This is a genomic window from Roseovarius pacificus, from assembly GCF_900142665.1.
Taxonomy (GTDB): domain Bacteria; phylum Pseudomonadota; class Alphaproteobacteria; order Rhodobacterales; family Rhodobacteraceae; genus Roseovarius; species Roseovarius pacificus.
The window spans coordinates 110,078-161,394 of the sequence record NZ_FRBR01000009.1; the positions used below are offsets into that span (position 1 = coordinate 110,078).

General features: G+C 59.4%; 43 protein-coding genes, 1 tRNA gene and 1 pseudogene (1 of these 45 cut by a window edge). 23 read left to right on the forward strand and 22 right to left on the reverse strand.

The genetic code is table 11. The features are described 5' to 3' along the window. The 9 genes from BUB53_RS14950 to BUB53_RS14990 all read left to right on the forward strand — a co-directional run. A protein-coding gene (locus BUB53_RS14950; protein ID WP_073035578.1) for a site-specific integrase crosses the window boundary here: on the forward strand, positions 1-526 show its end. Its footprint begins 1,160 nt before the window's first position; the window shows 526 of its 1,686 coding nt (coding positions 1,161-1,686); the start codon falls outside the window, past its left edge; its stop codon occupies positions 524-526. A 122-nt stretch (positions 527-648) separates the two neighbouring features. After that, positions 649-3,108: an EcoAI/FtnUII family type I restriction enzme subunit R gene (gene hsdR, locus BUB53_RS14955; protein ID WP_073035579.1), complete on the forward strand. Its 2,460-nt coding sequence runs from the start codon at positions 649-651 to the stop codon at positions 3,106-3,108. 6 nt (positions 3,109-3,114) lie between these two features. Then, on the forward strand, positions 3,115-3,990 hold the full coding sequence (locus BUB53_RS14960; RefSeq protein WP_073035580.1) for a DUF5677 domain-containing protein: 876 nt from the start codon (positions 3,115-3,117) through the stop codon (positions 3,988-3,990). Further along, complete coding sequence (locus BUB53_RS14965; protein ID WP_073035581.1) at positions 3,987-5,432, forward strand: type I restriction-modification system subunit M; 1,446 nt, start codon at positions 3,987-3,989, stop codon at positions 5,430-5,432. Before BUB53_RS14960 ends, BUB53_RS14965 begins: the two co-directional genes overlap by 4 nt. Next, a complete protein-coding gene (locus BUB53_RS14970; protein WP_084729178.1) occupies positions 5,429-6,508 on the forward strand; it encodes an endonuclease NucS domain-containing protein in 1,080 nt (359 codons plus the stop codon). Before BUB53_RS14965 ends, BUB53_RS14970 begins: the two co-directional genes overlap by 4 nt. After that, entirely contained in the window at positions 6,505-8,229 is a 1,725-nt protein-coding gene (locus tag BUB53_RS14975; RefSeq protein ID WP_073035582.1) for a restriction endonuclease subunit S, read from the forward strand. Before BUB53_RS14970 ends, BUB53_RS14975 begins: the two co-directional genes overlap by 4 nt. Continuing rightward, the gene (locus tag BUB53_RS14980; RefSeq protein WP_073035583.1) at positions 8,226-9,497 is read left to right on the forward strand and encodes an MBL fold metallo-hydrolase; all 1,272 of its coding nucleotides are present in this window, start codon (positions 8,226-8,228) and stop codon (positions 9,495-9,497) included. The genes BUB53_RS14975 and BUB53_RS14980 overlap by 4 nt, the downstream gene beginning before the upstream one ends. After that, positions 9,497-10,558, forward strand: a complete 1,062-nt coding sequence (locus tag BUB53_RS14985; protein ID WP_073035584.1) for a PDDEXK family nuclease — start codon at positions 9,497-9,499, stop codon at positions 10,556-10,558. The genes BUB53_RS14980 and BUB53_RS14985 overlap by 1 nt, the downstream gene beginning before the upstream one ends. A gap of 271 nt (positions 10,559-10,829) precedes the next feature. Further along, a complete protein-coding gene (locus BUB53_RS14990; RefSeq protein WP_073035585.1) occupies positions 10,830-12,722 on the forward strand; it encodes an ATP-dependent nuclease in 1,893 nt (630 codons plus the stop codon). A gap of 486 nt (positions 12,723-13,208) precedes the next feature. On the opposite strand, the pseudogene tnpC reads toward BUB53_RS14990, so the two are convergent. From tnpC to tnpA, 3 genes and pseudogenes are all read right to left on the reverse strand, one after another. Further along, a pseudogene (tnpC, locus tag BUB53_RS14995) lies at positions 13,209-14,701 on the reverse strand (IS66 family transposase). 54 nt (positions 14,702-14,755) lie between these two features. Beyond that, the gene (tnpB, locus tag BUB53_RS15000) at positions 14,756-15,109 is read right to left on the reverse strand and encodes an IS66 family insertion sequence element accessory protein TnpB (RefSeq protein WP_073035586.1); all 354 of its coding nucleotides are present in this window, start codon (positions 15,107-15,109) and stop codon (positions 14,756-14,758) included. Beyond that, positions 15,106-15,501: an IS66-like element accessory protein TnpA gene (tnpA, locus tag BUB53_RS23510; RefSeq protein ID WP_073035587.1), complete on the reverse strand. Its 396-nt coding sequence runs from the start codon at positions 15,499-15,501 to the stop codon at positions 15,106-15,108. The genes tnpB and tnpA overlap by 4 nt, the downstream gene beginning before the upstream one ends. 295 nt (positions 15,502-15,796) lie before the next feature. Between tnpA and BUB53_RS15010 the strand changes: the two genes are divergently transcribed. From BUB53_RS15010 to BUB53_RS15025, 4 genes are all read left to right on the forward strand, one after another. Next, positions 15,797-16,189 carry a hypothetical protein gene (locus BUB53_RS15010; protein WP_073035588.1) on the forward strand — a complete coding sequence of 131 codons (393 nt, stop codon included), beginning with the start codon at positions 15,797-15,799 and terminating at the stop codon, positions 16,187-16,189. A 99-nt stretch (positions 16,190-16,288) separates the two neighbouring features. Beyond that, positions 16,289-16,648 carry a hypothetical protein gene (locus BUB53_RS15015; RefSeq protein ID WP_159437841.1) on the forward strand — a complete coding sequence of 120 codons (360 nt, stop codon included), beginning with the start codon at positions 16,289-16,291 and terminating at the stop codon, positions 16,646-16,648. A gap of 307 nt (positions 16,649-16,955) precedes the next feature. After that, a complete protein-coding gene (locus BUB53_RS15020; RefSeq protein WP_073035590.1) occupies positions 16,956-18,077 on the forward strand; it encodes a metallophosphoesterase family protein in 1,122 nt (373 codons plus the stop codon). Continuing rightward, positions 18,074-20,692 carry an AAA family ATPase gene (locus tag BUB53_RS15025; RefSeq protein ID WP_073035591.1) on the forward strand — a complete coding sequence of 873 codons (2,619 nt, stop codon included), beginning with the start codon at positions 18,074-18,076 and terminating at the stop codon, positions 20,690-20,692. The genes BUB53_RS15020 and BUB53_RS15025 overlap by 4 nt, the downstream gene beginning before the upstream one ends. 528 nt (positions 20,693-21,220) lie before the next feature. Here BUB53_RS15025 and BUB53_RS15030 read toward each other — a convergent pair. The 5 genes from BUB53_RS15030 to BUB53_RS15050 all read right to left on the reverse strand — a co-directional run bounded on the left by BUB53_RS15030 (position 21,221) and on the right by BUB53_RS15050 (position 27,875). Then, positions 21,221-21,682 (reverse strand): hypothetical protein, encoded by a 462-nt coding sequence (locus BUB53_RS15030; protein ID WP_073035592.1) that lies wholly within the window; start codon positions 21,680-21,682, stop codon positions 21,221-21,223. Beyond that, complete coding sequence (locus tag BUB53_RS15035; protein ID WP_200797804.1) at positions 21,682-23,142, reverse strand: argonaute/piwi family protein; 1,461 nt, start codon at positions 23,140-23,142, stop codon at positions 21,682-21,684. The genes BUB53_RS15030 and BUB53_RS15035 overlap by 1 nt, the downstream gene beginning before the upstream one ends. Next, positions 23,139-24,461, reverse strand: a complete 1,323-nt coding sequence (locus BUB53_RS15040) for a DUF4365 domain-containing protein (protein ID WP_073035593.1) — start codon at positions 24,459-24,461, stop codon at positions 23,139-23,141. Before BUB53_RS15040 ends, BUB53_RS15035 begins: the two co-directional genes overlap by 4 nt. A 577-nt stretch (positions 24,462-25,038) precedes the next feature. Then, positions 25,039-26,157 carry a DUF3800 domain-containing protein gene (locus BUB53_RS15045; RefSeq protein ID WP_234983216.1) on the reverse strand — a complete coding sequence of 373 codons (1,119 nt, stop codon included), beginning with the start codon at positions 26,155-26,157 and terminating at the stop codon, positions 25,039-25,041. Positions 26,158-26,789: 632 nt separating this feature from the next. Then, positions 26,790-27,875, reverse strand: a complete 1,086-nt coding sequence (locus BUB53_RS15050) for a tyrosine-type recombinase/integrase (RefSeq protein WP_143163240.1) — start codon at positions 27,873-27,875, stop codon at positions 26,790-26,792. 726 nt (positions 27,876-28,601) lie between these two features. Between BUB53_RS15050 and BUB53_RS15055 the strand changes: the two genes are divergently transcribed. After that, entirely contained in the window at positions 28,602-29,654 is a 1,053-nt protein-coding gene (locus tag BUB53_RS15055; RefSeq protein ID WP_073035595.1) for a tyrosine-type recombinase/integrase, read from the forward strand. 533 nt (positions 29,655-30,187) lie between these two features. Here the strand turns inward: BUB53_RS15055 and ychF are convergent. Then, positions 30,188-31,285, reverse strand: a complete 1,098-nt coding sequence (gene ychF / locus BUB53_RS15060; protein ID WP_073035596.1) for a redox-regulated ATPase YchF — start codon at positions 31,283-31,285, stop codon at positions 30,188-30,190. A 123-nt stretch (positions 31,286-31,408) separates the two neighbouring features. Here ychF and trpA point away from each other — a divergent pair, with 123 nt between their 5' ends. From trpA to BUB53_RS15075, 3 genes are all read left to right on the forward strand, one after another. Beyond that, positions 31,409-32,200 carry a tryptophan synthase subunit alpha gene (trpA, locus tag BUB53_RS15065; protein WP_073035597.1) on the forward strand — a complete coding sequence of 264 codons (792 nt, stop codon included), beginning with the start codon at positions 31,409-31,411 and terminating at the stop codon, positions 32,198-32,200. A 113-nt stretch (positions 32,201-32,313) separates the two neighbouring features. Beyond that, complete coding sequence (locus BUB53_RS15070; RefSeq protein WP_073035598.1) at positions 32,314-33,480, forward strand: alpha-hydroxy acid oxidase; 1,167 nt, start codon at positions 32,314-32,316, stop codon at positions 33,478-33,480. Positions 33,481-33,683: 203 nt separating this feature from the next. Beyond that, positions 33,684-34,349, forward strand: coding sequence for a 50S ribosomal protein L25/general stress protein Ctc (locus BUB53_RS15075; protein ID WP_073035637.1), 666 nt, complete (start codon positions 33,684-33,686; stop codon positions 34,347-34,349). A 57-nt stretch (positions 34,350-34,406) separates the two neighbouring features. Here the strand turns inward: BUB53_RS15075 and BUB53_RS15080 are convergent, their stop codons facing one another. Continuing rightward, positions 34,407-35,039 carry an FkbM family methyltransferase gene (locus tag BUB53_RS15080; RefSeq protein ID WP_234983217.1) on the reverse strand — a complete coding sequence of 211 codons (633 nt, stop codon included), beginning with the start codon at positions 35,037-35,039 and terminating at the stop codon, positions 34,407-34,409. A 121-nt stretch (positions 35,040-35,160) separates the two neighbouring features. Here BUB53_RS15080 and pth point away from each other — a divergent pair, with 121 nt between their 5' ends. From pth to BUB53_RS15100, 4 genes are all read left to right on the forward strand, one after another. Beyond that, on the forward strand, positions 35,161-35,844 hold the full coding sequence (pth, locus tag BUB53_RS15085; RefSeq protein ID WP_073035600.1) for an aminoacyl-tRNA hydrolase: 684 nt from the start codon (positions 35,161-35,163) through the stop codon (positions 35,842-35,844). Positions 35,845-36,016: 172 nt separating this feature from the next. Beyond that, on the forward strand, positions 36,017-37,180 hold the full coding sequence (locus BUB53_RS15090) for a serine hydrolase domain-containing protein (RefSeq protein ID WP_073035601.1): 1,164 nt from the start codon (positions 36,017-36,019) through the stop codon (positions 37,178-37,180). Between the two features lie 61 nt (positions 37,181-37,241). Continuing rightward, the gene (locus BUB53_RS15095) at positions 37,242-37,562 is read left to right on the forward strand and encodes an antibiotic biosynthesis monooxygenase family protein (RefSeq protein WP_073035602.1); all 321 of its coding nucleotides are present in this window, start codon (positions 37,242-37,244) and stop codon (positions 37,560-37,562) included. Between the two features lie 46 nt (positions 37,563-37,608). Next, positions 37,609-37,986 (forward strand): DUF2237 family protein, encoded by a 378-nt coding sequence (locus tag BUB53_RS15100; RefSeq protein WP_073035603.1) that lies wholly within the window; start codon positions 37,609-37,611, stop codon positions 37,984-37,986. On the opposite strand, the gene BUB53_RS15105 is transcribed toward BUB53_RS15100, so the two are convergent. From BUB53_RS15105 to BUB53_RS15120, 4 genes are all read right to left on the reverse strand, one after another. Then, positions 37,977-38,522, reverse strand: a complete 546-nt coding sequence (locus BUB53_RS15105) for a helix-turn-helix transcriptional regulator (RefSeq protein WP_073035604.1) — start codon at positions 38,520-38,522, stop codon at positions 37,977-37,979. The two genes, BUB53_RS15100 and BUB53_RS15105, sit on opposite strands and share 10 nt — an antisense overlap. A 33-nt stretch (positions 38,523-38,555) precedes the next feature. Continuing rightward, positions 38,556-38,933 carry a hypothetical protein gene (locus tag BUB53_RS23010; protein WP_188745014.1) on the reverse strand — a complete coding sequence of 126 codons (378 nt, stop codon included), beginning with the start codon at positions 38,931-38,933 and terminating at the stop codon, positions 38,556-38,558. A 112-nt stretch (positions 38,934-39,045) separates the two neighbouring features. After that, entirely contained in the window at positions 39,046-40,275 is a 1,230-nt protein-coding gene (gene trpB / locus BUB53_RS15115) for a tryptophan synthase subunit beta (RefSeq protein ID WP_073035605.1), read from the reverse strand. A 207-nt stretch (positions 40,276-40,482) separates the two neighbouring features. After that, positions 40,483-41,889 carry a cytochrome P450 gene (locus BUB53_RS15120; RefSeq protein WP_159437842.1) on the reverse strand — a complete coding sequence of 469 codons (1,407 nt, stop codon included), beginning with the start codon at positions 41,887-41,889 and terminating at the stop codon, positions 40,483-40,485. A gap of 227 nt (positions 41,890-42,116) precedes the next feature. Here BUB53_RS15120 and BUB53_RS15125 point away from each other — a divergent pair, with 227 nt between their 5' ends. Both BUB53_RS15125 and BUB53_RS22790 read left to right on the forward strand, forming a co-directional pair. Beyond that, positions 42,117-43,406: an ATP-binding protein gene (locus BUB53_RS15125; RefSeq protein ID WP_073035607.1), complete on the forward strand. Its 1,290-nt coding sequence runs from the start codon at positions 42,117-42,119 to the stop codon at positions 43,404-43,406. Then, positions 43,318-43,605 carry a hypothetical protein gene (locus tag BUB53_RS22790; protein ID WP_159437843.1) on the forward strand — a complete coding sequence of 96 codons (288 nt, stop codon included), beginning with the start codon at positions 43,318-43,320 and terminating at the stop codon, positions 43,603-43,605. The genes BUB53_RS15125 and BUB53_RS22790 overlap by 89 nt, the downstream gene beginning before the upstream one ends. A gap of 42 nt (positions 43,606-43,647) precedes the next feature. Here the strand turns inward: BUB53_RS22790 and BUB53_RS15135 are convergent, their stop codons facing one another. The 8 genes from BUB53_RS15135 to BUB53_RS15170 all read right to left on the reverse strand — a co-directional run bounded on the left by BUB53_RS15135 (position 43,648) and on the right by BUB53_RS15170 (position 50,929). Beyond that, a complete protein-coding gene (locus BUB53_RS15135) occupies positions 43,648-44,301 on the reverse strand; it encodes a phosphoribosylanthranilate isomerase (RefSeq protein WP_073035609.1) in 654 nt (217 codons plus the stop codon). A gap of 9 nt (positions 44,302-44,310) precedes the next feature. Further along, complete coding sequence (locus tag BUB53_RS15140) at positions 44,311-44,661, reverse strand: LapA family protein (protein ID WP_073035610.1); 351 nt, start codon at positions 44,659-44,661, stop codon at positions 44,311-44,313. After that, positions 44,661-44,945, reverse strand: a complete 285-nt coding sequence (gene ihfB / locus BUB53_RS15145) for an integration host factor subunit beta (protein ID WP_073035611.1) — start codon at positions 44,943-44,945, stop codon at positions 44,661-44,663. The genes BUB53_RS15140 and ihfB overlap by 1 nt, the downstream gene beginning before the upstream one ends. 317 nt (positions 44,946-45,262) lie before the next feature. Next, the gene (gene rpsA / locus BUB53_RS15150; RefSeq protein ID WP_308424327.1) at positions 45,263-47,077 is read right to left on the reverse strand and encodes a 30S ribosomal protein S1; all 1,815 of its coding nucleotides are present in this window, start codon (positions 47,075-47,077) and stop codon (positions 45,263-45,265) included. 103 nt (positions 47,078-47,180) lie between these two features. Then, the gene (gene cmk / locus BUB53_RS15155) at positions 47,181-47,792 is read right to left on the reverse strand and encodes a (d)CMP kinase (protein ID WP_073035613.1); all 612 of its coding nucleotides are present in this window, start codon (positions 47,790-47,792) and stop codon (positions 47,181-47,183) included. Positions 47,793-47,949: 157 nt separating this feature from the next. Then, positions 47,950-48,023, reverse strand: a tRNA-Gly gene (locus tag BUB53_RS15160). A gap of 104 nt (positions 48,024-48,127) precedes the next feature. Continuing rightward, the gene (locus BUB53_RS15165; RefSeq protein WP_073035614.1) at positions 48,128-50,179 is read right to left on the reverse strand and encodes an ASKHA domain-containing protein; all 2,052 of its coding nucleotides are present in this window, start codon (positions 50,177-50,179) and stop codon (positions 48,128-48,130) included. Positions 50,180-50,311: 132 nt separating this feature from the next. Continuing rightward, a complete protein-coding gene (locus tag BUB53_RS15170) occupies positions 50,312-50,929 on the reverse strand; it encodes a TetR family transcriptional regulator C-terminal domain-containing protein (protein WP_073035615.1) in 618 nt (205 codons plus the stop codon). Positions 50,930-51,317: the final 388 nt, after the last annotated feature.

Below are 51,317 nucleotides of genomic sequence, written 5' to 3' on the forward strand. Positions count from 1 at the left end.
AATCCTGCTTGTCTTCCCTTTACGGCGTGGTGATCTGTGCCGCCTTACCATTGGTGATCAGTTGTCTCGGAATGCTAACTGCTGGGTGCTTGATCTTGGTTGGACGAAGAAGTCAGGTACACGGGCCGAGCCTTTGGTTTTGCCTGAAGAGGTGTCTCCTTTTCTCGACGCCTGCCTGCTGCTGGGCACGGAGCCAAGGGCTTTATGGCGCGTGTATCGCGAACGCATCGGTGCGCCTTTTCTTGCGTCGCCGAAAAAACCAGGTGAGCCATATTCGCTGGACGCTCTCAGCACGCTGGTGGCGCGTCACAGCGGACATGGGCCCCACATCCTGCGAACGATATGGGCTGATACATTGGTGGCACGTGGAGCAGACCGCGAGATAGTTGCCGCAATGCTTCAACACAAGAACCCTCTATCCCAGGAAGCCTACGAGTTTCTCGCCCGGAAAATCCGATTGCGCGAAGCTGCGCAGGCATTGAGGGACTTGGCAGATCAGGTCACGCTGCCCCAAAAGGCCTTCTGAGCGGAAAGGTGAAATTAGCTGTGTATGAGACCCTGCGCGAAGTGGTGAGCGTCTTCGCTGCAAGAGGCTTGAGAACGGCGCTGTGATATGTAGGCTGGCGACTCTACCTTTGGCTGAGAGATATGAAGAAAAACACATTCTCCGAACGAGATATTTGTAGCAAGTTGATTACACCAGCGGTCGTGGAGGCTGGCTGGGATTTGCAGACACAGATCTCTGAGGAGAAAACACTCACAGACGGTCGGATCATTGTCCGCGGAAAGATGGTCGCACGTGGCAAGCAGAAGCGCGCCGACTACGTGCTTTATGTCAAGCCCAATATCCCCATTGCTGTCATTGAGGCTAAGGACAACAAGCATTCTGTCGGCGATGGGATGCAGCAGGCTCTTTCCTATGCTGAAATGTTGCGGGTCCCATTCGCCTTTTCGACCAACGGCGATCGGTTTCTGTTCCATGACAAGACTGGGCAATCGGCTTCCATGGAAACAGAAATCCGGTTGGACGAGTTTCCATCTCCAGACGAGTTGCAAAAGAAATACGAGACCTGGAAAGGCCTGTCCGATCAACAGGCGCGCGTTGCGTTTCAAGGCTACCACGATACCGGCAAAACACCGCGCTACTACCAGACCAATGCAGTGAACGCCGCCGTTGAGGCGATTGCCAAAGGGCAAGACCGGCTCTTGTTGGTGATGGCGACGGGCACGGGAAAAACCTTTACCGCGTTTCAGATCATATGGCGTCTGTGGAAATCCGGTGCGAAAAAGAGGGTCCTCTTTCTGGCTGACCGAAACGTGCTGGTCGACCAGACCATGGTCAATGATTTTCGCCCATTCATAGGGTCGATGGCCAAGCTGTCGACGCATTCAAAGACAATCGAAAAAGCGGATGGCACCACCGAGGACCTTACGCTCGCAGTCGACAAAAAGCGCCGCATCAACACGGCCTATGAAATCTACCTCGGACTTTACCAAGCGTTGACCGGGCCGGCCGAGAGCCAGAAGATCTACAAGGAACTCTCACCAGATTTCTTCGACCTGATCATCGTGGACGAATGCCACCGCGGCAGTGCCGCAGACGATTCCGCCTGGCGGGAAATTCTCGAGCACTTCTCCGGGGCCACTCAGATCGGGATGACAGCAACGCCCAAAGAGACCGAATACGTCTCCAACATCAATTACTTCGGCGAACCGATCTTTACCTACTCGTTGAAGGAAGGCATCCACGACGGTTTCCTTGCGCCCTACAAGGTCATCAAGAGTCACATAGACCGTGATGTCGAAGGATACCGCCCCGAGAAAGGTCAGCTCGATCGTGACGGGAACGAGGTTGAGGATCGCATCTACAACACCAAGGATTTCGACCGCACGCTGGTCCTTGATGACCGGACCAAACTGGTCGCCCAGCGCGTCACCCAGTTCCTCAAGGAAAGTGGTGACCGCATGCAAAAGACGATCGTCTTCTGCATCGATCAGGAACATGCCGCGCGCATGCGACAGGCGCTGATCAACGAAAACCAGGATCTGATCGAAAAGGATTCCCGCTACGTGATGCGGATCACAGGAAACGACAAGGAAGGTCTGAACCAGCTCGCGAACTTCATTGACCCGGAAGCCGACTATCCGGTAATCGTGACCACCTCCCGGCTGCTGAGCACGGGCGTGGACGCACAAACCTGCCGCCTCATCGCGCTCGACCGGGAAATCGGCTCCATGACCGAGTTCAAGCAAATCGTCGGACGCGGCACACGCGTCCACGCAGACACCGGCAAATACTACTTCACGCTCATGGATTTCCGTGGCGCCACAAATCATTTTGCCGACCCTGACTTCGACGGCGAGCCCGTCCAGATCTATCAGCCCGGCCCCGATGACTCGATGACACCGCCGGACGATCAATCCACGGAACCACCGGATGATCCGGAGGGCGGTGAAACCGTGATCATCGATCCGATTGATCCCACTCTCGCGCCACACGATCCTTTTGGCGGCGACGATCCGACGTCCAGCTCCGGTCCCCAGAAGAAAATCTACGTGGATGGAATCGGCGCGTCGATCATCAAGGAGCGCGTTGAATACCTCGATGCGGACGGGAATCTTGTCACTGAAAGTCTCAAGGATTTCACCAGACGGCACCTGACCCGCCGCTTCGCGTCAATGGATGACTTCCTGCGGCGCTGGAATGCGGAAGACCGCAAGCAGGCCATCCTCGACGAGCTGTCAGAAGAGGGCATCGACATCACCCTGATAGGCGAGGAACTGGGCCGCGACCTCGATCCCTTTGACCTGATCTGCCACATCGCGTTTGACGCCAAGCCGCTCACCCGGCGAGAGCGCGCCGAGAACGTCAAGAAACGCGATGCCTTCAACAGGTATGGCGAACAGGCGCGAGCCGTGCTTGAGGCCCTTCTGGAAAAGTACGCCGATGAGGGCGTCCTGACCCTCGACGACACGAATATCCTTCAAATCAACCCCTTCTCACACATGGGCACGCCCATTGAGCTCATGCGAAGTTTTGGCAAAAAGAACGATTACCTGCAGGCCGTTCATGACCTGCAAAATGCCCTCTACGAAGAAAGCGCCTGACAATACATGGAGGATAGCAACGAAACCCTCAGCACACTTTGTGCCAGAGTGAGAGATCATCTACGTGGCGACGTAAAGCGGCTGGAGAAATATCAGTGGTTCGGTCCGATGCAGCCACGGATGTACGACATATTAAAGCGATCAATTGTAGTGCGGCAATGGGAAGCATGTGAGGCAATCCAAGCCCTAATCGAGAGCGGTCATGGCGCCATGTGCTGTACTCTTCTTAGACCTGCCTATGAGGAGTTATTGTGGCTTCTATACCTTGAGAGAAATAAGGAGTTCGCAGCAAAGCTCACAGTTTGTTTAGGCAAAAAAGAAATATCTGATGCACATAAAATTCAAAAAAAATATCTTGGCTCATCCACTCTGCAGAAACTCGGCTTCTCAAACAAAAAAGTACAGTCTTTGGACCGAATGAGGAAACCTACTTATCGTGATTTGGATGCTATTGGAGAACAGCTGGGTTGGAAATTAAACGAAGGGCAAAAAATACCCTCAGTTTCATACATTGCGAAACAAGTTGGTAAGGACAAGGAATACCAGTATTTTTATCAAGCCACTTCTCGCAGCGTCCACTTTTCAGTGCACGAATTGCAAAGACGGGTATGGGGTAAGCCCAACAGCGTGAAGATTGGATCCAACACATTCCAGCACTTTTGGAGTGACTTTGGGTCTTACTGGAGCACCAAGATCCTCTTGGAAACAATGATGGCATCTGGCGCGCTCACCGAACTCTTCGACGACAACGGAAATAGTTCTGACGGTTTCTTGGAAGATCTATACAGGCTTCGATCAGTGCACATTCTAACCGCTTCAGAGCTGGATTGGTGGGAAAGCCCGCAGAAACGAAGCCCAAGCAAATTCGGAGGCACACTATGAGCATGAGAACCCTCGTCAAGTCCATCCAGGATGTCATGCGCAAGGATGTTGGCGTCGATGGCGATGCGCAGCGCATCTCGCAGCTTGTCTGGATGTTCTTCCTAAAGATCATCGATGACCAGGACGAGGCGCTGGAGTTCACGCGTGACGACTACACCTCCCCCATCCCCGAGCACCTGCAATGGCGCAACTGGGCGGCAGACCCCGAAGGCATCACCGGCGACGCCCTGCTTGAATTCGTCAATACCGATCTCTTCCCGACCCTGAAGGAACTCCCGGCAACCAGCCCACGGGCCCGCGTCGTCCGTTCCGTCTTCGAAGACGCCTATAACTACATGAAATCCGGCCAACTCATGCGGCAGGTGATCAACAAGATCGCTGAGGTCGATTTCAACAGCCTGTCCGAGCGGCAGCACTTCGGCGACATCTATGAACAGCTTCTGAACGACCTTCAGAACGCGGGCAACGCCGGCGAATATTACACCCCCCGCGCCGTCACCGCCTTCATGGTCCAGCAGATCGTCCCGACGCCCGGCGAAATCCTCATGGACCCCGCCTGCGGCACCGGCGGCTTCTTGACCTGCGCGATGCGGCACATGCGCGACAATTACGTGAAGCGGCCAGAGGACGAGGCGCTTATGCAATCCTCCCTCCGCGCCGTCGAAAAGAAGCCCCTGCCCCACATGCTCTGCACCACCAATATGCTTCTGCACAGCATCGAGGAGCCCAGCTGGGTCAAGCACGACAACACCCTTGCTCGCCCCCTTATCAGCTGGACCAAGGATGAACGCGTCGACATCATCCTCACCAACCCGCCCTTCGGCGGCAAAGAAGAGGACGGGATCGAAAACAACTTCCCTGCCTTCAAGACGCGTGAAACCGCCGACCTCTTCCTCGCCCTGATTATCCGCTTGCTCAAGAAGAACGGCCGCGCCGCCGTGGTCTTGCCGGATGGCTCCCTCTTTGGCGAGGGCATCAAGACCCGCCTCAAGGAACACTTGCTGACCGAATGCAACCTGCACACCATCGTCCGGCTGCCCAACTCGGTCTTCAAGCCTTACGCCTCCATCGGCACCAACCTGCTGTTCTTCGAGAAAGGCACGCCGACGCAGGACGTCTGGTATTGGGAACACCGCGTGCCCGAAACGCAAAAGGCCTATTCCATGACCAAGCCGATCCGGCTTGAGCATCTGGACGACTGCGCCGCATGGTGGGGCGGGCCGAACCGCGAAGGGCGCGAGGAAAGCGACCGTGCCTGGAAGGTGTCGATCGAGGAGATCCGCGAACGCGGCTTCAACCTCGACATCAAGAACCCGCATGTAGAGGAGGAAGACTGGGGCGACCCCGAAACCCTGCTGAATGACCTGACCAAGGCCGAAGCCTCGGTCGAAAGCCTGCGCGCCGAGCTGAAATCCATCCTGACCGAGGCGCTGGCGCGATGACACTGCAAGCCATTCCCGAAAACGCCATGGGACGCTTGCGGGCCGCCAAAGCCGCAATGCTCGACCGCAAGGACACACGTGAAATTCTGGAGGCCAAGGACGAAGTCATTGCCCGCTACAGCCCTGCCTTCCAACCGGCGAATATCGCCACGATTGACGAAGATGTCTTGCGGTCCTTTCTATATTTCGAAAATAACCGCCACTGGTCCGGCCTGAATCGTCAGGTTAACCGCGTCTGTGCTGACATGCCGACCACCCGTGCAGCCCTTGCCCATCTGGTGGACGAAACGCGACCAATCGCGGATCGTATGCAGCCGGTCACCGACATCAAGGGAATGGGTAAAGGTATCATCACCGCGATCTTGCATGTCGCCTATCCCGACCAGTATGGCGTCTGGAACAACACCTCCCATGACGGGCTGCTCGAGCTCGGCCTTCTGCCGGAGACCCCACGCGGGGCGAGCTTTGGCGAACGCTACACCGCTGTGAACGAGGTTATCTTGCAACTTGCCGCCGCGCTCGATGTCGATCTATGGAGCCTCGACGCCGTCTGGTGGTTTCTCCATGACGATGCGGAGGACGATGACACGGATCAGCCTGCCGGGACCGCACTGGATACGCCCGCCCCGGCACCGAACGCCAAGACCACGCGCTTCGCGCTCGAACGCCACTTGCATGATTACATGTTCGACAATTGGGACATGCTGGATCTCGCGAAGGAATGGGATATCTACACGCGTGATGGCGAGCCGGAAGCAGGTTATGAATTCCGAACGCCAATCGGTCGAATTGACCTTCTGGCGCGACACAGAACTGCGCCCCGTTGGCTCGTGATAGAACTCAAGCGAGAGAAATCCTCCGATGCCGTCGTGGGGCAGGTCTTGCGATACATGGGCTGGGTCAAACGGCACCTCGTTGAAGATGGCGACACGGTTGAAGGACTGGTCGTCGCCACCGAGGGCGATCCCCAGCTGCACTATGCACTCGATGTCGTGCCTTCGGTCTCCTTCAAATCGTACGAGGTGGAATTCCGGCTCAAAGATAGCCCAAATTTCAAGGAGTTCGCGAAGCCATGACCGCGGAACGGTTGCTCAAGGTTTACGAGCAGATCAGCGAGGCGCCCGACGCCATCGCGCGGCTGCGGCGTTTCGTTCTGGATCTGGCCGTGCGTGGGAAGCTGGTGGAGCAAGATGCGGGGGATGAACCGGCCACACGGCAATTGGTCCGAATTGCCGAAGCAAAAAGCCAACTGGACCTCAAAGAACGAAAAACAAAGAAGAAAGCAGTCGACCCTTCTATTACAGAGCTTGCCTTTGACCTTCCGCTTGGCTGGGATGAGGCTCGATTGTCTGACTTGGTGCGGGTCGTAAACGGGCGCGCATACAAAAAATCGGAATTGCTTTCGGAAGGCACTCCGGTGCTACGCGTAGGGAACCTCTTTACTTCGGACTACTGGTACTATTCAGACCTCGAACTCGAAGACGACAAATATTGCGACGAAGGTGATCTGATATATGCGTGGTCTGCGTCTTTCGGACCATTCATTTGGAGCGGTCCGCGTGCAATCTTTCATTACCACATTTGGAAACTACCACTATTCAGCGAAAAATACCTGAGTAAGAATTTCGTCTATCTTTTTCTCCAGCAGAAAACGCGTGAGATCAAAGACGCCGGGCACGGTATCTCTATGATCCACATGACAAAGGAGAAAATGGAGCAACTCGCGGTTCCTGTCCCTCCCATCGCCGAGCAGCACCGGATTGTTGCCAAGGTCGATGAGCTCATGGCGCTCTGTGATCGGCTGGAGGAGGCCCGCAAGACCCGCGAGGAGACGCGCGACAAGCTCACCGCCGCCAGCCTCGCCCGCCTGACCGCCCCAGACACCACGTCGGATGACTTCCCGACCCACGCCAACTTCGCCCTCGAGGCACTCCCGGCCCTCACCACCCGCCCCGACCAGATCAAGACCCTCCGCCAAAGCATCCTCAACCTTGCCGTGAGAGGGAAGCTGGTGGAACAGGACCCGGCGGATGAACCAGCGTCGGAACTACTTGAAGCTATCGAGATGAAGCGGCGTGAACTGATCAAAGCGGGTGAAATCAGAAAACAGAAGCCGATGTCGGCGCTGGAATCCAAGGAAATCCCTTTTTATGTTCCACACGCGTGGACATGGTGTCGTCTCGGGTCACTGGTTCTCAGTTCTGACGCGGGCTGGAGCCCGAGAACTGAGAACCACGCAAGACAGGGCGATGCTTGGGGCGTCCTCAAGGTCAGTGCCGTTTCCTGGGACCATTTTGATCCAGAAGCGAACAAACAAGTTCTGAAGGGAACGGAGCCGAGGCTTCAAGCACAAGTGCGAATAAACGACTTCCTCATTTCACGCGCAAATACAGCGGAACTCGTTGCGAGAGCCGCGCTTGTCATCGACGAACCGCATAATCTGATGATGAGCGACAAGATCGTGCGGCTTCGTCTTGCGGAAAACTGTGATCACCGCTTTGTCTGGCTGGTTAATAATAACGCTGATTACGCCCGTAAATACTATGCAAGCAACGCAACCGGGGTGAGTCCGTCGATGAAGAACGTTTCGCGCGCGGTTATCCTTAATCTGCCGATACCTCTCCCACCTATCGCCGAACAACACCGCATCGTGGCCAAGGTCGACACACTCATGGCCCTCTGCGACCGGCTGGAGGCCGCCCTGGCAACCACGGACACCACCCGCACCCGCCTCCTCGAAGCCCTCCTCCACGAGGCGCTGGAGCCTTCGCAGAACGCCCTGGAGGCCGCTGAATGACTTGGCTCTACGTCGATCATGATTTCAAACCGGTCGGACAGGGGTTGTTCGCGTTTGGATGTGTCGCGTTTCGTGCGATCCAAAAAGGCAAGCGGATGATGAAGATCCCTGGTCAGAAACCATCGTGGGATTTCGCTTGGGTCTACGATTGCGGAACCTCCTCTTCGAAAGCGCTCGTTCATCGTGGGATTCGTGAGATTGGAAGAACCCTTGGACGACGGCTCGATCTTGTTGTCATCTCGCACCTACATTCCGACCACATCAGCGGCCTCACCACCCTTTTGAACGAAGTTGGTGCAAGCTCAATCATGCTTCCATGGGCGCCACTTTGGCAGCGACTGGTCCTCGGCTTCGACGACGGGCTGAACGCGGATGATCCTGAAATGGGTTTTTATATTGATCCTGTAAGTTACCTGGCAACAGAGGCGCCAGACACGTTCGACCGGATTGTCTTCGTTATGCCGTCAGATGATGATGGCCCAACGGACCCAGACGAACCAGAGCCTGATTTGGGTCCAGACGATTTCGAACCGACTGGGGAAATGGATGGCAAATGGGCTATGCCTGAGGCCAGTGCACTAAACAAGCGACTTGAGCTACCGGACACCTTGGAAAACCAAAGGTTTGCGCGGGAAATGCCCCCGGGCGGACGTATAGTCGAAAAAGCGACCTGGGAGTTTGTTCCCTACAACGATCCTAAGAGTGCCCCGGCATCGCCTGAACGCCTTAGAAAGCACGTCCGCAAATTAACTCCAGAGCTGCTTGGTTCAGATCACTCAAAGCGAAAGGAAGCACTGGCTGCTCTGAAAGAGTTGTACAAAAAGGAGTTTCGAACCGGTCTCGAGAATGATCTTTCGTTGTGCCTCTATACCGGTCCAGTGCCACTTCACAGTTACCTGCCAGAACCAAGCCTCGACGGGACTTCCGCGAACATCACCGACAGTCGTGTCCCCATGCTCTACACAGGAGACGGAAATTTTTCGACAAAAAAGCATCTGGATCGCATGATCAGATTTTTTGGGGCGAAGCGGATAATGGCAACATCAACGTTTCAAGTTCCACATCATGGTTCGAAGAAAAATTGGAAGGTTGGCAGCGCATCGCGCGTTTCCCCAAGTCATAGCGTTTTTTGCTCGGACCCAAATGGTCATTACAAGCATCCAAGCCCAGAAATTTGGCGAGAGTTTTCTTCTTATGGACCTCAACAAGTAGATAAACATACTGGTCTAAAATGGGCTGAAGAACTCAATGTGAAGAAAGCGCCTTAATGCCCATAAGCCACGCCGTCTGGACCGTTTCCACCTCACCTCAGGAAATCAAACAAGGCGTCCTGCCCTCCGAGCAAATGCTCGAAGACATGATTACCGCGCAACCGCGCATTTTGTCGTCCGAATGGATGCTTATCGGGCGTCAGGTTGATACAGGCTTCGGCGGCCGGATTGATCTTTTGGCTCTTGCACCCGATGGCTCCCTCGTCCTCGTGGAGTTGAAACGCGACCGAACCCCAAGGGAAGTGGTCGCCCAAGCCCTCGATTACGCGGCATGGGTCGAAGGCTTGGCCGCAGATGACATCGTGGACATCTACAGCCGCTTCAGACCCGGGCAGAACCTGACCAGCGATTTCCGCGACCAGTTTGGGCAGCATTTGGATGACGACACGATCAACGATAGCCATCAGGTCGTCATCGTGGCCGCAGAACTCGACGCGAGTAGCGAGCGGATCGTCAGCTATCTGAATGATCGTGGCCTTGCGATCAACGTTCTATTTTTTCAGGTCTTCGATCATGAAGATACCCAGCTACTCAGCCGCGCTTGGCTCATCGACCCGGGCGAAGTTCAGGTCCAAGCCGCCAGCACCGGTCGGCGCGGAGAAAAAGAGCCATGGAACGGCGAATACTATGTCAGTTTCGGTGCCGATCAGACCCGGAATTGGGACGAGGCCGTGCGCTACGGTTTTGTCTCAGGCGGCGGCGGGACATGGTACAGCAACTCCCTCAGGATGTTGAACGAGGGCGACCACATTTGGGTAAAAATCCCAGGGAAGGGTTTTGTGGGCGTGGGCCGTGTGACTGGAAGCCGTATCGCGGCCAAGGACTTTCAGATCGACGGGAGGCCCGCACTGGAAATTCTTGAGGCTGGTTATCACCGAGAGTTTTCCGACGACCCGGAGAAATCTGAATACTTCGTTCCGGTCGAGTGGGAACACTCCGTTCGAGAAGATCAGGCGATACAGGAAGTTGGCATGTTCGGGAACCAGAACACCGTCTGCAAGCCAGTCACGCCATCATGGCGAACAACGGTCGAACGTCTGAAATCGGTACTGAAGTAGATGGCGAGTAGCTTCAAAACGCCGATATCAATGAAATTTGTGAAGTCCAAAAAACACCAATGTCAGCTTTCTGCAGCACAAGCTAACTTCTGGAAAATTCACTCTTCGGCCCGGAGAGCATCTTCTTACTGCACCACTGTTTGGTCCCAAAAAACTACAGCGACGAAACAGCGCCCGGCGAACATGAAAGAATTGCACAACCCTATAAGTTGTGTGACGGTTTTAGCAAATTTGTTCGAAAATTGCGATTGGTTCTTGCAAAGGTGTATCCATGAGAATTTCAGCACTGGAGGTCGTTGGCCTCAGGTCCATTGAAAAAGCGAATTTGACCTTCGACAACGTGACGGTACTTATCGGCGGTAACAATGCCGGAAAGTCCACGCTACTTCATGCGCTACGATTGTTCTTCGAGGCTGCTCCCAAAATAACACCTGATGATTTCCATAGGCGAGAAACTGAAAGCATCGAAATTATAGCCACGTTTGATCAGTTGACGGCAGGCGAGAACGAAGAGTTCGGCTCAGCTGTGCATGATGGGAAGCTCACAGTTTCAAGGACGCTTTCCAACGAAAAGGAAAACAACCTCACTTACAGTGTGAGAGCCAAGACTTATCCGCCTTTCGATGCGATCCGAGCCGAAACAAACAAGACAAATATGCGGACCGCATTCAATGATATTGCCGACGCCACAGAAGGTTTGGACAGAGCGTCGAATGCAGAACAAGTTGCTGAGAATATGAGGCAGTGGGAACAGGACAATCCCGACAAGCTTGAGTTTTCTTACGTTCGAGGTTTCTTCGGGGCGCCCAACGTCGCGAATGGGAAGTTGAAAAAGAAAACAAGTCTTCACTTCATACCAGCTGTGGCGGACGTTCAGGAGGAAACATCCGATGCAAAGCGAAGCCCAATTATTGGATTGCTTTCTGAAATTGCAAAACAGACCTATGAGAACCGCGAGGAAGTAAAAAACTTCATCGAGAAAACTCAGACAGACTTTGACTCACTCGTATCGCCAGACAAATTTCCTCAACTCGGCGCGATCAGTGAAAGCCTGACATCTACCATTCAAAAATACTATAGCGATTCAAGGCTCTTAGCGGACTGGAAGTCAGAAGAAGGTGTAAAGTTCAGTTTTCCGCAGCCTGCAATTAAAGTTGAAGACAGCGGTTTTTTGAGCGGATTGGAACATGTAGGCCATGGCCTACAAAGAGCCGCACTCTTCTCCGTAATTGAGTTTCTTGCGCAAAGTCAGGCAGCGACGACAGAAGAAGAATTCGACGAAGCGCAGAGCGATATTATCCTTCTCATCGAAGAACCTGAAATCTACCAACACCCACATAAACAAAAACTGGTGTCTGCGGCCTTCCGCTACATTTGTGAAGAGTTCAGCAAATCGACTGGTATCCGTTTCCAAGTCGTTTTTGCCACGCACTCTGAGAAATTCGTGGACATCGAACACTTCCACACAGCTCGCATAATGCGAAAGACTGTGTTCGATGGAAACGTTGATCACAGTATTTCCGCCTTAACAATTCGGGAGTGCTCTCAATTCTTCGCAAATCTGGTTCAGAAAGATCCAATGCCAGATCATGCCTTTCTCGCAAAACTCCACATTTTCTCCCGAGAAATTTGTGAAGGTTTCTTCGCTCAAAAAGTCATTCTGGTCGAGGGCGTCACGGACAAGGCGATCCTTGAGGGTGTCTACCAATCGCTCAACAGGGACTGCATTGCAGAAGGTATCGTCATCGTTTCCGTGGAAGGCAAAACCAAAATGGACAAACCATTTTATATATTCAACAAGTTGGGAATCCCCACCTATGCTGTTTTCGACTCAGACGCCAACAGTGGTGACAAGAAGCCCGGCACCAACAGACTGTTACAATTGATTGCAGGTATCGAAGAGCCAATTAACTATCCCTCCGGCTGTTTTGCTCGCTGTGCTGCATTTGAACGCAACTTAGAGGGTTACACCAAACAGATTTGCGGCGATCAATGGCAGCAGACTTTCCAAGAGATCGCCGATGATATGGACCTACACGTCTCTGACGTATGCAAGACTCCGCAAGCTGTAAACCGAGTGGTAGAAAATTTGCGTGCTGCAGGAACAAAGTTCCCGATGTTTGAAGACATCGTCGTTAAAGTGGACGAATTGATAGCTTGGTAGTGAGCGGCTCGACCGGCTAATCCAATCACGAAAGACTGCATTGAGCCGTAAGCGACGGGCTCCGAGGTCGTCCGGTCGCTCAACTTACCGCGCCGCCGCAAGTCCGCTTCGAGCCCCTCCATGCAATTCGGCGCCCCCGAGGCGCATCCCCAATTTCGCCATCATATCTATTTCTGCTGTTTCCGATTGAGAAAATACGGAGGAACACGGTTCGCGCGCCGCACCGCAGCGCCGGCAAGCCTCGTGAAGATCAGGAATGGACCGTTGACGGCTGTCGATCTCACACCGGCAATGGCCTGGAAAGGCCGCATGCCCGCAATTTGACATGGCAAACCCCGTGGATTTCGGCGACGGTGTCCAGATGCTGACACGCTTCACTGCGCCTCTGCAATGGTGGTGCGACGCATCTGGCAAAGGCCTTGCTGGCTGTGATGCAGGTGGTTTCTTTCGTGGATAAGTGGGAAAACACTGTAAGCGGTGCGCCGATCACACGGTCGGGGCGTAGTTCCATGGCAGGAGTTCGTCGATCCGGGATTGCTTATGTCCGTTGACAATGGCTTGGAGAGTGGCTGTCAGCCATGCGTGGGGATCGATGGCGTTGAGCTTGCAAGTTTCGATCAGCGACGCCAGCATTGCCCAGTTTTGCGCACCTGCATCGTGACCCGCGAAGAGAGCGTTTTTGCGGTTCAACGCGATGGGGCGGATAGTGCGTTCGACGGCGTTGCTGTCGATCTCGATGTGGCCGTCATCGAGGAACCGGCAAAGCCCGTCCCAGTATTTGGCGACGTATTTGAGGGCCTCGCCGAGCGGAGACTTGGCCGAGACGCGGGCGCGATGGGCGGTGAGCCAGGCCTCAAAATCATCGATAATCGGTTTTGAACGTGCTTGCCGGGCAGTCAGCCGCGCTTCGGGGTTTTGTCCCCGGAGTTCCGTTTCGATCCGGTAGAGCGCGGTGATCTGACGAAGGCCCTCGTCGGCGATGGGCGTGGTGCCGGTCCGGGCGACCTCGTGCAGCTTGCGCCGGGCATGAGCCCAACAGTAGGCCAGCCGGATATCCTGAGTGGGCCGTTTGAGCAGCCGGTTGTAGCCCGCATAGCCATCGACCTGCAGGGTGCCGGAGAAGCCTTTCAGGATATCTTCCGCATATTGTCCGGATCGCCCCGGTGCATAGGTAAACGCCACGCCGGGCGGATCTTCCCCGCCCCAGGGCTGGTCATCGCGGGCGAGTGCCCAGAAGTACCCCGTCTTGGTCTTGCGTCGCCCCGGGTCGAGCACCGGGGCCGTGGTCTCGTCCATGAACAACTTGGCTGACCGCTTCAGGTTGGCCAGCAGGGCATCGTAGACCGGCTTGATCTCGAAGGCCGCCCGTCCGACCCAGGCCGCCAATGTCGAACGGTCGAGATCGATGCCCTGGCGGCTGTAAATCTGCGCCTGCCTGTAAAGCGGCAGATGATCGGCGTATTTACTGACGATGACATGCGCCACCGCGGCCTCTGTCGGCATGCCGCCGGGGCCTGGACGATCCCGCCCTCGCAGGAGCGGCAGGCATACTTCGGACGGCGCGTGACAATTACCCTGAACTGAGCAGGGATGATATCCAGCCGTTCGCTGGTATCCTCGCCAATGACATGCCGCTCGTGGCCGCAGTCGCAGACCGTGCTTTCCGGTTCGATCACTTCCTCGATGCGCGGCAGGTGTTTCGGCAGCGATCCCAGGTTGGCCTTGCGCGGCGTCGAGGTTCGTGTCGGTGTGACCAGCGGGTTGGCCTCGCCCTCGGTCTCGACCAGGGCAATCGCGGTCTCGATATCCTCCAGCGCCAGCTCGAACTGGTCGGGATCGATCTTCTCGGACTTGCGCCCGAACATGGCCTGTTTGAAGGCGGCAACCAGAGCTTCCAGACGTGCGTTCTGCTCCTGCTGGGCCAGGATGATGGCCTTCAGGGTCTCGATGTCGTCAGGAAGATTGGCCGCCGCGTTCATGCCCGGGGTCTATCAAGTTCGGCCTTCGGTTGCCCGCTTAAACGCCCCAGTGATTCACTCTGCCGCAGTCGGCGGACGTGCCGCCAGAGCCTTCACCTTGCGCCAGTCCAACCCGGCAAACAGGGCCTCGAACTGGGCGTGATTCAGCGACATGAGCCCATCCCGGATCGCCGGCCAGGTGAAGGCCGTTTCCTCCAGCCGCTTGTATGTCATCACCAGCCCGGTGCCGTCCCAATACAAGAGCTTCAGCCGGTCAGCCCGCTTGGCGCGGAACACGAACACTGTCCCCGTAAAGGGCTCCTTCCTGAGCTCATTCTTCACCAGCGCCGCCAGCCCGTCATGGCCTTTGCGGAAGTCCACCGGCTTCGTCGCCACCACGATCCGCACCCGGTTGGACGGGAAGATCATTCGGCCAATGCCCGCACAATCTCCGCAATCCGTGCCGCCGGGGTCGCCCCGTTCAGCCGGATCACCACATCACCGCAGACGATCTCAAGCGTTGCGTCCCCGGACCCCTGCGCACGGTCGGTTAAACCTTCGACAACCATTGGCGCGAACATGGGCCCGGGATCCGCCTCGGGCTCTGGCAAAGCAGGCAGAACCAGCTTCCCCTCCCGTGCCAACCGCCGCCATTCCGAAAGATGATTGGGTCGTATGTCATAGCGCCGGGCAACCTCATTCACCGTCGCCCCCGGCTCTAACGTCTCAGCCACGATCCGCGCTTTCACATCATCCGGCCACCGCCTCTGACCGCGAGGCCCGACAATCACCTCACTGAGAAACTCCGCTGAGTGCTCCATGGAGAAAATCCCTGCAAATCTACACAACGCGGGGACTCGCAGATCACGCGCTCACAGGGAAGGTGGGGTCAGGGCACCGCTTACAAAACACTGTTTCTTTAACTTTCTGCTTCGTTTTCTCGAAAATGGCCAATCTGTTGTTCAGAAAGAAGCAAACGGCATCTCGTTTTCTATGAACACACACGGACACAAGATGATCGAATCCAAGAAAACGGCACAATAACATTACTGACGCCTTCCCCCGATCTGACCCGGGACGAAACCCGGATATTTGGAACCACACATCGGAGGTGTCATGTACGACTATCTGTTCAACAACCACGATCTTGGTGCCGACGCACAGATCGTCCTCGCCGGGGTAAGACACTTGTTCTGCGATCGATACGATGCACTCGTCAACAGCGCCGCGCTACTTGCAGGTAAAAGAGGTCAACGGCTCGTCGAGCAACTTCGGGACAGCGTTGTTTTCGAAGGTTCTCTCACGCGTCAGACGATTGAACAGCTGTTCCAGCTTCTCGGCATTCTCACCCTGCAGAATGTACACAACGAGGATCTGCCTGAGGCAGGGTATTTCGCGGCAATCGACCCCAGTGACCCTGTGGTCGAAGAAATCTGCCTTCTTGCAGACAAGTTGCGACATGCAATGGCGGCCGCAAAAATCGGCATCAAGCCATCTATCAAAGACTGAAGAAGCGCGGCGACTGACCTCCTGCGGTCGTCGCGTCTGACACCAGTACAGAAAATCGTGGCAAACGCCGCGGGCTGGATGTCAGGAGGACATATCAAGATGATGATGTGTACTACCCCGACAGCATCGAACCAACGGCAGATGGATGCCGCGTTCGACGCGCTTGCCTTCGTGCGCAAGAACGGTGCAGGTCTCTGCACTCTGATCGACGCGCTATCCGCAGAGGATGCGTTCGAGGCCCTTTGTTATCTTCATGCACAGGGAGATAGTGTCGCGCCGAACCCCGATCGGGTGGAAGACGCTCTGATGCGCATTGTGACGTCGCTTCGGAACGAAAAAACCAGCGGCATTGATGCGGCCGCCAGGGTGGCGCGCTTCGAGGTCGATACCGCGCTGCGATGGTATGGCGCGCGGCTCGACGATCTACTTGCAAGGTTCAGCAAGCACACGGGGCCTTAATCGCAATCACAGTTGGGCCCGGAGAAACCATTTTCTTTCCGGGCCCGAACAAATCAGAAAATTGGAGAAGGATGGCAAGGTCGCCTGTTGGTCGCCGTCGTGATCTGTCCCAGGAATTGCTTGAAAAATCTGTTTCTCGAACAGGCTAACCGGCATAAGTCGGAGTCGTAATCAAACATAGGCATTGCGATGCGTTGAGTGCGCTGTGGATTTTCGAAACAGATTGATTTTTATTGCTTCGAAAACACAACTTTGGGCCAATGTGTCGGGCGACAAAAAATTTGACCGACATCGGAGAGTTATTCACATGGTGCGATTTCTGCATAGTTCAGACCTCCACCTGGCCAAGCCATTCGGGCGGTTTGACGAGCTGTTGCGTGGTCGGCTTCACGAGGCCCGGTTTTCCCGGATCGAAACCCTTGCAGAGACGGCGCGGAAAAATGATTCACGCCTGATCCTTCTGGCCGGCGACACGTTCGATGCCCAGACGCCTCCACCCCAGGTGGTGCGCCAGGCAATTCGTGCCTTTGCCGCGGAGACCGATATCCACTGGATCATTCTTCCGGGCAACCACGACAGTCTCGCGGCAACCGAGCTCTGGGATCGGATGTGCCGGGAGAAACCGGAGAACGTGACGCTCGCCTTGGAGCCGGAGATTCTGCAAATCGAGGATGGTGTCTCAATTCTGCCGGCACCGCCGCAGGTCCGCCACCCGGGCCGAGACCTCACGGAGTGGATGGACACCGCCGAAACAGATCCGGGAACGATCAGGATCGGCCTTGCCCATGGCGCCGTCCAGGATTTCGGGGAAGAGGATGCGCTGGGGATCATTTCGCCCGCCCGCGCCCAGGCCGCATGTCTCGATTACCTCGCGCTCGGCGACTGGCATGGGAAGCTGAATATCGGGTCGAAGACCTGGTATAGCGGCACCCCGGAATCCGACAGCTTCAAGCATGGCATCCGCGCAACCGCCCTGATCGTGGATATCGCCGGACCGGGTAAAGACCCGGTGGTCGAACCGGTCGAGACGGGATTTTTCGAATGGATGAACCCTCGCCTGGATGTGCAGCCGGGGGAGGACGTAGCGTCTGCCCTCGAAGATATCTTCCCGACGGCGAACCGGCGCCGGGACACGCTGGTCGAGGTCGAGGTAACTGGCCGGTTGACGCTGGGAGAGCAATCGCTGTTGCGGCGCGCCTGTGCCGAGGCAGCGGATGATTTCGGGTATTTCGCTTCGGATTTTTCCGGTTTGGCCATGGAATACGACGTCTCTGACATCGATGACATCGACGCCGCTGGCGCGCTGCGTGTCGCGGCTGAAAGCCTGCGTGCGGACGGGGAAGACCCCGATCGGGATATCGACGCGAGGCGTATATCCCAACGCGCGCTTGGACGGCTTTATGCCTATGCACAGGAGGAGCGGGAATGAAACTGCGCGCAATCCACCTTACCAATGTTCGCCGCTTTGCCGGAGAAACCGCCTCGATCACCGGGATCGGCGATGGGGTTACGACTGTCTCAGCACCCAACGAGACAGGGAAATCCACGTTCTTCGATGCCCTGCACGCGGTCTTTTTCATCGATCACAAGAGCCAGGCCCAGGAAGTGAAGAGCTTGCAACCCTATTCCAAGGGGCCGGTCCAGGTTGCGGTCGACGTGGAAGATGCCGAAGGCCGGCAGTATCGCATCGAGAAGAAGTTCATCGCACAGAAGGCGGCAAGCGTGACCGACCTCGGCACTGGCCGGATCATTGCGCAGGAGGGCGAAGCGGGAGCGTGGATCGACCGGTTGATCGGGGCCGGAGATGGCGGACCCGCGGGATTGCTCTGGGTACGCCAAGGCATGACCGGACTCGAGCCCGCCGGAAACGGGGCGCGGGAAAAGAGCGAGCGCGACAAACTGCGTGATGCGCGTCAGACCCTTATGTCTTCGGTTGCGGGCCAGGTGGACAATATCACCGGTGGTCGCCGGATGGACGCGATCATGAAAAGATGCGTCGCCGATCTCGAGGCCCTTGCGACAACCAAGGGGCCAAAAGCAGGTGGCCCATGGGCCGAGGCCCGCGCTGCGGTTCAGACCCTGGAAAAGGAAGAAGAGGCACTCTCTGCGCCGATCGACGAATTGGCGGAAGCGCTCGAAGAGCGCGCCCAGCTGCGCCGCAAGGATGAGGAGGACAGCGATGTTGCGCGCGATGAGGCGCGCCGCAAGCAGGTGTCCGACGCCCGGGAAGCCGTGGAAGCGGCGCGGGCACATGCCGGAAAGGTTGACGAGGCCGGGCGGATGCTTCGCCTTGCCGAAATCGAGGTCGAACGGGCGCAGGAAAGCCTGGAGGCTGCGCGCAAGGCGCAAGAGGACGCCGGCAAGCGCAAGAAGGCTGTTGCGACGACTCAAGGCGCATTGAAGGAAGCCCAGGAGCACCTCGACCGCAAGGAGGCGGACCTTGGGAAGGCTCAGGAGCGCGTGGACGAAGCTCAAAAGATCCTTGATGCGATCACTGCGCGCGCGGCGCGCAAGCGTGCGCGTGAAGACCGCCAGCGTCTTGCAGGTGAACGAAAGGATATGTCCGAGCGCCTCGAGAAGGCGGAAGAATTGGACAAAATCCGAAAGGGCGCGGCTGCGAAACTCGAGGAGATCGCCATCACCGAGGAGATGATGACCCGTATCGAAAAGCTGGCCTCGGAAAGATCGACGTTGATTGCGCAGCGCGATGCGGCTGCCGCGTGGTTCCGTGTTTCCTATAGCGGCGATCAGCGCCTTGCCATCAGCGGCAAGGCGATCGAGGCTGAAAGGGATATCCCGATCGTCGCGGAGAGCCGCGTCGAGGTGCCGGGCGTCGGGACAATGACGTTGGGACCTCCCGCCTCGGTGGACAATGCGCGGCTCGAAGAGTGCACGCGCGACCTCGAGGATCTTCTTCGAGAGGCCCGTGCTGCCGATGTTCCGGCGGCCCGGGTGGCGATCCAGACGCGTCGAGGGGCCGAAGGCGAAAGGGCCCGCGCCGAGGATGCGATTAAGGCTTACGCGCGGGACGGCATCGCAGTCCTTCGCAGCGCGATCGAAGATTTGCCAAAGATCGAAGAGGAGGAAGGCGAAGAAGAGATATCCGATCCGATCGACGGAATCGATGCAGATACCGCGGCGCGGCAGCTGTCCGATGCCCAGGGCGATAGATCGAGCGCCCAGGCTGTCAGGAACAAGGCAGCCGAAGATCTTGCCGCTGCGCGCACGGCAGCACGCCTTGCGCAAGAAGCGTTCGACGAGATGCCGGAGGTCTCCGATGACGAGGCATTGACCCGCCTGGAAGAGACCTGGCAGAAGGCTGAAGACAAACGCGTTGAAATGGGATCGAGCCTGGAAACCTTGCGGAGCGCGGACGTGGTTGATCTTGAAACCGCGGAAGCCGAGCTCGAGCGTGTCCAGTCCGTAATGGATGGCGCGACGGCGGCCCGCGAAATGCGCAGAAACCGCATGGCCGAGCTTGATGGCTTGATCCGCGCTCGCGCGGAGGATGGAATCGAGACCCGACTGGCGGAGTGTCGGGGCGAGCTCGCGGAGGCGCGTGCCCGTGATGCCCGCTACGAGGAAGAGGTCGCGGTTCTTCGCGAGCTGAAGGGTAAGCTCGAGGTGGCGCGATCAGAAGCGCGCGAGACCTATTTCGAGCCGGTAAAGCGTGAGCTCCTACCCCTCTTGAAGATGCTGCACCCCGGCGCCGAGGTGGAAATGGACCCCGAAACCATGCTGCCGGCGAAACTGTCGCGGGACGGGGATGACGAAGATCTCGAGGCGTTGAGCGGTGGAGCCGTGGAGCAGGTGGCAATCCTGACCCGCCTGGCGTTTGCGCGTCTTTATGCGAACCAGGGGCGCCAGGTGCCGATCGTTCTCGACGACGCCCTGGTGTATTCCGACGACGACCGGATCGTGAAGATGTTCACCGCGCTCACCCGCGTCGCCAAGGACCAGCAGATCATTGTGTTCTCGTGCCGCACACGGGCCTTCGAGGACCTTGGCGGGACGCGCCCCGGGATTGACCGCATGCCGGCGTAATCCCGCCAACCGGGAAATGTGCTTTGGGTGCGTCAGGCTTTCTTCAAATCAATCTTGAGGTCTTCGCGAGCAAGTCCACCCTTTCATCTCGCGGTTCACTGCAAAATGGGGTAGGCGATCGGCTTGGATCGCCTTCGATAGGGAGGTTGCGGAGGGGCGTACCCGAAAGTCGAGTTTCCACACAGCCTTGGCCCACAGCCGACACTCGAGGCGGCGATTTTCGCCTCGGCGCAGCTTTAACCGAACCGGCCATTCATGCATTACGCAGCATTTTCACGGGCCCGATGACCGGAGTGCGGGCCTTTCTCCCGTTTGCCGTGAGTGCTCTGATGACGCCCCGACTATTCGGGCCATAAGGAAGAAGGGCAGAACAGAGACTCGCTACGCCGGAGTTAAATGGCCGGACCGACGACGGAATCCCGCATGACATGAGCGACGGCACGCGGCTGCAGCTCTCTCGGAGCAGTTCGCCGTCACTTGCTCTTGCAGCATCGATCGAGCAAGCTGAAGATGACGGGAGGCAGCGCACTATGGCTCATTGTGATAGGCTTCGCTCACCGCCGGCGAAGCAGCCAGACAGGCATTCAGAATCGTAAGGGAATGCTGCAGAAGCACCGCACTTCTTTGCGGCTCGAACCACCGGCCATTGAACTTACCGCCGTGAAAAAGATTGTTCCTCACGCGGCGCACGTAGATCAGCACCCTGTCCGACTGAAGATCAGTCTGCGGTGCTGACGCGTTCCACCCCAGAACGCCACCTTCGACGATCTGCTTTTTCGGCGGATTAGCGAGCATATAGGCGATTGCTTGCGCGAATTCCTCGCTTGCCGGCACTTCGAAGCTCGCGGCAACGGACTCGGCAAACCTGCGCCAGTTGGCTTCCGCTGCGCCCTCACCCTTGTGAAATTCAGCAGCCTTCAAAGCATACTCGAAGCGCGCGAAGGTCTTGAAGAGCTCTGCGGCGAGTACGTCCGGGTCGTTACCGGGCATCAGATGTATCGCCTGTAATCAGAGCTCACGAACTGTCCTTCACCTATATATTTGAGGACCTCGCCGACCTTGCGTGCAGCCCTGATCGGGATAGGCAGCCGCTGGTTCATCTGCGTCGAGTTCCAGTTGATCTTGGTCAGGGAAAAGACCTCCTCGGCGAGCTGGCTGATTGTGCTATCGCAGCTTTCGTGCGGGCAGAGCAGTAGCGGCCGCGGATCGTAGAGACCGGGATATGTGCCGTAGTACGGGATGCTGCCGTTCGTATAAAGAAGACCACGACCGCCGAGATCGACGAAGGTCCCGCGCAGCACCGGATAATTGCCGTCACGCAGGATTTTGATCGAGGCGGACTCCTGAACCCAGACCAGATCGCTGAGCTCGGTTCCGGCTTCCTCAAGCGCCTTCAGGACACCTTCCGCCTCTTCTTCCCGGAAACGCGATGTCTTGAGCACGATCACGCGGGCCGGAAAGTTCTTGTGGTGGTTCTTGTACTGCGAGAGCGACTTAGAGATGAGATCGTAGGCATCGTTGAAGGTCATGTAAGGGTGGCGGCCACGGCTCTCTGTCTGGGCGCGCTTGCCCTTGAGAATAAAGCCGCGCCCGCGCTCATCGAACATCTGCGCAGCGCTTGTGAAGAGCTGCTGGCCGCCGGCCTCGCGGTAGAAGCTGATACCGACATAGCAGGCCGTAAATTCGCCTTCGCGAGGCCTGCGGCGCCACGGAATGCGACCCGTGCCCTTATAGTAAAGCGTCGTGAGAAGGTTCCAGCTCCTGCCAGCCTGATCTTGGATATCGCGGGCCTTGCTCTCCTTTACCTTCTGCGAGATTTTGGCCTTATCGTCGATGACGTCCTCCCAGACGATCTGCACCGGAAAACTGAGCCCCATCGCCCGCGCCTTGAGCATGCCCCGAAAATTTGGGGCATCAGAACCGCTGCTGTCCTCTCTTTCGGTTGAGCTCTTGGCATCGACCCTCGCGCTCCAGACACGCTCGATCAAGCTGAGCGGCAGGGCGACGATCGCGACGTCCGGGCTGTGGCTGCTCTCATCGAGGGTCTCGAGCTGGGTGATGATGTCGTCGACTGCCATTTCGACGGCTTTCTTGTGATCAGGCTCTTTCCTTATCCTTTCGATCCGGCTTTGGGATAGAGCGAATGATGCGTCCTCGCAGATCTCGAAGCGGCAGCTAAAAGGATTGGCATTGCCCAGCCCCGGAAAGTCGGGATGCAGGTTTGGGTGTTTGGCGGACTTGCCCGCAAAGCCTGCCGCCGCGGCCGCGAGAAATTTTCCCGTGTCCTCGACCGTCTTGGCGCTGCCGACCACGCCGATCTTGATCACATCACCGAGCGGCGCCTGCAGTGGACCGGCCTCGATTAGCCCGAGCCGCGGGTCCGGATGGTGATGCTTGTCACCAAACTCCAGCTCCGGCTCGACGAGAATCTTGCTTTCGAAATTGATCATATGGCGAGCCTTTCCTGGTGGGCGCTTTCCTCCGCCGTCTTTTTCGGAGAGCCCCACACGTCTTCCGGCACCCGCGTATCCAGAGTGATCTTCGGCGGCTCGGCAAATGCGAGGCACTGCTCTTCAGGCTGCTCGGGCGCGAAGAGATCATTGCTGGCCCGCTCGTGCTGGGTCAGGAACCTGTGCCACATGATGACCTGCCCGCGCAGCGATCCGCTGTTGTCCAGCCGCTTCTTGCCGGACAGAAGCGCGTGCGGATACGAGTGCGGCGTAAAGCCGTTTGTCGTGAAGTAGTAGGTCGGGGTGATGACCAAGTACCATTGGTCTCCGAGCACCTCAAAGCGCGGCACGAAGGCGTGGTGACGGACATAGGCAACCTCTCCCTCGTCCTTCTTGCTGGTCACAACGTTGACGACGTCCGCATGCGTCTTGTTCTTCGCGGACTCGTAGTAGAACCGCCGGGGCGTATCGGCGGCCAGGGCCCTGAAGTAGAGCAGTGCGTTTTCCTTTTGCCAGTTCAGGTCAGCACGGACCTGGTGCTTGAGCGCGTTCTTCAGGAGGAACGCAAAATGATGCTGCTCATTCAGGTCCTCATGGAAAGCGAGGTAGTTCGTTTCCACGGCCTCGACATGATCGAGATCGACGATTTCCCGGCATGACGATGTCCGCGGGTCGTGGAACGACCAGAATGAACCGCCGCGGATCACCCAGTCGAAGCGCGCCGGCACGTCGCTGTCCAGAAGCAGCGCCGTCGCCTTCCGTCCAGAATACGGGGTTGAAGCCACGTATATTTCCGGGGGCAGAATGAGTGGCAGAATGTTTACCAGCGCCTCTTCGCCGTCGCCCAGCGGCGGTACGTAGTAGCCGGCACCGACCTTGGGAACAGTCAGTGCTGCGAGGCGGTCGACAGCATTCCGGTCGAGAACGTCCTGGTGCTTGTCGAAGTGCAGCCGGCGGTCCTCGGCACTGACACCGCGCGGAACTTCCTTCCAGTAGAAAGTCTCATCGGAGCGGCGGTAGAGAACGATGATGACAGGCAGGTTTGAGGGCCGCCAGTATTCGAAATCCTTGCTCCTGAGCAAGTAGGTGAATACCTGGTCCGTCTCGGCCGGGTACTTCGCCTCCTCCGTAGCCTTCACCTGCACGGCAATCATCTGCGCCAGCGGCTGCCCGTCGATCATCACTTCGGCGATGCCGTCGATGCCGGCCTCGAGTCTTCCGCGGCCGTCAAACTGAAAGCCCATGTCCAGAAAGCGGCGGCGCACCGCCGCCTCGCCGATCTCTCCGAGCATCTGGTTTGGTGTGAGAATCTTGGTCATAGCACCAAGTATAGAACATTTGCGGAACGTTGCACATCATATTGTGCACGCTCTCGCTACTCGGATCTGGACACTCTTGCCTCGCACCGATCTGGCGCCTGCATGCCGTCGCATCATATTCGAGCGCTCGCTCCCTCCGGCGATCGCCGCCTGAAGTTGCGCGAGCGATGAAAGGGGCGGACGTCGCGAGAGCCTGGCGGAGCTAATACGAGTTATCGGCACATGTCGGAAACCACTGCCGAAACTCGATGCTGACCAAAATCAGTGACGCGAGACTGGCGAGTCAATTTTACTCAAGCGGATTTTTCGTCTTTATGCTCATTCTTTTAACCTGGCTGACTGCGAGACGGTCTTGTCCGTGTCATATTCTTTCCCAATGCTCCACGGGAAAAAGCGGAAGAAACGCCTAACTCGCGTTCGGCAGCTTCGCGGGACAAGCACACCTTTTTTTCGCGCTTCGGCTACTTTCGTCGTAAACCGGCGCAGCTACGGCGCGAAAACAAACGGTGGTACAGCTGATTTCGAGTTTCTGAGAATTCAACTGGGCGGAGCTCCCCCACTTCACTCATGCAGGCCCCTATCGCTCCTTTCCAAAGATGTTTGCAGCCAAATAATCAATGGCTTGACTGTTTTGGCTGCCTGATCGAAACCGCCTTTGCTCTTCAAAATCTATTGATGGCAACATATGGATGAATTGATCCTCGCGATAAAGTGGCATTAAATCCTCGGGGCCTAACCCACCAGACCGCAAGCCCGTGAGGGTGTTGCCAGCTTCGATTGCAGCGCCGATCATGACATCGGCGAGTTGGACCGCAGGACTTGATTTCGACTCAACTTGCTTCACCGCTTCGAGCTTGAGCGGAAACCGCAGCGATGTGATTTCAGTAGCGCGGAATTCGACCTCTTTGTCGTGATTGATGTATCGCTGCAGGATATCGTGATAGGCTGAGAGGTTCTTGGACTGATCATGCTCAACCCGATAGGCTCCCTCCGCCATGACCTCCATGCGCGTGATCAGCGATATCAGGACCACAAGGGCAATGTCGGTGGAGACGCCAGGTGTGGCAATGGCAGAAAGGCAGTCGCGATCTGCATATTGTGCGAGCGGTCCCAGAACTTCCGGAATCTTTCCCCAATTGGTGGCGCGAGCCGCCTCAACCAGTTGCTGGAGCGATTTCGGGCTTTTGTCTTTCATCGCCTGTTGAAACGTGTCCATCAACGCCGCGAGCTCTGTCTTGCCCAGCAGGGCCGGCCCCGCCATATGCAGCATGGACGCCATCGCATAGTTCTGGCCGTTTTCGTAAAGATCAAAACCGCGCTCGTAGTAATAGGGCTCGACCGCATATTCGACAAACATGAGCGTCAGCATAAACCGCTTATCGGCCACATAGGTAACGCTATCGAAATCGCTCAGAAGATCCTTCATCAAACCAAGGAGGCGCGGGTGATTGGAGGGGCGCCGCGACAGTGCGCGATACTTGAGCTCCGGTGCTTGCAGGCGCGGAAAATGTGCTTTGATAAGCCGCGCCGCTTCGCCATCATCGATAGCAACAGCGCTTGCGCCCTGAAACCGCTGGTCGGCGTTGAGCAGATCAAATCCGGTATAGCCGCTTTCGTCGATGCGGAAACAAGTCACGGGCACATCATTCATAGTGAAGCGGGTGTGGTTCCTATCATGTTTCCTGGCGTTATCCAAACGTTGGCATCTTACAGTGGAAGTCCCGGTTTGAATGTCGCGTCTCGATAATTCGTCGCCGATCAATGTCCGCACTTGCGAAACGCGGTGAATATGTACGCGAGCGCAGCGATTGACCGCTAACCGCCGCCTTGTGTGGACAACGGCTCAATGCTACGCGGTGCATCTTAGCACTGACCAGCTTATCACACGCTTCGCTCGATGCGCCCGGGGCAACCTCGAGAATGGAGCCATAGTCGACTTTTCGAACTGGCGATGATTTCTGGAACAAGGAAATTTGTCGACTTGAGCCGAATCGGGTTCGCAGAAAGCTTCGGCGAATATGACGGATCCACAGAAATGTTCGGCTTCAGGAGAACCTCCAGGTGCGACAAAACAACGCACCGTAAAAGCTGGCCGATCGGTTTTTGCCAGATCGAGAGGCAGGGATCCTTTTGATGATCTTTGTATCTAAAAATTGGGATCATAAGTGCTTTCGATCGTTATGTTTGAGCCATGATCTGCAGCCCGAGGCTGGTGCGACCAATACCCGGCACGTATCAAAAACTTGGTCCAACATTTTCCAAGTTTCTCTTTTTCGTCCCGGCCCGCTGACCTTGCGACCAGCACTGGGAGACCCTTTTTGGTGGTATTCAGGGACGTCGCAGCGAGACTTTTTCCCCGAAACGGACGGGCGGTCCGGGATCTCTTCGAAAATCCCATCCATGTGCCAGCAGACGATGCCCCAAATCGTCAGGCGTGATCTTGCGGTAGCGATTGGCAGTATCCGACCGGTTCCAGCCTCCCTGGTCGAGCAGATCTCCCCAGTCTTTTGTCATAGAATACGCCCACGAGTGGCGCGTGTGCCTGAGAACATAGGGTGTGACGTCCTTTCCAAATCCGGCTGCGTCGCGAACCTTGTTGAAGGCGACTGCCATCTGCCCACCCCGGTTTTTTCTGAACGTGTAAGATTGCCCGTCCGGGGCCGGAAACGCCGGGCCGCTCTGCGGGATATGCCCAATAAGTTCGACAGCCCGAGTCGGCAACAGAACATAGCGGGCACGAAAGACAGTCTTGGTCCCTTCCAGCCACCATTCCCGCGTCGCAGGATTCCAATTTTCTCCCAGCGCCGACATCGTTTCGCCAGGTCCCGCGCCGGTTCCCAGCATGAAAGCGATTTTCCTCAAAGTCTGCAAATTTGGATCCCGGAGGCCAATCGCATCCGGGTTGGCTGCGACCACCAATAAATTCTCGGCTTCCTCGGGGGTTAGCCAGCGTGTGCGGCGTGTATCAGGTAATTTTTCCCGCCTCTTTCCCGCTGCGAAGTTCTGAACGGCCCGGATCGGGACACGCAATTGCCGTCGTACTGTCTCAGGCTTCGCCTGAGGGTAAATGGCACGGGCAGCACGGGCGATGTCGACATGGGAGATTTCATCAACCCGGACATGAGGGCCAAAGTGCTTCAATATTTTGTCCAGGAAGCGTTTCTCTCCACCCTCTTGGACATAAAGATCCGCTGCGTCTTTGAAACTTGGCGGGGCATCCTTGGTGCGGGGCGTCAGAGCTTCGCCCCAAGCACTCTTGTAAAGTGCCTGAGCTTTATTCAACGCCGTTTGCCGCAGGTTTTCGTCCCGGATGCCGAGCCCCCTTCGGAACCTCTTTCCTTCAACCCGGAAATCGACCATCCAGTCGTTCTTGGCTGCGGACCATGTCGGCCGCCATGGTTCATTTCTTCCCAAGCTTGCCTCCTCTATTTTGCAATCGGGAGGAAAATTGGCCACTTCGACGAAAGCCGAAGCAAAAAAGGAAACAAATTAATCGGGAGTAAAATTCACGACCCAACTCGAACCTGTTCTCACGGAGAAAGATTCCATCACTGGGAGACGCTCGACGGCGGGTCGGAAATGCCGGACCGAGGGCACCTTTAGTTACTGGCACCGCGCCGTCCCGAAGAAAGCAGATTTTTTGTTCCAAAACACCGCATGATTAGTCTCCCGGGCAGTCCGCTCTGTGGATTGAAATACCGAAACACACACTTGGATCGCTCGGTCAGTGCAAAGATTAAACATCCCGTAAATCACTGTTTTTCATCCCATTTATGACTAACTCTCGAATATCGTGAACCTGTTGACAGAGCGCTCAGCCGGTCATCTCTGTGGGTTTGTCGAATCCAGGTCACGGTCGTTGAAGCCCCAAGCCCGGACGCGGCACAGGGCCAGTAGATCCGCCCAAACGGATCTGCTGCGCCACCATGCAAGAAACGGAGCTTTGACCATGTCAGATGCCATAGACCTCAGTGAACGGCCACTTACCCGTACTGAAGCCGCAGCGCACCTTGGCATCTCCGAGCGCCAACTACTCAACCTGAGGAGGAAGTATTCACCTGCCTTTGAAGTGTGTGAGTGGAGGGGGCGAAAGCCCGTTTTTTACTTGAAGCACATCACTGATTTAAGGAACGCAATGAAATGGGAAAGCTCAAAGGAACAGCGTGCTGGTATCCGTTCTGGGATGGCCGCTCGTACTGCTTCGACTTCTATGTCGAAGGGCAGAGGTATCGCCGGTCAACGGGGGTTTGCGATATCGAGGCGGCTGAAATAGCCATTGAAGTGGCCAAGGGTGTTCACGATGCAGCGTGGGAGCGGGTGCTCTCGCCCTATCCCAGCTTCCAGGAAGCGGGACGGCTCTATGTCGAGCGCTTCGGCAAGCATGCAAAGGAGGTGGAGGAGCTCACCGACTATTTTGGGCCGTTTATCGGTGTCGACGAAATCACGTCGTTCATGTTGGATCAGGCCCTTGTCGATCTGAAACGGCCGACGTGGACCACTAACAGGACGGCGCAACGGCAGGTGCTGGTACCGGCGAACGCGGTGATCAACTTTGCTCTCGGAAAGCGGCCGCGGCAATGGGAACCCTCGCAGCGCGAGCGCACGCTCACCCTGGAGGAGGCGGAGAGTCTGATCCGCGTGGCCCAAAAGCCCGAAATGGCCGGTCTGCAGGATCCGAAACGGCGTCTTCTGAAACTGATCGCCTTCGAACTCGGCACCGGAGCCGCGCCGGGCGAGACCCATGTCGTCCGGGCCGAGGATTGCAACTGGTCGACGCAACAAGTCTTTGTGCGGGGCGTTCAGAGTGGAGCCCGCAAGACCAAATGTCGGCGGCGCTGGGTGCGTGTGCCCGACCGGTCCCTCGAACTCATGGACCCGCTGCCCGAAGAGGGCCTCATTTTCCTGACGCCGACCGGCCGCCCGATCATCACCAGGGAAAACCGCGGCACGCATCTCATCAGACCGTTCCACAAGCTGTGTGATGCGGCCGGTTTGCGCGCGCACGAGGAAATCGTTTTCTACACATTGCGCCACACCTGGGCGACATGGTTCAGTGCGCAGGTCGGCGATCTTGCCCTGCTGATCGAGCGGGGCGGATGGTCGGACTCGCAGATGGCGATGCACTATCGCAAGCAGGCCCCGGATGATCTGGGCGCCCGGCTTCTTGCCCACGGTTGGGACTTCCGGCCATGATGGGCAAAATTTGGGAATCGCGATTCTGGGCAGGGGAAAAGTCGCTGTTTTCCAGCGGCTTACCCGGAGAGTGCGCGGCCTTAGCAGGGGAGCGCCTTCGACCACTCGGCCACGTCTCCGCCGACGCGTTTATCGAAAGCCGCACGGGGGAGCAAGTCGGAATTGTCCTCCTATTTCACTCAAATCAGGATCGGAGCCAAATGCCCTTTGGCCGTGGCCGCCACGCACCAAGATCCGAAACATCGGAATCCGCGCGACCGCCTCATCGTCAGGAGGCTGATCCGCCCCTCTTACCACTCATCCTGAAACGTACGAAACGCGCGTACGCAACGTACGATCCGTCACCGAAGGCCCTGTTCATCCGCACCCGGCCTGTCGGGTGCACCGACGCGATACCGATGGAATACCGACGCGATACCGAACGCCCGAGTCCCGGCCAAAGCCCTGTTAACCAAGGGCTTGGCGCATGATTCGACGGCACGCGCCGGGATGCGGCGCGCGCTCCTGTCAGGAACGGTTAAGGAATGTCCGGCTCAGGTGTTGAACAGGAAGTGCAGAACGTCGCCATCCTTGACGACATAGGATTTGCCCTCGGCGCGCATCTTGCCGGCTTCCTTGGCGCCCTGCTCGCCCTTGCAGGCGACGAAATCGTCAAAGGCGATGGTCTCGGCCCGGATGAAGCCCTTTTCGAAATCCCCGTGAATCACCCCCGCCGCCTTGGGCGCCGTGGTCCCCACCCTGATCGTCCAGGCACGGGCCTCCTTGGGGCCGACCGTGAAATAGGTCTCGAGATTCAACAGCTTATGCCCCGCGCGGATCAGGCGGTCCAGCCCGGCCTCTTCCAGCCCCATTTCCTCGAGGAACATGGCGGCCTCTTCGGCGTCCAACTGGCTGATCTCCTCCTCGATCTGTGCCGAGATGATGACCATGGCCGCGCCCTGCTCGGCGGCCATTTTCTCGACCCGGGCCGAGAACTCGTTGCCTGACGCGGCGCTGCCTTCGTCCACGTTGCAAACGTAGAGGATCGGCTTTGTGGTCAACAATTGCAGGCCTTTCCACGCCTTGGCGTCATCCTCGGACACCTCCACCAGGCGGGCCGGCTTGCCCTCTTCCAGAACCTCCTGTGCGGCGGCCAGCAAGCGATCCTGTTGCTGCGCCTCCTTGTCGTTGCCCTTGAGTTTGCGCACCAGACCCGCACGCCGTTTCTCGATGGATTCCAGATCGGCCAGCATCAGTTCGGTCTCGATCACCTCGGCATCTTCCACCGGATCGACGCGCCCTTCCACATGGGTCACGTCACCGTCTTCGAAGCAACGCAGCACGTGGGCAATCGCATCGACTTCGCGGATATTGGCCAGGAACTGGTTGCCCAGCCCCTCGCCCTTGGAAGCGCCTTTGACCAGCCCGGCAATGTCCACAAAGGTCATGCGCGTCGGAATGATCTGTTTCGATCCGGCGATTTCGGCCAGGGTGTCCAGACGTGCATCGGGCACGGCCACCTCGCCGACATTGGGTTCAATCGTGCAGAACGGAAAATTGGCCGCCTGTGCCGCCGCCGTTTTCGTCAGCGCATTGAACAGCGTCGACTTGCCCACGTTGGGCAGCCCCACGATCCCCATCTTGAAGCCCATGACCGGCCCTCCTGAAACTGAATTGCGCGCATCTAGGGTGCGAAGCGGACAGAGGTCAAGCAGGGCATTGATTTTCACCTGCCTTTCGGCCAAACCCGTCCCGATCAAGCACAGGATGCCGCCATGACCCGTATCGACGCCAAATTCGCCGAGCTGACCGCCGCAGGGAAAAAGGCCTTTGTCGCCTATGTGATGGCGGGCGACCCGGATTATGACACCTCGCTGGAGGTCATCAAGGGCCTGCCCGGCGCGGGCGTGGACATCATCGAACTGGGCATGCCCTTTACCGACCCGATGGCCGATGGCCCGACGATCCAACTGGCGGGACAGCGTGCATTGGAGGGCGGGCAGACGCTGGAAAAGACGCTGGCCATGGCCAGCGAGTTCCGCAAAGCCGACGACACGACGCCGATTGTCATGATGGGTTACTACAACCCGATCTATAACCGCGGCGTCGACAAGTTCCTTGCCGACGCAAAAACCGCCGGAATCGACGGGCTGATCGTGGTGGACCTGCCCCCCGAAGAAGACGACGAACTGTGCATTCCCGCCCAGAAGGCCGGACTGAACTTCATCCGTCTGGCGACCCCCACCACCGACGATCAGCGCCTGCCCAAGGTGCTCCAGAACACATCGGGCTTTGTCTATTATGTTTCGATCACCGGAATCACCGGCGCGGCCGCGGCTCAGGCCGCCGATGTCGCCCCCGAAGTGGCGCGCATCAAGGCAAAAACCGACCTGCCGGTGATCGTGGGCTTTGGCATCCGCAGCCCCGAAACCAGCCGCGAAATCGCCGGGGTCGCCGACGGTGCGGTCGTGGGCTCGGCCATCGTGGGCAAGCTGGCCGATGGCGCCACCGTTCCCGAGGTGCTGGAGTTCGTTCGCGGACTGGCCGGAGGGGCACATTCCGCCTGATCCGCTCACCCCGGCCTGCATGACAGTATATGGCGCCCTGAAACAAGGGCTCATTGCGCGCGCGCGCCTTCACTGGTAACTAAACCTGACCAGTTTCCAGATGGATTCCCGCCATGCCCGTGATCACCTGCATCGACGACCTCAAACGCATCTATGAACGCCGTGTACCGCGCATGTTTTATGACTATGCGGAATCCGGTAGCTGGTCCGAGCAGACCTTTCGCGAGAACACCACGGATTTCTCGGATATCTACCTGCGGCAACGCGTGGCGGTCGACATGGACGGGCGCAGCACGGCCAGCCAGATGGTGGGTCAGGACGTGTCGATGCCGGTTGGGCTGGCCCCGGTCGGGTTGACCGGCATGCAACACGCCGACGGCGAGATCAAGGCCGCCCGCGCCGCCGAAAGATTCGGCGTTCCCTTTACGCTGTCCACCATGTCGATCTGTTCGATTGAGGATGTGGCAGAAAACACGAACAAACCGTTCTGGATGCAGGTTTATACGCTGAAGGACGACGATTTCATGCAGCGCCTGTTCGACCGGGCGAAAGACGCGAAATGTTCGGCCGCGATGATCACCGTGGACTTGCAAGTGCTTGGTCAACGGCACAAGGATCTGAAAAACGGCCTGTCCGCCCCACCCAAGCTTACCGCAAAATCAATGGCCAACATGATGACCAAGGTACAATGGGGCCTGGGCATGTTGGGCACGAAACGGCGGTTCTTCGGCAATATCGTCGGCCACGCCAAAGGGGTATCCGATCCGTCGTCTCTGACGGACTGGACAGCCAGCGCCTTTGACCCTTCGCTGGATTGGAACCGCATTCGTGAATTCCGCAAGATGTGGGACGGCCCGCTGATCATCAAGGGCATCATGGACCCACGCGATGCGCATGAGGCGCTGAATGTCGGGGCGGATGCGATCATCGTGTCGAACCACGGCGGGCGGCAACTCGACGGCGCGCTAAGTGCCATTCGCGCCCTGCCCGCAATCATGGACGCCGTGGGCGACAAAATCGAGGTGCATCTCGACAGCGGGATTCGCTCGGGTCAGGATGTTCTCAAGGCGCTCAGCCTCGGGGCCAGGGGCACCTATGTCGGGCGGGCCTTTGTCTATGGTCTTGGTGCCATGGGCGAAGCAGGTGTCACCAGGGCGCTTGAGATCCTTCACAAGGAACTGGACGTGTCGATGGCGCTGTGTGGGCGCACGGATGTCAAAACGCTCGACCGCGATATCCTGATGATTCCCGAAGGCTTCGAGGGCCGCTGGCAAAGCTGAGACAGGGCCGCAGCCGCCCCCTTTGACAGAACGGAACCCGCCACGACGGGCGCAGCCCTGTCAGAGGATCGACAGTATTGCCCCACAATACGGGGCCACCGCGTGTTTTCGGCCTTTTCATGTTGGAAAATCCGGTCTATACGCGCGGCTTCACGCGGGGTTACAGCCTTGGAGGAACCCCGCCCTAACTTATGGAGAATATCATGGCTGGAGAAATTCCTGATCTTCACGCCCAGGAACGCACGGGGACGGGCAAGGGCGCCGCTCGTGCAGCACGTCGTGCACATATGGTTCCGGGCATCGTTTTTGGTGGCGACGTCGATCCGCTTCCGATTCAGATTCCTTACAACGTCCTGATCAAAAAGCTGAGACAGGGCCGCTTCAAGTCCACCCTGTTCAACCTCAAGGTTGACGGGCACGAAGACGTGCGTGTGATCTGCCGCGACGTTCAGCGCGACATCGTCAAGGATCTGCCGACGCACCTCGACCTGATGCGCCTGCGCCGCACGACCAAGATCAACCTCTTCATCCCGGTTGAGTTCGTGAACGAAGATGCCGCACCGGGCATCACCAAAGGCGGCTTCCTGACCGTGATCCGCAACGAGATCGAACTGATCGTGACTGCGGGCGACATCCCCGAAAAGATCACTGTTGATCTGTCCGGGCTGGAAATCGGCGATACCGTGACGATCAGTCAGGTGGAATTGCCCGCAGGCACCAAGCCGACAATCGACCGTGACTTCGTGATCTGCAACATCGCGGCCCCGTCTGCCCTGAGTTCCGATGAGGACGAGGAAGAAGGCGCTGAAGATGCGGCCGAGGTTCCAACCGTCGGCGATGAAGCAGCAGCCGAGGGTGGCGAGGAATAAGGTCCTGTCCGCTTGAGAACATGTGGAAAACGCGGGTCGGAAACGACCCGCGTTTTTTCATGACCCGCGCAGTTTGCGAAAGCCAAGGATACGCCCGCGCGATGGCCCCGGATCATAGGTAAGGCCCGAGACCGACATGCAATCGACGATCTTCTTGATCGTCGTGTCGGGGTAGCGACCGGGGTGCAGTTCCATCATAACGCTGCGAACGTGTTCGGGCCACGGCGCATCGAACAGGGTTTGCTCGGCGCCTTCGATATCCATGATCACGATATCCGGGCGATAAGTGGCCAGCAGGTCGGACAGGCGCAGGAGCGGCACTTTGACAATCGTGTCCCGGTTGGAACCCTCCCTTGCGATCGACGCACCCCAAAACGCCTTTGTGCGTTCAAATTCAATGACTTCCTCACCGCCCACCTGACCGGTCACAGCGCCGTGCAGCAAGGTAACGCTCTGGAAACCATTCCGGTCCAGATTATCCCGCACCACCAGCAACATGTCGGGGTTGGCCTCGACCGTGGTCACGTTTTCCGGCCCCGCAATCGCGGCGCAGATCGAGGCGATATAGCCAAGCCCCGATCCAAGTTCCAGAACGCGGCTGCCGCCGCGCACGCGCATCAGGGCGGCTTGCGCCTCGTGGCCTTCGTAGCGGCCTTTTTCCAATTTTTCGGCGATGCGTTTGCTGAGCATGGCATCGGGAATTACCAGTTTTACGCCATTTAACTCGTATTCGGCCATTACCACCCCTTGTTCGTTGATTCCGTGCGTCATGCGGCTTAGACCACAATCACCAAAGACAGGGGCCACGGCAATGCTACTATTTGTGGGTTTGGGAAATCCCGGCACCAAATACGCGAAAAACCGGCACAATATCGGCTTTATGGCGCTGGATCGAATCGCCGAAGACCATGGATTCGGGCCTTGGAAACAGAAGTTTCAGGGCGAATTGTGCGAAGGGCGTTTGGGCGGGGAAAAAGTGTTACTTCTCAAGCCCTTGACCTTCATGAACCTGAGCGGCCAGTCGGTGGGCGAAGCGATGCGGTTCTACAAGCTAACCCCCCAAGATATAACGGTTTTTCATGACGAACTGGACCTTGCACCGGGTAAGGCGCGGGTCAAGATGGGCGGCGGGCATGCCGGGCATAATGGGTTGCGGTCGATTCACCAGCATATTGGCGAACAATATCAAAGGGTTAGATTGGGCATCGGGCATCCGGGACGCAAGGAACTGGTGGCGCATTACGTGTTGCAGGATTTCGCCAGGGCCGATGCCGAATGGCTGGACGACCTGATGCGCGGGATCGGGGATGGCGCGCCGGACCTGGCAGAAGGCAGAAAAGACAGGTTTCTCAACGCCATAGCCCAACGCATGGCCCCGGCGAAACCCGCCAATCCCAAGCCGAAGACCCAGGAAAAACCCGCCGAAAAACCGGTGGAACCACCCGCCAAAGACACCCGCAGCGCGATACAGAAGCTCGTCGATAAGTTCCGCTGAGTTTTGTACGAAACGTACGAAGTGTACGCGCGTTTTGTACGAAAATCCGGGGTCATTGCAGAATTTGCATCCATCATGGACACAACCGGCGCATTTCGCGTCGTCGCGTCACGCTGGACGCGGGCATGCGGCGGTGCTTTGCTGATCGCAAACGGGGCGAGGAACAAGCGACATGCGCATAATTTTGAAATGGGGTTTGCGGCTGGTGCTGATGGCACTGCTGGCTGCGGTCGTGGTGGGCCTGTGGAAGCGTGAAGAGATCACCCGCCTGTGGGCGGTCAACACGCTGTTCGACGAGGGGAAGATCGTCGGGAATTTCTCGAACATGGAGCGGGCCTTTCTGACGGTGCCCGTGTCGCGCGGCGACGGGCCGGTATCGGACCTGCCCCAGGGCGAGCCGATGGCCCTGCCGGAGGGGGTGACGGACTGGATCGCGGCGCGCGATCTGACCTCGCTTCTGGTGCTGGACGAGGGGCGCATCGTGCACGAGAGTTACCACAAGGGCACCGGCGCCGAAGACCGGCGCATAAGCTGGTCGATGGCGAAAAGCTATCTGTCGGCGCTGTTCGGCATATTGCTGGACGAAGGGGCGATCGGTTCCATCGACGTGCCGGTGACGGAGTATGCCCCGCAACTGGCCGGCAGCGCCTATGACGGGGCCACGATTCGCAATGTTCTGCAAATGACCAGCGGTGTGGAGTTCGACGAGGATTACCTGGACTATGACTCCGACATCAACCGGATGGGCCGGGTTCTGGCGCTTGGCGGCACGATGGACGGGTTTGCCGCCGGGCTGACGGCGCGGGCGGCGCAGCCGGGCGAGCGGTGGAAATACGTTTCAATCGACACGCATGTCATCGGCATGGTGGTGCGCGGAGCGACGGGCCGCAGCATTCCCGACCTGATGGCCGAAAAGGTGATCGCACCACTGGGGCTGGAAGCCGCGCCCTATTACCTGAGCGATGGCGAAAGCGTGGCCTTCGTTCTGGGCGGGCTGAACATGCGCACGCGGGATTACGCGCGTTTCGGCCTGATGTTCGAACAGATGGGCGCATATCAGGGGCGGCAGGTGGTTCCGGCGGACTGGGTTGCGGCATCGACCCGCGCCAGCGCCCCGACCGGGCCGGGCGAGATGGGCTATGGCTATCAGTGGTGGATGCCGGTGAACGCCCCCGAAGGCGTGTTCATGGCCCGCGGCATTTACGGGCAGTACATCTACATAGACCAGACCCGCAACGTGGTGATTGTCGTCACCGCCGCCGACCGGCAGTTTCGCGACCCCGGTGCGCATGCCGAAAACGTTGGGATGATGCGCCGCATTGCCGAAGCGCTGTAAACGGTTGACCCTGCCAGCACGCCATATTTAGTGGTGCAGGAAATTGCCACAGGAGGGCGCGATGAGTTTTATCGCAATGAACCGGTTCAAGGTGCGGCACGGGCACGAGGCGCAGTTCGAAACCACATGGGCCGAACGCGAAAGCCGGTTGAAGGACATGGAAGGGTTTCGCGAGTTCCGCCTGCTGAAGGGGCCGGATGGCGACGGGTACCGCCTGTATTCCAGCCATGTGATCTGGGAGAGCCGCGAGGCGTTCGAGGCCTGGACCAGATCGCAGCAGTTCCGCGATGCCCACAAGAACGCCGGACAATCGAAGACGAAGGACGCCCTGATGGGGCCGCCCTCGTTCGAGGGGTTCGAGACGGTGTTGCACGAGGGATGATTTCGCCGTGTATCGTGCTATCTTTTGCCAAAACGGAGGATGCGCGATGATAGGCAAGGACGATCCCGTGAACGTGCTGGGGGGCGCATTGCAAATGTGCTCGCAAGACCCTGTGACGGGGTTTTTCCGCGACGGGCATTGCAACACCTGTTCCGAAGATCAGGGCAGCCATACGGTGTGTGCACTGATGACGGCGGAATTCCTGGCCTATTCCAAATATGTGGGCAACGACCTGAGCACCCCGCGCCCCGAATTCGGCTTTGCCGGGCTGGCCCCCGGCGATCAGTGGTGCCTGTGCGCCGCGCGCTTCCTACAGGCCCATGACGAGGGTTGCGCACCAAGGGTGCGGCTGGAGGCCACGCATGAGCGCGCGCTGGACATCGTGCCGCTACAGGTGCTGCGGGAACACGCCGATCACGCCTGAGCGGGTTCGTCGGCCTGTACCCTGGGCAGGGCTTCGTGTTCGGGCACGCCGGGCAGGGCCTCGGCCATGAGATCGTCGATGAACAGGCTGAGAAGCTGGGCGCGGCCACTGACCCCGGCCTTGCGGTAGATGGCGTTGCTTTGCGCCTTGACCGTTCCGTCCGACGTGTTGCGCATGGCTGCGATTTCCGACAGCGACAGCCCCTTGACCGAGAACAGCGCCACGTCGCGTTCCGCCGGTGTCAGGCCCCATTGATCGAAGCGCTCTTCGAGCACCTGCATGAACGCGCCCGAGGCGAGGCGCAAACTGGCCTCGGCCCGGCGCTGGCGGGTGATCGCGCGCACCAGCAGCCAGCCCGACACCACGGCCCCCAGAACAAGCCCGAGCACGGCGCCGATTTCGATGAACTCGTAGAACTGCCAGCTGATCGGTGCGGCGCGCAGCCCCAGGAGATTGGCGAGGATGTCATAAAGGAACACCGCCGCGCAGGCGAATTGCACGGCGAACAGCGCCAGGTGCGACAGCGGGGCCTTCATGCCGCGCACCGTCGGTTTGCAGGCGGCATGGGATCAATCATCGTCTTTTCCGCGTTTGTAATCGTCATCCAGAACACCGCGACGGCGGTCGTCGTCATCGTCGTCGTCGCGGTCATCATCGTCGTCGTCATCATCATCGTCGTCATCATCATCGTCCAGCTCGGTCCAGTAATCGCGCAGGATCGCGCCGGTGGACGGGTTGAGGATGATCTCGCGCAGGGTATCGTCCTCTTGCGCGACGATACGGACACGGCCCAGCAGGGTATGGGTGACGGTGATCTCGTCAAAGCCCTGATCGCGCAGTTGCTCGATGATCCGATCCTGCGCAGCCCCGGCATGGGCTTGCGACCCGAGCGGAACGAGCAAGGCCAGAAGGGCAACGGTAAAGCGGCGGCGGTTCATCGGTGTCATACCTTTGCAGGCCCCGCGGCGGGGCGTGGTCGGTATCATACTAGGCACGAAAAACCCCCGGCGCCAGTGGACCGGGGGTTTAGAACAGGGGCTATAAACCGGGGTTTATGGGTCAGTCGGCATCGTCCATGTCGAACCCGAGGTGACGCGCGACGGTAAAGATATCCTTGTCGCCCCGGCCGCACATGTTCATGCAGATCAGGTGATCAGCGGGCAGGGTCGGCGCGATCTTCATCACATGGGCCAGCGCGTGGCTGGGCTCCAGAGCGGGGATGATCCCCTCTTGCTGGCAGCACAACTGGAAGGCTTCGAGCGCCTCCTTGTCGGTGATCGCAACGTATTGCGCGCGTCCGATATCGTGCAGCCAGCTGTGCTCGGGGCCGATGCCGGGGTAATCGAGCCCTGCCGAGATCGAATAGCCTTCGAGGATCTGGCCGTCATCGTCCTGCAACAGGTAGGTGCGGTTGCCGTGCAGCACGCCGGGCCGCCCGCCGGTGAGGGAGGCGCAATGCTCCATCTTGGCGTTCACGCCCTTGCCGCCGGCCTCGACCCCGATGATGTTGACCGATTTGTCGTCGAGGAACGGATAGAACAGGCCCATCGCGTTCGAGCCGCCCCCGATGGCGGCGATGAGGGTGTCGGGCAGGCGGCCTTCGGCGGCCTGCATCTGTTCCCTGGCTTCCTTGCCGATGATCGACTGGAAATCGCGGACCATGGCCGGATAGGGGTGCGGACCGGCGACGGTGCCGATGCAGTAGAACGTGTCGCGGACATTGGTCACCCAGTCGCGCAGCGCGTCGTTCATCGCGTCCTTGAGCGTGCCGCGGCCAGAGGTCACCGGGATCACCTCGGCCCCCAGAAGGCGCATGCGGAAGACGTTGGGTTTTTGCCGTTCGACATCATGCGCGCCCATGTAGACCACGCATTTCAGGCCGAACTTGGCGCAGACGGTTGCGGTGGCCACGCCATGCTGACCGGCGCCGGTTTCGGCGATGATGCGGGTCTTGCCCATGCGGCGGGCCAGGATGATCTGGCCCAGCACGTTGTTGATCTTGTGCGCGCCGGTGTGGTTCAGCTCGTCCCGCTTGAGATAGATTTTGGCCCCGCCGAGGTGTTTGGTCAGCCGGTCGGCGTAATAGAGCGGGCTGGGGCGGCCCACGTAATGGGTCCAGAGATCGTGCATTTCGTCCCAGAAGGACTGATCGGTCTTGGCGTGTTCGTACTGTTTTTCCAGTTCGAGGATCAGCGGCATCAGGGTTTCGGAAACGAACCGCCCCCCGAAATCGCCGAACCGCCCCTTTTCATCGGGTCCGGTCATGAAGGAATTGAAAAGATCGTTCATGGTATTTGCCTTCCCGTCTGGGCCTTGATCCTGACGTTCAATATGGGACGCAGGCGCGATTTTCCAGCGAAAACCGACCGGCGCAAGGGGCACATGGCCATGGGATCAAACGGCCCTGCCCTGTCGCCGGTCCGGCGTTTGCACAGCGTCGTGACATCCGGTTCAGGGCGGCCCCGGTGCCCCGGCGCCATTCCGTCCTTGTGCGACTCACGAAGGGGAAGACGCGGCGGCCAGCCGGTCCTTGCACGCCCCCTCTCCGCTCCGGCGCCGGAAGGCGACATGCACGCCGCCCTGGGGAATGAGCGTTGCGGAGGGATAGGGCTTGACCGGGTGGTCCCCGCGCCATTCGAGCGAGCCGCGCTGAAGGATCGTGACGAGCGAGAGGGTGGTTTCGAGCAGCGCGAGGCTGTTGCCGATGCAGATCCGCGGCCCGCCCCCGAACGGCAGAAAGGCATAGCGCGGGAGCCGCTGCGCAAGTCCGTCAAGCCAGCGCTCGGGGCGGAACGCCTCCGGGGTGTCATAGTACCGGGGATCGCGGTGGAGCACCCACGGGGCGATCAGGATCTGCGTGCCCCTGGGGCAGTGATAGCCCTTGATCTCGCAATCTTCCGTCGTCTCGCGCCCGAACATCCAGCCAGCCGGATAAAGGCGCATGGATTCCGTTATGACGGCCTGCGTGTACTGCAATTTCGGCATGTCGGCGCTGGTGGCGTCGCGATGACCGATCTCCGATTCGATTTCGGCGATCACCTTTGCCTGGATATCCGGATGCCGCGCCAGCAGGTAGAATGCCCATGTCATGGTCAGCGCGGTGGTTTCGTGACCCGCAAGAAGGACGGTCACCGCTTCGTCGCGTATCTGCGTGTCGGACATTGGCTGACCGCTCTCATCCCGCGAGTCCATCAGGGACGACAGGTAATCCGTGCGCCCCCGGGTGCCGTTTACGCGACGCTCTTGCAGAAGACGGTCCACCACGCCGTCGATTTCGCCGATTGCCCTGAGGTAGCGGCGGTTCGATGGCAGCGGCACCCAGTCGGGGATCAGCACCGGACGCCGGAACCGATGCGCCATTTCCTTGAGAAGAAGGGTGAGCGCGCGCTCCATGATCTCGACTTCGAATTCCGCATCGGCATCGAACATGGTGCCCGTGACGATACGGAGCATCAGGTTCATCATATGGGGGTGGATGTCGAACGTGGTCTCGTCCTGCCAGCGATCGACCTCTTTCCGGGCGAGCGACACGATCAGCGCATCGTAATCCTGCACGCGCCGGGGCGTGAAATGCGGCGCGGCGAGGCGGCGCTGATGCTGCCAGAGGCTACCGTCGCTTGAAAGAAGCCCGAATCCGAACACCGCCCTGATCTGACGCCAGATCAGGGGCGTCTTGATGAACTTGCCATGATCGCGCACCAGGATTTGTTCCAGCGCCTCCATGTCGCTGACCAGCCATGTGCGCCAGCCGGCAAGGTTGAGATCGACGATATCGCCGTATTTCCGGGTGACTTTACCCGGATAGCCCAGCTGGTTCCCGGCAAAGGCGGGCATGTTGCCGAGAAGGGGAAACCCGTCGTCCGGTCGGGGTGGAAATTTGCGAGGCTTCGTATCGGACGGCATGTCCTGTCTCGGACTGTTGTTCATGTCTCAAAGTCTCGCCATGTTCGGGATCGCACATTCGGGTGCGAGTATAGGGGCCAAACCCGGAAATCGGAAACCGTTCGGCTGCTTTAATCGCCCATATGGCGACCAGACCTGCCTGAAAATCGTTTCATGCTTGAGCGACTAGCCGCTTTCTTACACAGTTCAGGCTGTATACTTTGAATATTCCGGCAAGGGATTTTGTCGTGCCGCTGATCGAACGCGACGAGATAATTGGCGAATTGCGCGACCGTTTCGATCGCGTCACCGGGAACGGCGGGCAAATCGTTCTGGTTTGCGGCGAAGCGGGTATCGGGAAATCTTCGGTAATCGACGCATTCCTGTCCGGCCTCGCGCCTGCGGTGCCCCGCGCCATCGGTTTGTGCGACCCTCTGCACACGCCGCGCCCGCTTGGGCCGCTCCGCGATATCTGTCACGGCCTGTTCGGCACCGGACTGAACGACAATGACGAAGCCCGGTTTTTCGAAGGGTTCATTGGGCGGGCCGGTGCGCTGCGCGCGCCCGCCGTTCTGGTGATCGAGGATTTGCATTGGGCGGATCAGCGCAGTCTGGACTGGCTCAACTATATCGGGCGGCGCGTCTCTCAACTGCCCGTCCTGTTGATCGCCAGCTTTCGCGATGACGAGGTTGAGGCGGCACATCCGCTGCGCACCGCGCTTGGCGGCATTCCCGCGGCGCGGAAATCCCAACTGTTCCTGCCGCCGCTGTCCATCGAGGCGATACGCCAGATCGCCTCCGGGAGTGGCTATTCCGCCGAGCGGCTGACCGAAATTACCGGCGGCAACCCGTTCTTCGTCACCGAGATTATCAACCATCGGCAAGAGGCGGGCATCGTGCCGGTTTCGGTGGCCGACGCCGTGAACGCGCGGATCAACGCCCTGCCCGCAGCGATGCGCGAGCTGCTCGAACTTGCCGCGTGCTGTCCGGGCGAGGTGTCGCTGGACCTGTTGCAGGCGGTGACGGGCGGGGCGGCGGCATCGCTTTTGCCCGATGTCACGGACCGCCATTTTCTGGTCGGGTCGGGGCGGCATTTCAAATTCCGGCACGAACTGGCCCGGCTGGTCGCCTATGAGCGCCTGTCGCCCCCGGCCCGGAGCGATGCGCATGCAAAGATCATGGCCGCCCTGCTGGAGCACGAGACCGATCCGCCCGTGGATATGATCGTGCATCACGCGCAGGGCGCGGACAGCCGGGATGTCGTGCTGGATTATGCGCCCCGCGCGGCGGAGCGGGCGGCGACACTGGGCGCCCATCGCGAGGCGGCGATGCATCTGGAGGCGGCGCTGAAATATGTCAGTCGGCACCCAGGTCGATTACCTGCCTCTGGCGCCGTATCTTCGGACTATCGCAGATGGCGATGCGGACGCCAGCGTCACGGAACAGCTCGTGACCAGCAGCGGCGCATTCGACGGGTTCAACTTCTTTGCGGCCACGACGGCCATTGCCGACGGGACCGATACGACTGCCAGCTTTGACGCCAGCTTCCGCTACATGTTTCGGGTGCAGATGGACCCCGGTGCGCGCTTCAACCTGATGACAGGGGCGCGGCAGGCGAATGCGGTGGAGTATACCCCGCAACTCTCGCCGGTTCCCTTGCCCGCCAGCCTGCCCGTTCTGGGGAGTGCTTTTCTGATGCTTGCCGCAGTCGGGGTCAGACGCCGGAAACGCGGCTGAACGACACATGTCGCTCCACGCCCGCGCGACCGATGCCGACGCTCAGGCCGCGCCCGATTGCGCCGCCTCGACAAAGGCGCGCATCATGTCGGCGTCCTTGACGCCCGGCGCGCTTTCCACGCCCGAGGACACATCGACCTGCCGCGCCCCTGTCAGGCGCACGGCCTGCGCCACGTTTTCGGGCGTCAGCCCCCCGGCCAGCATCCACGGCACCGGCCAGCGGCGCCCCGCGATCAGGGTCCAGTCGAAGGCCACGGCATTGCCGCCGGGGCGGTCGGCCCCCCTTGGGGGCTTGGCATCCACCAGCAACTGGTCGGCCACGCGGCCATAGGTTTCGAGCTGTGGCAGGTCACCGGCATCGGCGATGCCCACGGCCTTCATCACCGGCAGGCCATAGCGGGATTTGACCCCGGCCACACGTTCGGGGGATTCGGAACCGTGCAGTTGCAACATGTCCAGCGGCACCTGCCCGGTCAGCGTATCCAGCATCGCATCGTCGGCATCGACGGTCAGCGCGACCTTCATGATGCCGACCGGGACGGACGCAGCCATGAACGCCGCAGCCTCGAGTTCGAGATGGCGGGGCGATTTCGGGAAGAACACGAAGCCGACATAGGACGCCCCCGCCAGAATGGCGGCGGGGATATCGGCGGGGTCGGTCAGCCCGCAAATCTTGATCTTGATGTCGCTGCCCATGGGGGCGGTTTAGCTGGCCTCGTCGAGAATGGCCAGCACCTCGTCCTTGCCTTCGTGTTTCTCGCCCTTGAGGCGCCGCAGCTCGGCGCGCAGGGCGCTGAGCTCGCGCGCCTTGCGCGCGGCTTCGACCCGTTCACCGTGTTCGCGAATCCATTCCCAGATCAGCCCGACGACAAGGCCGAACAGGATGCCGCCGAAGATCACCACGAAAAGCGGAACCTCGTAGCTGGGATTCAGCGCGGCGAGGCCGGACAGTTCGTCGGGCAGCACCCGGACCTGCACCATGTTGCGATTGGCCAGCGCGATCAGGATCAGGGCCAGCGCGAAGATGGCAATCGACGCATAGCGGATATAGCGCATCAGGATTTCCCGTTCAGCCGATCACGCAGCAGCTTGCCCGTCTTGAAGAACGGAACATGCTTTTCCTCGACACGGACGGATTCACCCGTCCGGGGATTGCGGCCGACACGCGCATCGCGCTTTTTCACCGAGAAGGCCCCGAAGCCGCGCAGCTCGACCCGGTTACCCTCGGCCATGGCAGACGTGATTTCATTGAAAATGGTGTTCACGATACGCTCGACGTCGCGTTGATAGAGGTGCGGATTTTCGTCGGCAATCTTTTGAATCAATTCCGATCGGATCATTGTCCCCCCCGAGGATTGGTTTGTTCGCGCATCAGATCACTGTGGTGAACTATAGTCAGGATCGTCAAAAACCGAAACAGAAAGGCAGCCCCTGACGGCCCGAAATCAGCCTATTTTTCCCGTATAAGGCGAAAAAATGCCGGGTTGGCGGCAAGTTGGGGCCGGGGGCGCATGGCCCCGGACCGTTTTTGCAGTGCAGAAAAAGTGTTGATTCGCAAAGGGAAAGCCAAGCGCCGGCACCGTGCGCCACCCCCGCACAAACGAAACGGCCCCACCGAAAAGGCGGGGCCGTTCACGCGTTCGATCAGCCGGAAGGCTTAGTCGTTGTCGCCCTTCAGAGCGGCGCCGAGGATATCGCCCAGCGATGCGCCCGAGTCCGAGCTGCCATACTGTTCGACGGCCTCTTTTTCTTCGGCGATCTCGCGGGCCTTGATCGACAGGCCCAGACGGCGGCTCTTGGAGTCGACGTTGGTGACGCGGACGTCAATCTTGTCGCCGACCGAGAAACGCTCGGGGCGCTGTTCGGCACGGTCGCGGCTGAGGTCCGAGCGACGGATGAAGGACTTGAGCCCGTCATAGGTCACTTCGATACCGCCATCCTCGATCGAGGTCACTTCGACGGTGATGATCGAGCCACGCTTGACGCCACCGATGGCATCGGCGAACGGATCGCCGTCCAGCGCCTTGATCGACAGCGAGATGCGCTCTTTCTCGACATCCACTTCGGACACGACGGCCTTGACCATGTCGCCCTTGCGGTAGTTCTGGATCGCGTCTTCGCCACGTTCATCCCAGCTGAGGTCCGAAAGGTGAACCATGCCGTCGATGTCGCCCGGCAGGCCGATGAACAGACCGAATTCGGTGATGTTCTTGACCTCGCCCTCGACTTCGGTGCCGACGGGGTGGGTTTCTGCGAACACTTCCCACGGGTTACGCTGCGTCTGCTTGAGGCCAAGCGACACGCGGCGTTTCGCCGGGTCGATTTCCAGCACCATGACTTCGACTTCCTGGGAGGTCGAGACGATCTTGCCGGGGTGCACGTTCTTCTTGGTCCAGGACATTTCCGAAACGTGAACCAGACCCTCGACGCCGGGCTCCAGCTCGACGAAGGCACCGTAGTCGGTGATGTTGGTGACGCGGCCCGTATGGACCGATCCCAGCGGGTACTTGGCGCCGACCAGATCCCACGGATCTTCCTGAAGCTGCTTCATGCCCAGGCTGATACGGTGGGTGTCCTTGTTGATCTTGATGACCTGAACCTTGACGGTTTCGCCGATCGACAGGATTTCCGACGGGTGGTTGACACGGCGCCATGCCATGTCGGTGACGTGCAGCAGGCCGTCGACACCGCCCAGGTCCACGAAGGCCCCGTATTCGGTGATGTTCTTGACGACGCCGTCCACGGTGTCGCCTTCGGTCAGCTTGGCGATGACCTCGGCGCGCTGTTCGGCACGCGATTCTTCCAGGATGGCGCGGCGCGACACGACGATGTTGCCACGGCGGCGGTCCATCTTGAGAATCTGGAACGGCTGCTTGAGACCCATCAGCGGACCGGCATCGCGCACGGGGCGCACATCGACCTGGCTGCCCGGCAGGAAGGCCACGGCGCCGCCGAGATCGACGGTAAAGCCGCCCTTGACCCGGCCAAAGATCGCGCCTTCGACGCGCTGGTCGTCGGCATAGGCTTTTTCCAGACGGTCCCATGCCTCTTCGCGGCGGGCCATCTCGCGGCTGAGCACGGCTTCGCCGCGGGCGTTTTCTGCGGCGCGCAGATACACCTCGACCTCGTCGCCGGCGGCGATTTCGGGGGCTTCACCGGGGTTTGCGAATTCTTTCAGATCGACGCGGCCTTCCATTTTGTAGCCGACATCGATGATGGCCTGGCCCGCTTCGACGGCGATGACCTTGCCTTTGACGACAGTGCCCTCGTTGGGCGTGTCCATTTCGAGGCTTTCATTAAGGAGGGCCTCGAATTCCTCCATGGATGCGTTCTGAGCCATGTGGCGTGTTTGTCCTTTACAAGTGCATTTTTCCGGCCGTGCGGTTGTCTCCGCCGGTCTTGGGGTTTCGTTGGTCAGGCGGAACGCAAAACAAAGAGGGCCGGTGATCCCGACCCTGCCCGATCTCTTTATGCGCGACGTTTACCGCCTTGTCGACGGGCCTGCATTTAGCCGCTTGCGCCTTGTATTGCAAGCCCTTCCTGTCATCCGGCCGGGAGCGGCAAGGACGTGTCGCTCAATTTTCCAGCCGCGCGGCGACCGCCTCGACCGCGGCGGCGACCGCCTGTTCGATGCTCATATCCGACGTATCCAGCGTAATCGCATCCCCGGCGGGCTTGAGGGGCGCTGCGGCGCGGGCGCTGTCGCGGGCGTCGCGGACGCGCAGATCGTCCAGCACCTCGTCAAGGGTGGTGTCGAACCCGTTCTCCTGCAATTCGCGGAACCGGCGTCCGGCGCGCACCTCGTCGCTGGCGGTGACGAACAGCTTCACCTCGGCCTCGGGACAAATCACCGTCCCGATATCGCGCCCGTCCAGAACCGCGCCGCCCGCGCGCCGGGCAAAGGCGCGCTGGAAATCCACCAGCGCCTCGCGCACCTGAGGGATGGCGGCCACGCGGCTGGCGGCCTGCGCCACGTCGGGCGTGCGCAGATCGTCCGCCTCGAGATCGCTGGCGCGAAGCGCGCGCGCCGCCTCGACCGGGTCGGTCCCGTCCAGCGTGCGCCGCCCCGTCGCCCGATAGAGCAATCCTGTATCGAGATGCGCAAAGCCGAAATGCGCGGCCACGGCCCTGGACACCGTTCCCTTGCCCGCCGCCGCCGGCCCGTCGATCGCGATGGTGAATGCCATGAGACGCCCCCTGGAGTTTCGGACCGTCAGGATTAGAGGATCGCGCCCGCCGCCTCAAGAGCGCACCGCGTTCTTCATCTTTCCCGAAAATACTCCGGGGGAGTCGCCCAACGGGCGGCGGGGGCAGCGCCCCCGAAATCGTCACCTGGGAAATCTCTGGAGCGGGTAACGGGAATCGAACCCGTAACTTAAGCTTGGGAAGCTCGCGTGATACCTTTTCACCATACCCGCCCGACAGGAGCCGTAGGTAGGGAATCCCTGATCCGTGGTCAAGAGCCTACGCGCGAGCGGACAGCAATTTACGCCCTGCCCCGGAACGACCCGCCCCGCGCCGCTTATCCACGCCGCCGCCTGCGCCGGCGACCGCCCTCTTCGCCCCCCGAATCGCCCCCGGTGTTGAAGCTGGGACTGGGCAGGGGCACGATCCTGGCCAGTTCGGGGAACGGGTCGGTCTTGTGCGGGATGGCGTTGGCGGCCACGAAGTGATCCTGAAACTTCGGCTCGATGGCGGTTTCCACCTTGGTGATCTGGCGCACGACCTTTTCGATTTCCCGCCGCGCGGCCACGTTGCACAGCGCGATCCGCGCGCCGGTGCCTGCGGCGTTGCCCGCGCTGGTCACCTTTTCAAGCGGCACGTCGGGGATCATGCCCAGAACCATGGCGTGTTTCGGGCTGATATGCGCCCCGAACGCCCCGGCCAGCACTACGCGGTCCACCTTGTCCACGCCGCGTTGGTCCATCAACAGGCGCGCCCCGGCATAAAGCGCCGATTTGGCCAGCTGGATCGCGCGAATGTCGCCCTGGGTCACGGTGATGCGCGGCCCGCCATCGGCGGTGGCATCGTGGATCAGGTAGGAATGGGTGCGCCCCTCGGGGACGGAACGGGCGGTGCCCGTCGCCTCGGCCGAACCGATCAGCCCGCTTTCGTCCATCAGCCCGGCGATACGCAGTTCGGCCACGGCCTCGATAATCCCCGACCCGCAGATGCCGGTGATTCCGGTGGCGGCGGTTTCCTCCCAGAACCCGTCTTCGTCCGACCACTTGTCGCAGCCGATCACGCGAAAGCGCGGTTCCTTGGTGTCGGGGTCGATGCGGATCGCCTCGATCGCGCCGGGGGCGGCGCGCTGTCCGCTGGAAATCTGCGCGCCCTCGAAGGCCGGACCGGTGGGCGAGGAACAGGCCAGTACGCGGCTGGTGTCGCCCAGCAGGATTTCGGCATTGGTGCCGACATCGACGACCAGCACGAGGTCCTCGGATTTGCCGGGCTCTTCGCTGAGGGCCACGGCGGCGGCATCGGCCCCCACATGCCCCGCGATACAGGGCAATACATAAGTATGGGCGCGCGGGTTGATCGCCGTCAGGTCCAGTTCGCGCGCCGGCATCGAGATGGACTCGGACGTGGCCAGCGCAAAGGGGGCCTGCCCCAGTTCCACCGGGTCGATCCCCAGCAGAAGGTGATGCATCACCGGGTTGCACACGAACACCGTTTCCACGATCAGCGCCGGGTCGATTTTCGCCTCTTTGGCGATTTCCTCGGCCAGCGTGTTCAGCGCCTCGCGCACCGCGCGGGTCATTTCCTTGTCGCCACCGGGGTTCATCATCGAATAGCTGACCCGGCTCATCAGATCCTCGCCAAAGCGGATCTGGGGGTTCATAATGCCCGAGCTGGCCTTGACCTCGCCGGTATCCAGGTCGGTCAGGTGGGCCGCGATGGTGGTGGAACCGAGGTCGATCGCCAGCCCGTACAAGCCGCTTTCGTGCAGGCCGGGCCAGATCTCGATCAGCCGGGCAACATCGTCGGTGTGGGATTTGTGCAGCGCCACGGTGACCTGGAACTTGCCCTTGCGCAGCACGGGCTGGAGTTTGGACAGCAGCGACAGGTCGGCGCGGATGCCGGGGATGTCCCATTCGCGTTTAAGCGCACGCGCCAGCCGTTCCAGATCGCCGGTGGGCTCGTGCATGTCGGGCTCGTCCACCTCGACGAAACAGAGCCGCGTCGCCGGGTCCATGTCGATCACGCGGGCCGAGGCGGCCTTGCGCACGACCTGCCGGTGGACCTGGCTTTCGGGGGGCACGTCGATCACCACGTCGCCCATGATCTGCGCCTGACAGCCAAGGCGGCGGCCCGGCTTCAGCCCGCGTTTCTGGTCATAGCGTTCCTCGACCTTGTTCCATTCCGACAGGGCATCGTCGGCCACCGTCACGCCATGCTTGGAAAACTCGCCATAGCTGGGCGTGATCTGGCATTTCGAGCAGATCCCCCGCCCGCCGCAGACCGAATCGAGGTCCACCCCCAACTGCCGGGCGGCGGTCAGAACCGGGGTGCCCTTTGGAAACCGGCCACGTTTGCCGGACGGGGTAAAGACGACAAGGGGATCTTGCGACATGGGGAATCCTCATGCTCTGGCGTTCATCTCGGCAGAACATAAGGCACTGCTGACGGGGATACAGCCTGCAACCGTCAGAAAATGATACGCGGGCGGCATATGGCGGCGCAACGCCTGCGCCGATGCCCCGGATCAGGGTTTCAATAGCCGCCGATAGAGCGTGTCGAGATACTGCCCGGCCCCTTCATGCACCGGGCGGTCCTCCATCAGCACGCGGACCTGGGCATCGAAATCGGCATAGTGCTGGGTGGTGGCCCAGATGGAAAACAGCAGGTGCCGGGGATCGACCGGGGCCAGACGCCCCTCGGCGATCCAGCCCGAAATCAGGATGGAGGTTTCGTCCACCAGCGATTTCAGCCCGCTTTCCAGATGCGGCGCGATACGCGGTGCGCCTTGCAGGATTTCATTGGCGAACAGGCGGCTTTCACGGGGGAATTCGCGGCTCATCTCCAGTTTGCGGTGAACGTAGCGCAGGATTTCCTCCAGCGGATCGCCATTGGGGTCGATCTCGCGCAGGGGGGCGAGCCAGGCGTCCATCAACTGGTTGAGCAGGGTGACGTGGATGTCTTCCTTGCCGTCGAAGTAATACAGGATATTGGGCTTGGACAGGCCCGACGCCGCCGCGATCTGATCCAGCGTCGCCCCCCGGTAGCCGTGCTGCGAAAAGATTTCGAGCGCGGCATCGAGAATGCGCGTTCGGTTGCGCAACTGGATGCGCGTGGGTTTCTTGGCGGGTGTCACGGTACTCATACAAAATCTCCGGAAACGAACGGGCCTCAAGAATGCTGCATTTTCGCGCCGGAAGAAAGACCATCCCTTCGGGCAGATCGCATTGCCCGCCCGGCACGATGCTGCGATCTTGTGCATCCGCCGCCAGCGGCGCAAGGGGTTTCCAGAAATTTCTTGACCGATTGGTCAACGTGTGGTGCGATCCATTTGCGTTTGACTTGCCGCACTGATGCGCATCCCATGACGACGCACGATCACAGGCCCGACAAGAGGCCAATTCAGCAAAGCGAAAACAGGGAGAGACTGAGATGTCTTCAGCGGGTGAGAATCTTCGAGTGAACGGAGACAGGCTGTGGGAGAGCCTGATGGAGATGGCGCAGATCGGGCCGGGTGTGGCGGGGGGCAACAA

Coding starts and splice junctions, on each gene's coding strand:
- hsdR (WP_073035579.1), top strand. CDS start 649: ATGAAGAAAAACACATTCTCCGAACGAGATATTTGTAGCAAGTTGATT.
- BUB53_RS14960 (WP_073035580.1), top strand. CDS start 3,115: ATGGAGGATAGCAACGAAACCCTCAGCACACTTTGTGCCAGAGTGAGA.
- BUB53_RS14965 (WP_073035581.1), top strand. CDS start 3,987: ATGAGCATGAGAACCCTCGTCAAGTCCATCCAGGATGTCATGCGCAAG.
- BUB53_RS14970 (WP_084729178.1), top strand. CDS start 5,429: ATGACACTGCAAGCCATTCCCGAAAACGCCATGGGACGCTTGCGGGCC.
- BUB53_RS14975 (WP_073035582.1), top strand. CDS start 6,505: ATGACCGCGGAACGGTTGCTCAAGGTTTACGAGCAGATCAGCGAGGCG.
- BUB53_RS14980 (WP_073035583.1), top strand. CDS start 8,226: ATGACTTGGCTCTACGTCGATCATGATTTCAAACCGGTCGGACAGGGG.
- BUB53_RS14985 (WP_073035584.1), top strand. CDS start 9,497: ATGCCCATAAGCCACGCCGTCTGGACCGTTTCCACCTCACCTCAGGAA.
- BUB53_RS14990 (WP_073035585.1), top strand. CDS start 10,830: ATGAGAATTTCAGCACTGGAGGTCGTTGGCCTCAGGTCCATTGAAAAA.
- tnpB (WP_073035586.1), bottom strand. CDS start 15,109: ATGATCTTCCCGTCCAACCGGGTGCGGATCGTGGTGGCGACGAAGCCG.
- tnpA (WP_073035587.1), bottom strand. CDS start 15,501: ATGGAGCACTCAGCGGAGTTTCTCAGTGAGGTGATTGTCGGGCCTCGC.
- BUB53_RS15010 (WP_073035588.1), top strand. CDS start 15,797: ATGTACGACTATCTGTTCAACAACCACGATCTTGGTGCCGACGCACAG.
- BUB53_RS15015 (WP_159437841.1), top strand. CDS start 16,289: ATGATGATGTGTACTACCCCGACAGCATCGAACCAACGGCAGATGGAT.
- BUB53_RS15020 (WP_073035590.1), top strand. CDS start 16,956: ATGGTGCGATTTCTGCATAGTTCAGACCTCCACCTGGCCAAGCCATTC.
- BUB53_RS15025 (WP_073035591.1), top strand. CDS start 18,074: ATGAAACTGCGCGCAATCCACCTTACCAATGTTCGCCGCTTTGCCGGA.
- BUB53_RS15030 (WP_073035592.1), bottom strand. CDS start 21,682: ATGCCCGGTAACGACCCGGACGTACTCGCCGCAGAGCTCTTCAAGACC.
- BUB53_RS15035 (WP_200797804.1), bottom strand. CDS start 23,142: ATGATCAATTTCGAAAGCAAGATTCTCGTCGAGCCGGAGCTGGAGTTT.
- BUB53_RS15040 (WP_073035593.1), bottom strand. CDS start 24,461: ATGACCAAGATTCTCACACCAAACCAGATGCTCGGAGAGATCGGCGAG.
- BUB53_RS15055 (WP_073035595.1), top strand. CDS start 28,602: ATGGGAAAGCTCAAAGGAACAGCGTGCTGGTATCCGTTCTGGGATGGC.
- ychF (WP_073035596.1), bottom strand. CDS start 31,285: ATGGGCTTCAAGATGGGGATCGTGGGGCTGCCCAACGTGGGCAAGTCG.
- trpA (WP_073035597.1), top strand. CDS start 31,409: ATGACCCGTATCGACGCCAAATTCGCCGAGCTGACCGCCGCAGGGAAA.
- BUB53_RS15070 (WP_073035598.1), top strand. CDS start 32,314: ATGCCCGTGATCACCTGCATCGACGACCTCAAACGCATCTATGAACGC.
- BUB53_RS15075 (WP_073035637.1), top strand. CDS start 33,684: ATGGCTGGAGAAATTCCTGATCTTCACGCCCAGGAACGCACGGGGACG.
- BUB53_RS15080 (WP_234983217.1), bottom strand. CDS start 35,039: ATGCTCAGCAAACGCATCGCCGAAAAATTGGAAAAAGGCCGCTACGAA.
- pth (WP_073035600.1), top strand. CDS start 35,161: ATGCTACTATTTGTGGGTTTGGGAAATCCCGGCACCAAATACGCGAAA.
- BUB53_RS15090 (WP_073035601.1), top strand. CDS start 36,017: ATGCGCATAATTTTGAAATGGGGTTTGCGGCTGGTGCTGATGGCACTG.
- BUB53_RS15095 (WP_073035602.1), top strand. CDS start 37,242: ATGAGTTTTATCGCAATGAACCGGTTCAAGGTGCGGCACGGGCACGAG.
- BUB53_RS15100 (WP_073035603.1), top strand. CDS start 37,609: ATGATAGGCAAGGACGATCCCGTGAACGTGCTGGGGGGCGCATTGCAA.
- BUB53_RS15105 (WP_073035604.1), bottom strand. CDS start 38,522: ATGAAGGCCCCGCTGTCGCACCTGGCGCTGTTCGCCGTGCAATTCGCC.
- BUB53_RS23010 (WP_188745014.1), bottom strand. CDS start 38,933: ATGACACCGATGAACCGCCGCCGCTTTACCGTTGCCCTTCTGGCCTTG.
- trpB (WP_073035605.1), bottom strand. CDS start 40,275: ATGAACGATCTTTTCAATTCCTTCATGACCGGACCCGATGAAAAGGGG.
- BUB53_RS15120 (WP_159437842.1), bottom strand. CDS start 41,889: ATGCCGTCCGATACGAAGCCTCGCAAATTTCCACCCCGACCGGACGAC.
- BUB53_RS15135 (WP_073035609.1), bottom strand. CDS start 44,301: ATGGGCAGCGACATCAAGATCAAGATTTGCGGGCTGACCGACCCCGCC.
- BUB53_RS15140 (WP_073035610.1), bottom strand. CDS start 44,661: ATGCGCTATATCCGCTATGCGTCGATTGCCATCTTCGCGCTGGCCCTG.
- ihfB (WP_073035611.1), bottom strand. CDS start 44,945: ATGATCCGATCGGAATTGATTCAAAAGATTGCCGACGAAAATCCGCAC.
- cmk (WP_073035613.1), bottom strand. CDS start 47,792: ATGGCATTCACCATCGCGATCGACGGGCCGGCGGCGGCGGGCAAGGGA.
- BUB53_RS15165 (WP_073035614.1), bottom strand. CDS start 50,179: ATGTCGCAAGATCCCCTTGTCGTCTTTACCCCGTCCGGCAAACGTGGC.
- BUB53_RS15170 (WP_073035615.1), bottom strand. CDS start 50,929: ATGAGTACCGTGACACCCGCCAAGAAACCCACGCGCATCCAGTTGCGC.